Source organism: Mesorhizobium sp. CU3 (assembly GCF_006442965.1).
Classification (GTDB): Bacteria; Pseudomonadota; Alphaproteobacteria; order Rhizobiales; family Rhizobiaceae; genus Mesorhizobium.
Genome location: NZ_VFWX01000003.1, coordinates 54,621 through 109,773, shown reverse-complemented (window position 1 = coordinate 109,773; position 55,153 = coordinate 54,621). Strand labels below are relative to the sequence as shown.

Below are 55,153 nucleotides of genomic sequence, written 5' to 3'. Positions count from 1 at the left end.
ATGAAAGCCAGCCGGACTTCGTCGGCCCGGCGGAACGCCGCAATGAGGTGATGAGCTTCGTCAAGTCCGGCCTCAAGGATATCTCGATCTCGCGCACTACCTTCAAATGGGGCGTGCCGGTGCCTGGCGACGACAAGCATGTGATGTATGTCTGGGTCGACGCGTTGACCAACTACATCACCGCCGCCGGCTATCCCGACACCAAGGCCGAGCAGTGGCGCTACTGGCCGGCGACCCATATCATCGGCAAGGACATCGTCCGTTTCCACGCGGTGTACTGGCCGGCCTTCCTGATGTCGGCCGGGATCGAATTGCCCAAGCGCGTGTTTGCCCACGGCTTCCTGTTCAACCGCGGCGAGAAGATGTCGAAATCGGTCGGCAACGTCGTCGATCCGTTCACCATGGTCGAACATTACGGCCTCGACCGTGTGCGCTACTTCTTCCTGCGCGAGGTGCCGTTCGGCCAAGACGGCAGCTATAGCCATGAGGCGATCGTCAACCGCACCAATGCCGATCTCGCCAATGGTCTCGGCAACTTGGCGCAGCGCTCGCTGTCGATGATCGCCAAGAACTGCGGCGGCGCGGTGCCCAAGCGCGGCGAACTGACCGAGGCCGACACGGCGATCCTCGACCAGGCGGTCGAAGCCTTGGCCGTGGCGCGCCGGGCGATGGCGGAGCAGGGCATCCATCAGGCGCTGGCGGCGATCTTCGGCGTCGTGGCCGAGGCCGACCGCTATTTCGCCTCGCAGGAGCCCTGGGCGCTCAGGAAAACCAATCCGGAGCGCATGGAGACGGTGCTGTGGACGACGGCCGAATTGGTCCGGCGCGTAACGCTGCTGTGCCAGCCCTACATTCCGGGGTCGGCCGCCAAGCTGCTCGACCTGTTGGCGGTGCCGGCGGACAAGCGCGCTTTCGAGCATGTGCATGCCGACCACGCGCTGACGCCCGGCACAGCCTTGCCGGCGCCGGAGGGCGTGTTTCCGCGCTATGTCGAGCAGGATGGCAACAGCTGATGCTGGTCGACAGCCATTGCCATCTCGACTTTCCGGACTTTGCCGAGGAGCGGGCGGCTATCGTCGCCCGCGCCCTGGCGGCCGGGATCGGCCGCATGGTGACGATCTCGACGCGCGTGAAGCGCTTTCAACAAATCATTGAAATCGCTGAAACTTTCGACGAAGTCTATTGTTCGGTCGGCACCCATCCGCACAATGCCGCCGAAGAACTCGACGTCACCGCCGACGAGTTGGTGCGGCTCGCCGAGCATCCCAAGGTCGTGGCGATCGGCGAGGCCGGCCTCGACTATTACTATGACAAGTCGCCGCGCGATGCGCAGGCGCAAGGCTTTCGCACGCATATCGCGGCCGCGCGCCGGACCGGCCTGCCGCTGGTCATCCATTCGCGCGACGCCGACGAGGACATGGCCGCCATCCTCGAAGAGGAGACAGGGAAGGGCGCCTTCCCTTTCATTTTGCACTGTTTTTCGTCCGGGCGCCGGCTGGCCGAGATCGGCGTGGCGTTGGGCGGTTACGTCTCCTTCTCAGGCATCCTGACCTTCAAGAATTCCGCCGAGTTGAGGGCGATCGCGGCCGACGTGCCGCGCGAGAGGCTGCTGGTCGAGACCGACGCGCCTTACCTCGCGCCGGCGCCGCACCGCGGGAAGCGCAACGAGCCGGCCTATGTCGCCAACACGGCCAAGGTGCTGGCCGAGACCATCGGCGTCAGCGACGCCGAGATCGCCGCGATCACGACCGAGAACGTGTTCCGGCTGTTCACCAAGATGCCGCGTCCCGCCGTGGCAGCGGCCTGAGCGGATGAACGGCAGGCTGCGCCTTACCATTCTCGGCTGCGGCTCGTCGCCCGGCACGCCGCGCATAACCGGCGACTGGGGCAATTGCGATCCGGGGAACCCCAAGAACCGCCGCATGCGCACAGCGGCCCTCGTCGAGCGCATTGCGGACAACGGCGCCCGTACCACGGTCGTAATCGACACCGGGCCGGATTTCCGCGAGCAGATGCTGATGGCCTCGGTCAAGCGCATCGACGCCGTCGTCTACACCCATCCGCACGCCGACCACATCCACGGTATCGACGATCTGCGCGGCTATGTGCACGACCAGCGCCGCAGGATCGACATTTATGCGGACGAGCCGACGATGCTGCGTTTGCGCGAAGCGTTCGGCTATTGCTTCGAGACGCCGCCCGGCAGTTCCTATCCGCCGATCGTCAAGGCCCATCCTATCGATCACGCCAAGCCGGTGGTGATCGAAGGCGAGGGCGGTGCCCTCACCCTCGAGCCGCTGCCGCAGATCCATGGCGACATCGTCTCACTCGGCTTCCGCGCTGGCGGGCTGGCCTATTGCCCCGATATCAGCGACTTCCCCGCGGCGACCGCCGAGCGGCTGCGCGGCCTCGACATGCTGGTCATCGACGCGCTGCAGTACAACACGCATCCGAGCCATCTATCGCTGGGCCAGGCGCTGGGCTGGATCGAGAAGCTCAAGCCGGCGAAAGCCGTGCTGACGCATATGCATGTGCCGCTGGACTACGCCGCGGTGATGGCCGAGACGCCGGAGCACGTGATGCCGGCTTATGACGGCATGGTGATCGAAATCCCTTATGAATCAGCATGATACAGACAGACATTCATAAAGAAGTCTGTTTTTTCGGTGCAAAGATCAGCAGCGTTCCTATCTGCTCATAGCCCATGCGGGGATAGAGCATGGCTCCGGCATGCGTGGCCATCAGAACGGAGCAGCGCGAGCCATGAGCACGATCATCGCGCAGCATTTTGGCCAACAGAGCCTGGCCAATGCCGCGGCGCCGGTGCGATGGTTCGACGAACATCGCCTCGCACCAAGTGGCGCCGGCGGCATCCACGCTGCGCACCCGCCCGACAATAGCGTCGCCATCGAGCGCCACGTACTGGCGGAACGGCGCGCCGTCGCCGAGCAGATCGTCGGCGATCGGTTGCCTGCGTATGATCTTTGCCAGTTGCGCCGCCCGTTCGGCGGTCCTCACACGCTCGATCGAAACGACCGCCGACGGGTCTGGAACCCGGCGCAGCGGGTGGACGAAAAAGCCTTCCGTCCGCAGCAGCCGGTAGCCGAGAGCCTTGTAGGCGCTGCGCACCGGCCGATCCGGTTCGTCATTCGCAATCACCACGGAAACGGCGAAGCGTGGCCGCGCATACCGCCGCACGATCGCATCGGCTTCATCAGCGGCAACATCATGGACGATCCATTCTTCGCCGCGATAGTCGCGCGCGTTCTTGCGCTCTGCATCGCGCATCAACCACAGCGGCCCGACGCGGCTCGCCTCGTAAGGAAAAGTGCGGCTTCTGCCGGCGCTATAGCCACGCACGAACACCTCGATGGCCGCTTCGATATTTTGCGATGTCGTTGTCATCCGTTGAGGGTAGCGTCGGCCATCAGCCTGAGGCAACACGCATCGATTGCCGAAAGCCCATGAAAACCAGCCAGCTGATGACCATAGAGAAAGTTCCATAATATATCTTATGCGACTTAGATGTGGATGCGAACATGGCGTCACGCGGCCGGCGTATCGCGGCTACTATCCCTCAAAATAGTCGAGAACCCCACTGAAGGCAGCCAGGACTGCAATGGCATGGACGACGCCAAGCGCCAGCCATCTGCCGCGGCCGCCTAGGGCAACGAATACCCCATAGGCAGGAAACTGCACCACAGCCAACCCCACGGAAAGACTCGTGACGGTGTTGTTGGTCAAAAGCGTCACCAGCATGGGGATTGGATAGAGCACGCGCGCCAACACCCAGTCGCCATGCCCTGATCCGGCGGAAAAGAGCGCCAGCAGCAGCGCGAAAGGGGTCGTACACAGGCCCAAAATGAGCCCTGCCCGGCACGAGAACTTTGGCATCATACCTCCGGACGCGAGATGGCCTTCTACAGCTCTTCGTAGCCGGATCACTGCAGATCCGACAACTCGCTATCGAGGATCAGCGCCTGGCGGGCCGTCGCGTCGAGCACGCAACTGACCATGATGTTGCTTTGACGATCGGTGTTGACGGTTTCGGCGGAGGCTTCCGCCGCGCAGCGCGCGTCGCGGTAGGCGATCCAAGCGCGCTGCATCTTGCGGTAGCCTTCGCGCGCCTTGGGCGCGGCCTTGGCCATCAGCGCCGCATAGGTCGTGTTGAGACGGTCCTCCCACACACTGACCTCGCGGTTGGCGCAATCGATCAATCCCAGCTGCGACTGGCCGTCGTCGCTCTCGAAGGAGCACAGCTCGGTCACGTAGTTGATGCAGGAGGCAGGCTCGTGTCCTGTGAGTTTGATAACATTGTCGATGTGGATAGCCGGCGTCGGCTTGTCGTTCACTCCGGGAACGTTGCCGGCAAAATCGCTGACATATTTCAGGCATTCGGCAAGTTCCGCCTTGTCAGACGCACGCACTTTTTCTTCGGCCGTCGCCGGCGACAAGGCACCCAGAAGCAATCCGCAAACTGCCAGATGGAGAACGCTCTTCATCGCTGTCACCCATTTTGTTGCCCGAGACGTCGATTGTCGCAAAACTCAAGGCTGAAGTAACTACCCTGCTCCCGTCGGCCGTTCCGGATCGGCCAGTTCAGCAGGTGGTGAGGCGGTCATTGCCAACCATTCCATGAAAAGCGCATATCGCGTGCAGATGTGCTTGTCTGACAGAGGTTAGAATGGATTGGTTGCCTATCTCGGAAGAGACGATCTGGGATATGATCAACGAAGCGACAATCGACATAAGCGCCGCTGAGCGGCGCCTATGGGAACACATTTCGATCCTCCCGGAAAAATGGAAGCAAGAGCCGTATGGGACCCAAGGCGGAGGCTTTTGGATTGTGGGCCTCATCGGCAGAAATGTTATTTGGTACAACGATATAGAAGATGGTTTCAATCTGTCGAGATACACGACTTACGGAGAGATCGGCGAATATTGGTGCAATCAGGATAGTCTCTTGACCGTCTTGACGGGTTTGAACCGCATGATAGTCGGCGACGCCTGAAAAACCCTGGGTCAGCAATTGGACACCTGCGCGACCGACAGCTCGAAAGCTATCGAGAACGTGGATGCCGTCATGGGTTAACAAATGACGCCTTCTTTCCTCGGCCTGCCCGATCGCCTCACCGATGACCGCGCACCCCGCGCGGCGATTTTCGGCGCCGGTCACGGCACCACCTATCCCGGCCAGGACAGCAGCGGCCACGCCTTGGCCGCCGGCGCGATCCGCGCTGCAAGCCAGGAGGATGCGCCGCTCGTCGAGCATTGGGATTTCGATCTCGGCGGGCCGCTGTTCGACGGTAAGCCAACCTGCTGCATCGACGCGGGCGATGTCTCGACCATCATGCATGACAATGCCGGCAACCAGGCCCGGATCGAGGCTAAGACACGTGAGGTTCTGGCGCTGCCGGCGGTGCCGATCTTGATCGGCGGCGACGATTCCGTCGTCATCCCTTTCCTCGCCGGCTTTGCCGATCGCGGCCCGGTCTGGATCCTGCAGATCGACGCCCATATCGACTGGCGCGACGAGGTGCATGGCGAACGCCACGGCTATTCGAGCCCGATGCGGCGCGCGAGCGAGATGGGCCATGTCGCCGGCATGGTGCAGGTCGGCTTGCGCAGCGTCGGCAGCGCGCGTGTCGCCGAGATCGAAGCGGCGCGGACCTACGGCAGCAGATTTGTGACCGCGCGCGAAGTCCATGCCCGGGGCGTGGAAGCGGCTCTGAAGCATATTCCGGAGGGCGCCCGGGTCGTCGTGACCCTCGACTGCGACGGCCTCGATCCAGGCATCATGCCGGGCGTGGCGGCGCGTACGCCCGGCGGCCTCAGCTACACGCAGACGATCGACCTGATCGCTGGTCTCGGCCGGCGCGCCAGGATCGCCGGATTCGACCTCGTCGAGCTCTATCCGCCCTCCGATCTTGACGGGCTGTCGGCCCTGACCGCCGCGCGGCTTCTGGTCAATGCGATTGGCGCCATCGTGCGACAGGGCGACTGACTAGGGTTCCTGACTTAGTCCGATCCGATAGCTCAGCACGCGTTTGCCGCCGGGTTCGATCAGTATCACGCCCGGCTTGTCGGCGAACTCGCCCTCGAAATCGATCGGGCTGGCCGTGCCATGCCATGGCTCGATGCACAGGAACGGCGCGCCGCCGGGCTTCGACCAGATGCCAAGCTCGTTCAATCCTTGCCAGGATACTTCGATCGCCGGCCCTTGGCTCGCGGCGTAGCGCACACTGGTGCTGATCGGCCGGTCGAGGATGACAGCGTCGTCGACGAACAGCCGTTCGGAGAGCGCTAGCGTCTTGCCCTCGATGGGCGTCGGCTGCGGCGTCGGCAACAGCAAGCCGTCCTTCAGGCGGCGGATCGGCGCAGGCTCGTTCTCGGCAAAGATCAGCCGGTAGGCCTCCTTGGGCAGATCCGCTTGCAGCGGCCAGTTGAACGCCGGATGAGCGCCGATCGAGGCTGGCAATGTCTCGTCGCCTGGGTTGGCGATTTCGTAGGTGACCTCGATCTGCCGCTCGCTCAGGCGGTAGCCGATCGCCAGGCGAAAGGCGAAGGGGTAGTGCGCGCGCGTCTCGGCATCGTCGGTCAGCACCAGCGTGCAGGAGGAACCCCCCTGCTCCGCCCAGGCAAAGCGCCGGTCGCGGGCAAACCCATGCTGCGTCATCGGGTAGCTTTGCCCGCGATGGATCAATTGGTCGTTCTTCAGGCGGCCGACGATCGGGAACAGCACCGGAGAATGACGGCGCCACTCTGGGCCGGCCTGCCACAGGAACTCCGTTCCGTCGGCATCGCGCAGGGAGACAAGCTCGGCTCCCTGCTCGACAATGGTCGCCGAGATGCCGTCAGCGTGAAGCGTCACCTGTTCCATATGTCCTCGCGTCTTGCCGACATGGGCACAGGCTAGCAAAAGGCCGCGCGGGAACTCAAGGGCGGCAGGTCGCGCCGGCCCGGCGCCGCGACCGCGCCGCCAGGGCAAAAAAAAGAGCCGGAGGTTTCCCTCCGGCCAGGTCAGAAACGTTGCCTAGACGGTTCTGGCTATTCACGTTCGCCGGTGAAATTCAGCAGCAGCTGGAAGATGTTGATGAAGTTCAGATAGAGCGAGAAGGCGCCGAAGACGGCGAGCTTCTGCTGCGATTCCGCATCGAAATTCTCGGCATACTGCTCCTTGATGGTCTGCGTGTCCCAAGCGGTCAGGCCGATGAAGACGGCGAGGCCGATCACCGAGATGGCGAATTGCAGCGCGGTCGAGCCGAGGAAGATGTTGACGAGGCTGGCGATCACCACGCCGATCAGGCCCATGATCAGGAAGGACGAGAACTGCGTCAGGTCGCGCCTGGTCGTGTAGCCATAGAGGCTGGTGGCGCCGAACATCGTCGCGGCGATGAAGAAGGTGCGCGCGATGCTGGTGCCGGTGAAGACCAGGAACACCGAGGCCAGAGACAGGCCCATGACGGCGCAGAAGGCCCAGAACATCGCCTGCGCGCTTGCCGCCGACATCGTCTGCATCTTGAACGAGAAGATCATGACGAAGGCGAGCGGCGCCAGCATCACCACCCATTTCAGCGGGCTGGAGAAGATCGGCACATAGAGCGCCGGCGTCGAGGCGACGAAGAAGGCGACGAGGCCGGTGACGACGAGACCGAGGCCCATATAGTTGTAGACGCGCAGCATGTGCTTGCGCAGGCCCTCGTCATAGACGGCTCCGGCCTGGACGCCGGTGCCCATTCGATTTCCCAGATTGGGGTTGTTCATCAGGTTCTCCTTGTTTCTTGAAAAGCGGGGTTTCTCAGTAAAGCGTTTTGGCGAGCTTCTCGGCGGCTCGGTCGAGATCGCCGGCACCGCTTTGGCCGACGACCGCGTAGGCGACCTCGCCGATCTGGAAATAGGCCGACGAGATATCGGCAGCCGGCGCGACCGTGGGCTTGACCACATCGAAAGTGCCCGGACGGATGGCAAACAGCGATACCAGGCCGAGATCCTTCGTCTCGAGCGCCATCTCGACGCTCGGGCCGAATTGCGAGGGGTAGACCTGGACGTCACGGATCTTCCAGCCATCGGGCAGCGACGGCATGACGATCGCGGTGGCGGCGCGGATTTCGTCGGCATTGTAGCCTGGGGCCTCCGTCTGCGAGGACATGGTCTCGCGCACCAGCGTCGTCCTGTGCGCCCTCACCGCCTCCTCGACATAGGCGGGAGGCTGTGTCGAGGCGACCACCTTGGTCACCAGGAGCGGCCCGAACATGCCGTTGGCCAGCCAGCCGGCGGCAACCAGCACGGCGGCGGCCGCGGCCCGCTGCAATACCGAAAAGATGCGGCCCCTGGCGAGCCCTCTCTCCAGCCGGCGCGCCGCTTCCGTCGTTGCCGGACGCGCCACGCCGGCCGGTCCGGCGAGCGCAACGCGCAACTCGTCGCGCGTCCTGAGGTCCGACATGACGCGTGCGGCGGACTCCGGCCGCGCCGCCAGGTGCGCCTCGACCTCGATGCGGCGGGCAACGTCAAGCTGGTCGTCGACATAGGCGTCGAGATCGGCATCCGTGACGGGATCGACAAACTCGTTCATCGCTCGTCTCCAACAATCCTGAGGTTGGGCCTGGTCTTCGCCGGAGCGCCCTCCTCCATCTCGCGCAATGCGGCGCGCGCGCGGCCGATGCGCGACATCAGGGTTCCCAGCGGCACGCCGATGACATCGGCTGCCTGCTGATAGGAAAGCCCTTCGACGGCGACGAGATGCAGCGCCGAGCGCTGCTCGTCCGGCAACGCCAGGAAAGCCTGCCTGACCTCCGCCAACCGCACCGAATGGTCCTGCGGCGCAGGCATGCTGGCCTCGGTCAGATGGCCCGCCTGCTCGACACGCGCCGCTTCCGACCGGCGCGAACGCATGCGGTCGATGAACAAGTTATGCGCGATCGAGAACAGCCACGCGCGCAGATTGCCGCCGGCTCGGAAGGTGGCGCGCCGCTCATAGGCGCGCACCAGCGCGTCATGCACGAGATCCTCGGCCTCGGCGCCGTCGCGCGTCAGCGAGCGCGCGTAACGCCGCAGCGATCCCAACTGCCCGACAATATCGAAGCGTGCCATCGACCGTTTCATGCCCTGTTTACGGAGCATGTGGGGATTTTAATCCCGAGCCCGACATTTTTTATGCCGCCTTGGTTATCCCTGGGGCAGAGGAAACCGCTGGCGTGCCGACATCGATTTCAGTATCACTCCGCCGCCATTGGAGTGCTTTTCGATGTTCGAAACCCTGCAGCCCGCGCCCGCCGACAAGATCCTTGCCCTGATCGGGCTCTACCGCGCCGATCCGCGGGCTGGAAAAGTGGACCTCGGGGTCGGCGTCTATAAGGATATCGACGGCCGGACGCCGGTGATGCGCGCCGTGCGCGAGGCCGAAAAGCGGCTGCTCGCCAGCCAGGACACCAAGACCTATCTCGGCCTTGCCGGTGATACCGGCTTCAACGCCGCCATGATCAAGCTTGCCTTCGGCGACAAGGCAGACCTGTCGCGCATCCGCGCCGCGCAGGCGCCGGGCGGCTCGGGCGCGCTGCGGCTGGTGGCCGAATTGCTCCAGCGCACGCGCGCCGGCGCTACTGTCTGGCTGTCCGATCCGACCTGGCCGAACCATCCGCCGGTGATGCGCGCCGCCGGCTTGCAGGTTCGCGACTATCCTTATTTCGACGCCGCCTCGGGCGCTGTGCGCTTCGACGACATGCTGGCCGCCCTGAAGAGCGCGGCCCCGGGCGATGTCGTGCTGCTGCATGGCTGCTGCCACAACCCGACCGGCGCCAATCTCGACGCCGCGCAATGGGCCAAGGTCGCCGACGTGCTCCTCGAGCGCGGCCTGCTGCCTTTCGTCGATATCGCCTATCAGGGCTTTGGCGAAGGTCTTGACGCCGACGCCGCCGGCCTGCGGCTGCTGGCCGAAAAAATGCCGGAAATGGTGGTCGCCTCGAGCTGCTCGAAGAATTTCGCCGTCTATCGCGACCGCGTGGGTGCCGCGATGATCCTGGCCAAGGACGGCGCGCAGGCGGACTTGGCCCTGGGCCAGATGCTGGCCGCTGCGCGCGCGCTCTATTCGATGCCGCCGGATCATGGCGCGGCGGCGGTGCGCATGGTGCTGGAAGACACCGAGCTGAAGAAGGATTGGGAGACCGAACTTGAGGAGATGCGGCTGCGCATGCTTCGCCTTCGCGTCGCCTTCGCCGAAGCGCTTCGCCGGCAGTCCAATTCCGACCGCTTCGATTTCGTCGCCAGCCATCGCGGCATGTTCTCGCGCCTCGGGCTGACGGAAGCGCAGGTCGAGCACCTGCGCGCCGAGCATGCCGTCTATATGGTCGGCGACAGCCGCATCAACGTCGCCGGCCTGCCGGAGGACGGCATGGACGAACTCGCCAAGGCGATCGTCTCGGTGCTCGACTGAAGCCCGCGACAACTGTGGACAAATCGCGCTTGCGGGCTGCCGAGATGGCCGGCTTGCGGGCCGCGCGCTAGGCTTCAAGCCATGAAACCCTCGAAAGACATTTCCCGGCTGATCGAGATCATGGCCGCGTTGCGCGCGCAGAAAACGGGCTGTCCGTGGGATATCGAGCAGAATTTCTCGACCATCGCGCCTTACACGATCGAGGAAGCCTATGAAGTGGCGGATGCGATTGCGCGCGGCGATCTCGGCGACCTGCGCGAGGAGCTCGGCGATCTCTTGTTGCAGGTCGTCTACCACGCGCAGATGGCTGAAGAGATTGGCGAATTTGCCTTCGGCGATGTCGTGGAAGCCATTACCACCAAGATGATCCGCCGCCACCCGCATGTCTTCGGCGACGAAGAGGCGCGCAGCGCCGGCATGGCCAAGGGCATGTGGGAGAAGATCAAGGCGGCGGAAAAGGCCGAGAAGCGCGATGCCCGCATCGCCCGTGGTCTCGATCCAGAGGATCACGGCAAAGGCTATCTCGACAGCGTGCCGGTCGCGCTGCCGGCGCTGACCCGGGCGCTGAAGCTGCAGGAGAAAGCCGCGCGCGTCGGTTTCGATTGGAGCGAGGCCGCGCCCATCCTCGACAAAATCGAGGAAGAGATCGGCGAATTGCGCGAGGCGCTGGCCAGCGGCGAGACGGCACAGATCAAGGACGAATTCGGGGACATGCTGTTTGCCGTGGTCAATCTCGGCCGCCACCTCAAACTCGATTCCGAGGCTGCGCTCAGCGGCACCAACGACAAGTTCCGCTCGCGCTTCCACTATGTCGAGCAGGCGCTGGACAATTCGGGAGGCTCGCTGGAGAAGGCGACGCTGGACGAGATGGAAGCGCTCTGGCAAGAGGCTAAAAGCGCAAAATAATCAGCTGATTAGCCGCCGTTCCTGCGATGCAGGCGGCTCTCGATTTCCTGCCTGGCGCTGTGCGTCGCTGTCAAAGACAGCGTCACGCTGCCATCCTCATTGTCGGTGCGCGAAACGACGTCGCCGTTGCGATAGAGCCAGTCCACCTGACCGAGCTGGGCTGGCGCCAGCGTCACCGTCATGGTCTCGAGTTCGCCCGACACGCGCGTCTCGATCAGCGCTTTCAGCGTGTCGATGCCCTCGCCCGTCACCGCCGAGATGGCGATCGGCGGCGCCTTGCCGTTGCTGCCTTCGGCAAGCAGGCGCTCCCGATTGCCGTCATCCAGGAGGTCGATCTTGTTCCAGACCTCGATCACGCGATTGGTGTCGGCGGCGTCGACGCCGAGATCGCCGAGGATGCGCTCGACGTCCTCGGCCTGCGCCGCGGTGTCCGGGTCGGAGATGTCGCGCAGATGCAGCACTAGGTCGGCCTCGACGACCTCTTCAAGCGTCGCGCGGAAGGCGGCGACAAGGTGAGTCGGCAAATCGGAGATGAAGCCGACCGTATCCGACAGGATGATCGGCGTGCCGTGCGGCAGGCGCACGCGGCGCAACGTCGGATCGAGCGTGGCGAACAGCATATCCTCGGCCAGCACCCCTGCCCCGGTCAGCCGGTTGAACAGCGTCGACTTGCCGGCATTCGTGTAGCCGACGATCGCCACAACCGGGAACGGCACCTTCTTGCGCTTGGCGCGGTGCAGGTCGCGCGTGCGGCGCACCGTTTCCAGCTCGTGCTTCAGCTTGGTGATCTTGTCCTGCAGGATGCGGCGGTCCGACTCAATCTGGGTTTCGCCGGGACCGCCGAGGAATCCGGCGCCGCCGCGCTGCCGCTCGAGGTGGGTCCAGCTGCGGACCAGGCGGCCCTTCTGGTAGTTGAGATGCGCCAGCTCGACCTGCAGCGTGCCTTCCTTGGTGCGCGCGCGCTCGCCGAAGATCTCGAGGATCAGCCCGGTGCGGTCGAGCACCTTGGCGTTCAGCTCTTTTTCGAGATTGCGCTGCTGCACCGGCGTCAGCGGATGGTCGACGATGACCAACTCCGCCTTGTGCTCTTTCACGATGTCGGCGAATTCGGCCACCTTGCCGCTGCCGAGCAGCGTCGCCGGGCGCGGATCGGCGACGGTCACCACCGCGGTGTGGACCGGATTGAGGTCGATGGCGCTGGCAAGTCCGACCGCTTCGTCGTGGCGGGCATCCGCCGAACGGCTCAGCCGCGGACGGCTCGAATCGTCGTCGCCGCGCGGCTGGCGCGTGAGCACCGGCACAATGACGACCGCCCGGGTCGGATCCTTGGCTTCCGGCCCGAGCTGATGTCCCTGTTTTCCGCGAACGCTGCGGTCCGCGTCTTTCTCACGTGCCAATAATCAGGCGCCCTGGCTTTCCTCGCCATCGAACATCTGAACCGGCTGGCTCGGCATGATCGTGGAAATGGCGTGCTTATAGACGAGCTGCGAGTGGCCGTCGCGCCGCAACAACACACAAAAATTGTCGAACGAAGTGACCACACCGGTCAGCTTCACGCCATTGATGAGGAAGATGGTGAGTGGGTTTTTGCTCTTGCGAACTGAATTCAGGAACAGGTCCTGAAGGTTTTGCGATCGTTCCGCCATTTTTCTTGTCTTTCGCCGATCCCCTTCGGTCTGCGGGCCAATGCGCCAAATTACGCGGCGACTGTCAAGCGCGCAAACCCCCTCTTGCCGTCACAACGGCAAGCAGAACGAGATAGTTGAGGTTTCATTCCAGTTGTGCGGTTATCAGGCCGGACTTTTTTCCGCAATGTCAAAAAAGGCCTGGCGCAATGAAAGTGTCATGGAACCGGGATGGCCGTTTGCCACCGGTGCGCCGTCGATTTCAACTACCGGCATGGCGATCGTGGTCGCTGAACTGATGAACGCCTCCCTGGCGGCCTTGGCTTCGGCGACCGAAAAACCGCGTTCTTCGATCTTCAAACCGAGCTTTGCCGCGACATCGAACAACGTCGTGCGGGTGATGCCGCGCAGGATACCGTGCTCGGCCGGCCGCGTCACCAGCACGCCGTCGCGGGTGACGATCCAGGCGTTGGACGAGCCGCCTTCCTTGACTGTGCCGTCGGCGTCGACGAACCAGGCTTCCTGGGCGCCGGCCTCCTTGGCCTTCTGCTTGGCGAGCACGTTGGGCAACAGGCCGGTGCTCTTGATGTCGACGCGATCCCAGCGATTCTCCGGCACGGTGATGACCTTGATGCCGGTTTCCGCGCGTTTCGCGGCGGCCGCCGGATCGGCCTTTCGCGCCGTTATGACGAGCGAGGAATTCGTGTTCGCCGGGAAGACAAAGTCGCGGCTGGCGACGCCACGCGTCACCTGGACATAGACGAGCCCGTTGACCACATGGTTGCGGCGCACCACTTCGCGCAGCAGCATGGGCAGGACGCCCTCCGAGACCGGCCAGGCGATCGACAGTTCCTTCAGCGAGCGCTTCAGCCGAGCCAGATGGCGCGGCATGTCGACGATATGGCCGCGCGCCACCTCGCAGACCTCGTAGACGCCGTCGGCGAACTGGTAGCCGCGGTCCTCGATATGGACGGCGGCTTGGGCGTGGACGATGTAGCGCCCGTTGACATAGGCAATGCGCGGCATGGCACCCTCAGGGAAAAGATGTCCGACTTTCTTAGGCGATTCCGCCTCTGCCGTAACGGACAATCACGAGGACCCGCGGCCGGCTTACGAGTTTCACGCAATTCCGGACGGAAAACCGCTGCGCTCTTTTCCTGGAATTGCTTAAACCCCCAGCGACTTCAGCTTGCGGTGCAATGCCGAGCGCTCCATGCCGATGAATTCAGCCGTCTTCGAGATGTTGCCGCCGAAGCGGTTGATCTGGGCGATCAGATAGTCCTTCTCGAATTGCTCGCGCGCCTCGCGCAGCGGCAGCGCCATGATGTGCTGGTCCGACTGGTTGGGCGTGCGCGGCATGACGTCGCCGATCTCGGACGGCAGAAGATCGGCAGTGATCGGGGCGTCGGCTTCCTCGCCGCGGGCCAGGATCATCAGGCGCTCGACATTGTTGCGCAGCTGGCGGACGTTGCCCGGCCAGTTGTGCGCCTGCAGCACGGCCAAGGCATCGTCGCCGATGCGGCGCGGCTTGATGCCGGCCTGGCGCGCGATCTGCTTCATGAAATTGTCGACTAGATAAGGAATGTCCTCGCGCCTCTCGGCCAGCCCCGGCACCATGACTGGGACCACCGCCAGGCGATGATAGAGGTCCTCGCGGAAGCGGCCGTCGGCGATCATCGCTTCGAGGTTCTGCGAGGTGGACGAGATGATGCGGACATCGACCTTGACGCGCTTGGTGCCGCCGACCCGCTCGAACTGCTGCTCGACCAGCACGCGCAGGATCTTGTTTTGCGTCTCGCGCGGCATGTCGGCCACTTCGTCGATGTAGAGGATGCCGCGATGCGCCTCTTCCAGCGCGCCGACCTTGCGCTCGGTGCCGTTCGATTCGGTGCCGAACAGCTCGATCTCCATGCGCTCGGGCGTGATGGTGGCGGCGCTCAGCGTGACGAAGGGGCCGGTCTTGCGCGACGACAGCGTGTGGATGGCGCGCGCCGTCAGTTCCTTTCCGGAGCCGGACGGTCCGACGATCATGACGCGGCTGTTGGTCGGCGCGACGCGCTCGATGGTCTGCCTGAGCTGGCTCATTGCCGACGACATGCCGATCAGGTCGAAGGTCTCGCCGCTGCGCTGCTTGAGGTCGGAGACCTCGCGCCGCAGCTTGGAGGTCTCGAGCGCGCGTTCGGCGACCAGGATCAGGCGGTCGGCCTTGAACGGTTTTTCGATGAAGTCATAGGCGCCGCGGCGGATCGCAGAGACCGCCGTTTCGATGTTGCCATGGCCGGAGATCATCACCACGGGCATTGTGGGATGCATCGTCTTGATCTCGTCGAGCAGTGCCAGGCCGTCGAGGCGCGAGCCCTGCAGCCAGATATCGAGGAAAATCAGCCGCGGCGCACGATCGGCGATCGCCGCCAATGCGCTGTCGGCATCATGTGCCGTGCGGGTTTCGTGACCTTCGTCGCTCAGGATACCGGCGACGAGCTCGCGGATGTCTTCCTCGTCATCGACGATGAGAATGTCAGACGCCATTACCGACCTTTTCAGTTTCTCGTTCGTTTTCGCTTTGATCTTCACCGCGTGGCGGCGCGGCGACGACACTTGCCGATGGCAGGATGATCGAGATCATCGCGCCGCGGCCATCGTGGAAATCCGGCGGTGCGTCATGCAGTTCAAGACGGCCGCCATGGTCCTCCACGATCTTCTTGACGATAGCGAGACCGAGCCCCGTGCCCTTCTCGCGCGTCGTCATATAGGGCTCGAGCAGCCTTTGGCGATTCTCGCGCGGCAGACCCTTGCCATTGTCGATAACGTCGATTCGTATGGCGCCATCTTGGCGCCCGGCCTGAATCCGGATTGTGCCGTGCGAGCGGTCTTTCGCATCAAGTCCGTCGATTGCCTCGGCGGCATTCTTGATGACGTTACCGAAAGCCTGCGCCATCAGGCGACTGTCGAAGGTGCCTTTGAGCGGCTCGCTGCCGAAATCGCGCTGGAAGGCGATGTCGGAGCGGCTGACTTCGACCAAGAACGAGGCTTCGCGCAGCGATTCACGCAGATCGATCGCTTTCATCTCGGGCTTCGGCATCCTCGCGAAGGCCGAGAATTCATCGACCATGCGGCCGATATCCTCGACCTGGCGGATGATGGTGTCGGTGCACTGGTCGAAGACCTCGCGGTCCTCGGTGATGACCTTGCCGTAACGGCGCCGGATGCGTTCGGCCGAGAGCTGGATCGGCGTCAGCGGGTTCTTGATCTCATGTGCGATGCGCCGCGCGACATCGGCCCAGGCCGACGAACGCTGGGCCTGGACGAGATCGGTGATGTCGTCGACGGTGACGACATAGGATTTCTCCTCCTCGTCGTCGTCGTCGGACTCGACTGTGACCTGGACATTGAAGGTCCGCTCCAGACCGGTACGGAAGAAGGTCACCTGCTCGCGATAGACCGGCTTGCCGGACTTGCGGCCGATCTCGAAGACGCGGCCGACAAGCGGTAGGACCGCCGAAAGGTTCTGGCCGAGCGTCGCATTTGCGGAGATCGCCAGCATGGTTTCGGCCGAACGGTTGACGATGGTGATGATGCCATAGGGGTCGACGCCGATGACGCCGGCGGTGACGCCGGCCAGCACCGCCTCGGAGAAACGGCGGCGCTCGTCGATCAGATCCTTGGCCGAGAGCAGTTCGTTGCGCTGCGATTTGAGCTCGAGGATCATGTTGTTGAAGGTCTCACCGAGCGAGGCGACGTCGCCATCGGACTGGCGCACCGGAACGGCGACATCGAGATTGCCGGTGGCCACCTCGTCGGCGGCGCCGATCAACTGGCGGATCGGCCGCACGATCCGGTCGGCCACCGCAATGCCGGTCCAGATCGCTGATAGCGTGATGACCAGCGTCAGCGACAGGTAGGGCAGCGCGAAGGCTACTTGCGACGTGCGTCGATTGTCCTCGAGGTTGCGGTATTCGTCGGTGTTGGCCCTGACGATCTGGCGCGCCTTGATCACGTCGGGATCGACCAGGCGGATGGTGTAGAGATAAAGCCCTTCGATCTCGCGCAACTTGATGATCGCGCCCATGATGTTGCGCGTTTTCGGCTCGATCAGCACCGGTTTGCCGTCGGCGGCCTCACCGACCGCGCCCTCCGGCGGGTCGGGCATCTTGAAGTCTGCATCGGTCTGGGCGTTCATGACGAACTTGCCGTCGGCCCCGACCAGGGCCGCATGCGCCAGGCCGCGGCCAACCGCTTCCTTGTTCATCAGATCGAGAAAACCGCCCCGATCAAGCCCCCAAAGCGTGCGCGAAGCATCGAGGTCATAGGCCATCGACAGCGTCGTGCCCTGCAGATTGCGCGCATTTTCCTGGACATAGGCGTCGGCGATCGACAGCGACGAGTTGACGATCGCCTTGGTGCGGAGCTCGAACCAGCGGTCGAGGCCGATATCGAGCGTGATCGAGGCAATGATCGCCACCATGATCGCCGGAATGGCGGCGACCAGTGCGAACATGGCAACGATGCGCACGTGCAAGCGCGAGGCGGCCCTGCCATGGCGCCTGGCCAGAACGATGCGGCGCACCTCGCGGGCGATCAACCCGATCAGGAACAGCACGAACACGGCATTGAGCGCAATCAGCGCCAGGGTCGCGTCGGCGTTAGGGGTGATCGGCGTCGCGCCGACCAGGATGGCGAACGAAATCGCGGCCGTGATCATCGCGCCCACGATCGCGACCACGCCGGGCAGCGCCAACAGCCGGCGGCCGTCGCGCGTGCCTGTCGCCTGGCTGAAAAGCGGTTGGTTCAGTGTCGGAGCCTCAGCTGCCATGTCGCGCTACAGAGTCAGTCATTGCGTCGGATGTATGCAACGCATTGTGGCGATTATGCAACAAGTGTGGCCGGGACGAAAATCTTTCCCCCGATCAATTCACCGAAAGGACGAAGGGCGTAGAAATGGCGCAAGCTCAGTACGAATCTGATCGGAACGCCACAAGCCTTTGTTATATCGATCTTTTCTTTGCTGACGCGCAGCTATTCTGAGTTGCTCAGGGCTGTCGCGCGGATTTATAGACGTTGACGCCGAGCTCGCGGATTTTCTTGCGCAAAGTGTTGCGGTTGAGACCTAGAAGTTCGGCTGCCTTGATCTGGTTGCCGCGCGTCGCAGTCATGGAAGCCAGCACCAGCGGATATTCGACCTCGGCCAGGATGCGCTGATAAAGCCCGGCCGGCGGCAACTCGCCGGCGAAAGAGGCAAAGTAGCGCTGCAGGAAATGCTCGACGGCCTGGCCTATCGACAGATCGTCGGGGATCAGCGCGCCGCCATCGGGCACGACCGGCCGCTCGCCGGTCTTCAGCTCGGATTCGATGACCTCGGAGGAGATCTCGTCCTGCGAGTAAAGCGCGGCCAGCCGGCGCACCAGGTTTTCCAGTTCGCGCACATTGCCAGGCCAAGGGTAGCGCTTCATCAGCTCGATGCCGCCCGCCGCAATGCGTTTGGTCTGCAGGCCCTCGCTGGCGCCTTGCTTGAAGAAATGCCGCACCAGATCGGGAATATCCTCGGAGCGCTCGCGCAGCGCCGGCAGCCGCAAGGGCACAACGTTCAAGCGGTAGAACAGGTCCTCACGGAACAGGCCCTGGTTGATCAGGGTGCGCAGATCCTTGTTGGTGGCGGCGACGATGCGCACATCGGTCTTGATCGGCGTGCGGCCGCCGACGGTCGTGTATTCGCCCTGCTGCAGCACGCGCAGCAGGCGGGTTTGCGCCTCCATCGGCATGTCGCCGATTTCGTCGAGGAACAGCGTGCCGCCTTCGGCCTGCTCGAAGCGGCCGCTGGAGCGGTTCTGCGCGCCGGTGAAGGCGCCCTTCTCATGGCCGAACAGCTCGGATTCGATGAGGTCGCGCGGGATCGCCGCCATGTTGATGGCCACGAAGGGGCCGCCGCGGCGGCGGCCATATTCGTGCAGTGCGCGCGCCACCAGTTCCTTGCCGGTGCCGGACTCACCCGAAATCATCACCGTCAGATCGGTCTGCATCATGCGCGCCAGCATGCGGTAGATGTCCTGCATGGCGGCGGAGCGCCCGACCAGCGGCATCGTCTCCGGCTGGTCTTCCGGCCGCGCATCGAGCTTCGGCCGCTTCGGCTCGGCCAGCGCGCGGGTGACGATGTTGAGCAGCTCGGTGAGATCGAAAGGTTTCGGCAGATATTCGTAAGCGCCAGTTTCGGAGGCGCGGATGGCGGTCATGAAGGTGTTCTGCGCGCTCATGACGATGACCGGCAGCTCCGGCCGCGCCTTCTTGATGCGCGGCAGCATATCGAAGGCGTTCTCGTCCGGCATCACCACGTCGGTGATGACGAGGTCGCCCTCGCCCGCCGCCACCCAGCGCCACAGCGTCGAGGCGTTGGAGGTGACGCGCACCTCGTGGCCGACGCGCGACAGCGCCTGGTTGAGCACGGTGCGGATGGCCGCGTCATCGTCGGCGACGAGAATATTGCCGCGGGCGGTCATTTGCGGTCTCCTTCAGCTTCGTTGCCGGCGCTGGGCGCGGTGTCTTTCCAGGCTGGCATCAGCACGCGGAAATTGGTGCCTCGCGGCGTCGAATCGCATTCGATGATGCCGCCATGCTCGCCGACGATCTTGGCGACCAGCGCAAGGCCGAGGCCCGAGCCGTTCGGCTTGGTGGTGATGAACGGATCGAACAGGATCGGCAGGATGTCCTCGGACACGCCGGGGCCGTTGTCATGCACGCAGAACTCCAGCGGGAGCGAGACGCGGTCCTGCGTTCCCGGCACCGAAACGCGGATGCCGGGCCGGAAAGCGGTCGAGAGCACGATCTCGCCCTGCGGGTCGGCGCCGATCGCCTCAGCGGCGTTCTTGACCAGGTTGAGAAACACCTGGATCAGCTGGTCGCGGTTGGCGAAAACCGGAGGAAGTGATGGATCATATTCCTCCAAGATTTTGATTCGCTTGGCAAAACCGTTCTTGGCGATCGCCTTCACATGGTCGAGCACGACATGGATATTGACCGGGAAACGCTCGATTGGCCGCTCGTCGGAAAACACCTCCATGCGGTCGACCAGCGAGACGATGCGGTCGGTCTCGTCGGTGATCAGCCGGGTCAGCGCGCGGTCCTCGTCGGAGGCGGAGAGTTCGAGCAGCTGGGCGGCGCCCCTGATCCCGGAGAGCGGGTTCTTGATCTCATGCGCCAGCATGGCGGCCAGGCCGGTGACGGAGCGGGCAGCACCCCGATGCGTCATCTGGCGATCGATCTTGTCGGCCATCGACCGTTCCTGGAACATCACCACGACCGAGCCCGGAAATTCCGGCACCGGCGCGACATAGAGGTCGACCATCTTCTCGATGCCGAGGCGCGGCGAGGACACGTCGACGCGGTACTCATTGACCGGCGCGCGGCGCTCGCGCACCTGGTCGACAAGCGTCAGCAGCGGGCTGCCGAACGGCACCAGCTTGGAAAGCGTGTTGCGGGCCAGCATGTTGGCGCTGGAGCGGAAGAAATCCTCGGCATCAGCATTGGCGAAGGTGATGAAGCCCTCGGCATCGACCATGATGACCGGACGGCGGATGGTGTTGAGCACGATGCTGGCGGCGTCCGCCATACCGTTCGTATGTGGGACATCGGCCTTCATGCCGCGCTCCGCATTCCGGGCATTGCAGCGCCCTCGCAGAATGTTTGCCGCAATTCGGCGACGACCTCGGCCGGATCGAACGAGGTGAGGATGCGCTTGCGCTGATCGGCCGTCGCAAGTGCAGCATGACGGTCGAGATACCAGCCGAGATGCTTGCGCGCTTGGCGCAGGCCGCTCTCGACGCCGTAGAGCGAGAGCATGTCCTCGTAGTGGGCAACGACGTAATCGGTTAACTCTTGCGGCGTTCGCGGAATGCCTTGTGCGCTTGAACCAGCAGCCTCTGCGGCAATGCCGCCCGCAATCCAGGGTGCTCCGTAATGGGCGCGGCCGATCATCACCGCGTCGGCGCCGGACTGTTCGAGGATCGTCGCTGCTTCGCCGGGCGAACCGACATCGCCATTGGCCACAACCGGGATCGAGACCGCTTGCTTGACGCGGGCGATCGCCCGCCAGTCGGCCTTGCCCTGATAGAACTGGCAGCGCGTGCGGCCGTGGATCGTCACCATCTTGACGCCGGCCTGCTCGGCACGGCGCGCCAGCATTGGCGCGTTGAGCGCGCTCTCGTCCCAGCCGAGCCGCATCTTGACGGTCACCGGCACCGAAACGGCGCCCACCACCGCTTCGATCAGCGACAGCGCATGGTCGAGGTCGCGCATCAGCGCCGAACCGGCATAGCCGCCGGTTACCTTTTTGGCCGGGCAGCCCATGTTGATGTCGATGATGTCTGCGCCCTCGCCCGCCGCGATCCGCGCGCCTTCGGCCATATGCACTGCCTCGCGGCCGGCGAGTTGGACCATATGGACGGGCAGCCCGGAATGGCGGATGCGCAGATCGCAGCCGGCCCTGCCCTTGGCCAGTTCGCCGCTCGCCACCATTTCGGACACGACCAGGCCGGCGCCATGCGCGTGGGCGCGGCGCCGGAACGGCTCGTCGGTGATGCCGGACATCGGCGCGAGGAAAACGCGGTTGCGAATCTGCACGCCGCCGATGTCGAGCGGCGAAGCCAATATATTCATTTCAGCCATGCACAAAAACCAAGCATGTTCGATCTTTGCACATTCTCTAGCCAGAAGTGTGGCATTGTGCAACGCGCAATGACGTCACATTAAGGCGCATTTTGGAAAATGCTGGCCTTCGGCCGAGACCGCGACTAGGACCGATCCGAATGAGCGAGGCAAGTGAAAAGCGAGCGGCTGACCCAAGCGGCGGCATCGGGGTGGTGATCGTCGCCGCCGGCCGTGGCGCGCGCGCCGGACAGGCCGACGGCCCGAAACAGTATCAGCGCATCGGCGGCCGCGCCGTGATCGCGCACACACTGGATGTTTTTCTCTCGCACCCGATGATCGGCCCCGTCGTCGTCGCGATCCATGCCGACGACGCCGAGCTTTTGCAACGCGCGGCGGGAATGCATGCCGGGCGCCTCATCACAGTGATCGGCGGCGCGTCGCGGCAGGCCTCGGTGAGGCTCGGCCTGCTGGCGCTCAAAGAGCATGCGCCGGGCAAAGTGCTGGTTCACGACGCGGTGCGGCCCTTCGTCGATGCTACCATCATCGACCGCACCATCGAGGCGATCGACGACCGCCAGGGTGCCCTGCCCTGCCTTCCGGTCGCCGACACGCTGAAGCGCGAATCCGCGACCGGGATGATCCAGGAGACCGTGCCGAGGGCCGGCCTCCACGCCGCGCAGACGCCACAGGGCTTCCCTTACCGGACCCTGCTGGCGGCGCATGAGAAAGCGCATAATCTCGGCCGCGAGGATTTCACCGACGACGCGGCCATCGCCGAATGGGCGCAGATCCCGGTCAAGATCGTTCCGGGATCGCCGGACAACGTCAAACTCACCTGGGCAAGGGATATCGCATTGGCCGACCAGCGGCTTTCCAGCACCCAGCAGCGCTTCCCGGATATCCGCACCGGCAACGGCTATGACGTGCATGCGTTCGAGCCCGGCGACCATGTCACGCTGTGCGGCGTCGCCATACCTTACGACCGTAAGCTTTCCGGCCATTCGGATGCCGATGTCGGGCTCCATGCGCTGACCGATGCGCTGCTAGCCACTTGCGGCGCCGGCGATATCGGCACGCATTTCCCGCCCTCCGACCCGCAATGGAAGGGTGCCGCCTCGAAAATCTTCGTCGAACACGCCGCCAAGCTGGTGCGTGAGCGCGGCGGGCGCATCGCTAATGCCGACATCACGCTGATCTGCGAGGCGCCGCGCGTCGGGCCGCATCGCGCCGCGATGACGGAAGCGCTTTCGGCAATGCTCGGCATTGCGCCGGAGCGCATCTCGATCAAGGCGACGACCAATGAAAAGCTCGGCTTTGTCGGGCGCGGCGAAGGCATCGCGGCGATCGCCACCGCAAGTGTCGTCTATCCGGGAGACGTGCCGGCATGAGCAACGCCGAACTCGCCATCGCCCTGCTCGAGGCCTGCCAGGAGCATGGCATCATGCTGGCGACAGCCGAAAGCTGTACCGGCGGCCTGATCATTGCCGCGCTGACCGATATCGCCGGTTCCTCGGCGGTGGTCGATCGCGGCTTCATCACCTATTCCAACGAAGCCAAGATGGAGATGCTGGGCGTCTCCGCCGCCACGATCGAAGCGCATGGCGCGGTCTCGCGCGAGACGGTGCTGGAGATGGCTGCCGGCGCGCTGACGCATTCGCAGGCCAAGATCGCGCTTGCCGTCACCGGCATTGCCGGCCCCAGCGGCGGCTCGCCGGAAAAGCCGGTCGGCCTGGTCTGGTTCGGGATCTCGCTTGCCGGCCAGCCGGTCGTCGCCGAGCAGCAATTGTTCGGTCACAAGGGCCGCGAGTTCATCAGGCACGAGACGGTGCGGCGCGCGCTGCAGCTAGGCTTGCGAGCGCTGGGCAAGGACTAAGCCGGCTTCGGTCCGTAGATCACGTCGGCGCGTTTCTCGAAGGCTTCGGAAAACATGCGGAAGGCACGGTCGAACATCGTGCCCATCAGCGCGCCGAGGATGCGGCTCTTGAACTCGTAGTCGATGAAGAAATGCACTTCGCAACCGCTGCTTGCGGGGTCAAAGCGCCAGATGTTGCTGAGATATTTGAACGGGCCGTCGATGTATTTGACGTCGATGGCCTTCTCGTCGGGTTTCAACAGCACCTGCGTGGTAAAGGTCTCGCGGATCGCCTTGTAGCCGATGCTCATATCAGCGACCAGGATGGCGCGGCCGTCGCGCTCCTTGCGCGAGCGCACGGTGAGCGCTTCGCAGAGGGGCAGGAATTGCGGATAGGCCTCGATGTCGGCCACCAGCGCGAACATTTCCTGCGGTGAATGCGCGACTTGGCGGGTCGCCTCGAATTTCGGCATAGAGCGTCAGCTGGCCTTTTTGAGCTGCGCTTCGCGCACCGCGCGCAGCCTGGCGAAATCCTCGCCGGCATGATGCGAGGAGCGCGTCAGCGGGCTCGACGCCATCAGCAGAAAACCCTTGGTCTTGCCGACCGTCTCGTAGGACTTGAACTCGTCCGGCGGGATGAAGCGGATCACCGGATGGTGCTTCTTCGAGGGCTGCAGATACTGGCCGATGGTCATGAAGTCGACATTGGCCGAACGCAGGTCGTCCATCAGCTGCAGCACTTCGTTGCGCTCCTCGCCGAGCCCGACCATGATGCCGGACTTGGTGAAGATCGACGGATCGAGTTCTTTCACGCGCTGTAAGAGCCGGATCGAATGGAAGTAACGGGCGCCGGGGCGCACCGTCAGGTAGTTCGACGGCACGGTTTCCAGATTGTGGTTGAAGACGTCGGGCTTGGCCGCCACGACGATCTCCAGCGCGCCGTCCTTGCGCAGGAAGTCCGGCGTCAGGATTTCGATGGTGGTCGATGGCGTCGCGGCGCGGATGGCGCGGATGACGTCGGCGAAATGCTTCGCGCCGCCGTCGGCGAGATCGTCGCGGTCGACCGAAGTGATGACGACGTGGCTCAGCCCCATCTGTTTCACCGCGTGCGCCACGCGCGCCGGCTCATCCGGGTCGAGCGCGGTCGGGATGCCGGTCGCGACATTGCAGAAGGCGCAGGCGCGGGTGCAGATCTCGCCCATGATCATGAAGGTGGCGTGCTTCTTGTCCCAGCATTCGCCGATGTTCGGGCAGCCGGCCTCCTCGCATACCGTCACCAGCTTGTGCGATTTCACGATCTCGCGCGTTTCGGCATAGCCTTTGGAGACGGGCGCCTTGACGCGGATCCAGTCCGGCTTGCGCAGCACCTCCTGGTCGGGCCGGTGCGCCTTCTCGGGATGCCGCGGGCGCGGCCGGTTGGCGATCGTGTCTACGACTGTGACCATCTCAAACCCTTCGCGGCCGCGATTTCGGCAGCCGCCTGTCTATCGTCATCTAAGACTTTTCGCGGCAAAGAAAAAGGCCGTGGCGGCGCATGCCGCCACGGCCGTTTTTGCATAACGGTAATCGTCTAGCGGCGTACCAGCCGTCCGACGAAGATCAGCAGGCAGGCGCCGATGAAGCCGGTGATCAGATAAGCCACCCAGCCGACGCCGAAAGACTGGATGTTGAGAGCCTGCAGGATCGCGTTCAGCACGATCGCGCCGACGATGCCCATGATGATGTTCATGAAGATGCCGGTGTTGCTCTTCATCACCATCTCGGCCAGCCAGCCCGCAAGGCCGCCGACGATGATGGCTGCGACCCAGCCGACGCCGTTCATATGCATATGCCAGTTCCTCCTCGATCAGGTAAAAATGCATCCGGATACGAACTGCCTTGCTGTCAGATTTCTCCGGCTGCCGCGTGTGAGACTCGCGCGACCACGTTAGCACGGTTTGGCCGTCTATCACCGATTGGTGATCTATCACCAGTCGGTGGCCTATCATGCGTTCAAAGCGCGGCCATAGGCGTCGAGCACGCTTTCCTTCATCATCTCCGACAGTGTCGGGTGCGGGAAGATGGTGTGCATCAGCTCTTCCTCGGTGGTTTCCAGGTTCATCGCCACGACGAAACCCTGGATGAGCTCGGTCACCTCGGCGCCGACCATATGCGCGCCGAGCAATTGGCCGGTCTTCTTGTCGAAGATGGTCTTGATGAAACCCTGGTCCTCGCCGAGCGCGATCGCCTTGCCGTTGGCGCTGAACGGGAAGCGGCCGACGCGGATGTCCTTGCCTTCGGCCTTGGCCCTGGCTTCGGTCAGGCCGACGGAAGCGACCTGCGGGCTGCAATAGGTGCAGCCGGGGATCTTCAACTTGTCGATGGCGTGCACGCCCGGGACATTGGCGATCTTTTCGATGCAGATCACGCCTTCATGCTCGGCCTTGTGGGCGAGCATCGGCGGGCCGGCGACGTCGCCGATGGCGTAGATGCCGGGCACATTCGTCTTGCCGTAGCCGTCGACGACGACGCAGCCGCGGTCGGTCTTGACGCCGAGCGCTTCCAGCCCGAGGCCTTCGATGTTGCCCTGTACGCCGACCGCCGAGATCATGCGGTCGGTGGTGATCTTCTCGACCTTGCCGTCCTTCATCTCGACATGCGCGGTGACCGAGTTGGCTGATTTCTCGACCTTGGTCACCTTGGCTTCGAGGATGATCTTCATCCCCTGCTTCTCGAACTGCTTTTGCGCGAATTTCGAGACTTCGGCGTCCTCGACCGGCATCACCGCCGGCATCAACTCGACCACGGTCACGTCGGCGCCCATGGTGCGGTAGAAGGAGGCGAACTCGATGCCGATGGCGCCGGAGCCCATCACCAGCAGCGACTTCGGCATTTCCTTCGGCACCATGGCCTCGAAATAGGTCCAGATCAGCTTGCCGTCCGGCTCGATGCCGGGCAGCGCGCGCGGCCGGGCGCCGGTGGCGAGGATGATGTGCTTGGCGGTGTAGGTGCCCTCACCCTTGACGCCTTTCGGCACCGGCGGCTGCGGCTCCATCGCCTTCTTCGCCGTCTTCGAAACGACGACCTCACCGGGTTTCGACAGCTTCGCGTCGCCCCAGATGACGTCGACCTTGTTCTTCTTCATCAGGAAGCCGACGCCGGTGTTGAGCCGCAGCGACACTTTTCGCGAGCGGTCGACGACGGCCGCCGTGTCGGGGCTGATTTTGCCACCTTCGAGCTTCAGGCCGTAATCCTTCAGATGATCCGAATAATGCATGATCTCGGCCGAGCGCAGCAGCGCCTTGGTCGGGATGCAACCCCAGTTGAGGCAGATGCCGCCGAGATGCTCGCGCTCGACGATCGCCGTCTTGAAGCCGAGCTGGGCGGAACGCACCGCCGTGACGTAGCCGCCGGGGCCTGAGCCGATGATGATGACGTCGTAGGATTCAGCCACGGGTTTTCTCCGGTTTTCTTTCTAGAGTTCCAGCATCACGCGCACGAGCGGCGCTAGGGCCCGCCCGACATAGCGCGTGTTTTCGGCATCGAGATGGACGCCGTCGAGCGGCGTGGTGGTTGCAACGCTGCCCGCATCGAAGAAGCCGCAGCCGGCATCGTCGGCCAGCGCCGAATACTGCGCCGCCAGCCGCTTCGAGGCGTCGTCGCCGCCGGCGAACATTTCGTTGAACTCGGCATTGTCGGTGCTCGATACGGCGGGCGGCGAAACGAGGAGGATCTGCGGCGCCGGCCAGTCGAACGGGTAGTCGTGGCCGCGTATGATATCGATGAGACGCTGCATGCCCTGCTTGGCGGCGACCGGATTGCCGTGGATCCACGGCTTCATGTCGTTGGAGCCGAGCATGATGATGATCAAGTCGAGCGGCGCATGGCTTGTCAGAATCGTCGGCAGCAAGCGGGCGCCGTTGCGGTCGGCCCCGGCCAGATGGTCGTCGAAGGCCGTGGTGCGGCCGTTGAGGCCTTCAGCGATGACTTCGATGTCGCTGCCGAGCTCGGCCTTCAGCGCACTCGGCCAGCGGTCTTCCAGCGCATGGCGGCCAAGGCTGGCGGCGTCATAGCCCCAGGTCAAAGAGTCGCCGTAGCAGAGAATTGTCTTCACGCGTTTGCCCCGTCTCTACCGAACTTGATCGCCGCACGTTTGAGCCGCCAGCGCACGAACAACCATTGCACCAGGATCGTTGCCGCGCCGGGCAGGATCAGCCCGGCAATGATCGAAAGATCGCGCGCCGTCGACCCGTTCGCGGCCGGCTCCGCGAATGTCCAGCCGGCAAGCACGACCAGCGCAAGCCCAAATATGGCGAGCAGTCGCCACATCGTCCGGTCGGCCGCGCGAACCGGGTCGGAACGGAACTGGGCCACGAAGAAGAAGGCCGTCACCAGGATGGCAACCAGCGCCGTTGCCATGAAGACCACGATGTATTCTTCCGTTGCGCCGGTCGCGACCGCTAATTGCTGCGCGACCACCCCGCCGAGGAACCCGGAAAGGATGAAGGCGAAAAGGCTGGTGAAGAGTGCCCGCACCGCCTTTTCCTTGTTAGACCAGCATGCCCATCGGGTTTTCGATCAGGCGCTTGAAGGCGCCGAGCAGCTCGGCGCCCAGCGCGCCGTCGACGGCACGGTGATCGGTCGACAGCGTCACCGACATCACGGTCGCTATTCTGATCTCGCCCTTCTTGACCACCGCCCGCTCCTCGCCGGCACCGACCGCCAGGATCGTCGCATGCGGCGGGTTGATGACGGCGGCAAAGTCCTTGATGCCGAACATGCCGAGATTGGACACCGCCGTCGTGCCGCCCTGGTATTCCTCCGGCTTCAGCTTGCGGCTCCTGGCACGGCTCGCCAGGTCCTTCATCTCGTTGGAGATGGTGGACAGCGTCTTTTCATCCGCATGGCGGATGATCGGCGTGATCAGCCCGCCGGGAATGGAGACCGCGACGCCGACATCGGCATGCCGGTGCTTGACCATGGCGCTGTCGGTCCACGACGCATTGGCATCCGGCACCGCCATCAGCGCCATCGCCATCGCCTTGATGACCATGTCGTTGACCGAGAGTTTGTAGGCCGGAACTTCGCCCTTGTCGGTCTTCTTCACCGGTGCCGCCGCATTGAGCTGCGTGCGCAGCGCGAGCAGAGCGTCCAATTCGCAATCCAGCGTCAGGTAGAAATGCGGGATGGTGCTCTTCGCCTCGACCAGGCGGCGCGCGATGGTCTTGCGCATGTTGTCATGCGGCACGAGCTCGTAGGAGCCTTCGGCGAACAGTTTCAGCACCTGGTCGTCCGACATCGGCTTGGCTGCCGGGGCGGGAGCCGTGGCGGGGGCGCCGGCCGGAGCCTTGGCGGCAGGTGCCGCCTTCGCGCCGCCGGAAGAAATCGCCGCCTCGACATCGGCGCGAACCACGCGGCCATGCGGGCCGGTGCCGGTCACGGCGGACACATCGACACCGGCATCCTTGGCGATGCGGCGCGCCAGCGGCGAAGCGAAGACACGCTCGCCTGAGGCGTGGCCGTTGGCGACGGGAGCCGTCTCGGCCTTCGCCGGTGCGGGGGCTGCGGCAGCTGCCGCTTTTGGCGCTTCCTTGGGTGCTTCAGCTTTCGGAGCATCCGCTTTCGGCGTCTCGGCCTTGGGCGCGGCATCGCCACCGCCCTTGGCCGCCGCGCCGGCATCCTCGCCTTCGCCAGCCAGAATCGCGATCAGCGCGTTGACCTTCACGCCTTCGGTGCCGGCCGGAACGACCAGCTTGGCGACCGTGCCTTCGTCAACGGCTTCGACTTCCATCGTCGCCTTGTCGGTTTCGATCTCGGCGATCACGTCGCCCGGCGCGACCTTATCGCCTTCCTTGACCAGCCATTTTGACAGATTGCCCTCTTCCATCGTGGGCGAGAGCGCCGGCATGGTGATGTTGATTGGCATTTTTTCCTCCCGACCGGCTCAGCGATAGCTAACGGCTTTGACTGCCTCGACGACCTCGCCGACATTGGGCAGCGCCAGCTTTTCGAGGTTCGCGGCGTAAGGCATCGGCACGTCCTTGCCGGCGATGGTGATGACCGGCGCGTCGAGGAAGTCGAAGGCGCGCTGCGACACCTGGTTGGCGATGTGGTCGCCGACCGAGCTCTGCGGGAAACCTTCTTCGACCACCACCAAACGGTTGGTCTTCTTCACCGAAGCGATGATGGTGTCGAAGTCGAGCGGACGGATGGAGCGGAGATCGATGATCTCGGCATCGATGCCCATGCCGCGCAGTTCGGCCTCCGCCTTGATGGCATAGGTCATGCCGATGCCGAAGGAGACGATGGTGACATCCTTACCCGGCTTGTGGACGCGCGCCTTGCCGATCGGCAGCACGAAATCCTCTAGCTTCGGCACATCGAAGGACTGGCCGTAGAGAATTTCGTTCTCGAGGAAGATGACCGGGTTCGGGTCGCGAATCGCGGCCTTGAGCAGGCCCTTGGCGTCGGCGGCCGTGTAGGGCATCACCACCTTGAGGCCGGGGATGTGGCTGTACCAGGCGGCATAGCACTGCGAGTGCTGGGCGGCGACGCGGGCCGCGGCACCATTCGGGCCGCGGAAGACGATCGGCGCGCCCATCTGGCCGCCCGACATATAGAGCGTCTTGGCGGCCGAGTTGATGATCTGGTCGATCGCCTGCATGGCGAAGTTGAACGTCATGAACTCGACGATCGGCTTCAGGCCGGCCATCGCCGCGCCGACGCCGACGCCGGCAAAGCCGTGCTCGGTGATCGGCGTGTCGACGACGCGGCGCGGACCGAATTCCTGCAGCAGGCCCTGCGTGATCTTGTAGGCGCCCTGGTACTCGGCAACTTCCTCGCCCATGACGAAGACATCGCCGTCGCGGCGCATTTCCTCGGCCATGGCGTCACGCAGCGCCTCGCGCACGGTGGTCGAGACCATCTCGGTGCCGGCCGGAATGTCCGGGTCGGCGGCGACTTCCGTCTTCGGCGCGGCGGCGACAGGCGCAGCCGCCTCGCTCTTGGCCGCGGCGGGCGCAGGCGCTGCTGCCGCAGCCTTCGGCGCTTCTTCGCCGATACCTTCGCCGGCCTTGTCGGTATCTTCACCTTCGACAGCAAGCACGGCGATCACCGCATTGACCTTGACGCCTTCGGTGCCGGCCGGAACCACGATCTTGGCAAGCGTGCCTTCATCGACGGCTTCGACTTCCATCGTCGCCTTGTCGGTCTCGATCTCGGCGATGACGTCGCCGGCGACGATCTTGTCGCCTTCGTTCTTCAACCACTTGGAAAGATTGCCCTCTTCCATCGTCGGCGAGAGCGCGGGCATGAGAATTTCGATCGGCATGTCCTTGCCCTCCCTTTACAGTACGATGTCGGTCCAGAGCTCGGACGGATCCGGCTCGGCGTCGTGCTGGGCAAATTCGGCGGCGTCGGCGACGATGTCGCGCACCTCCTTGTCGATGGCCTTGAGGTCGTCTTCGCTCGCCCACTTCTTGCTGGTCAGGCGCGCCTTGACCTGCTCGATCGGGTCGTGCTCGGAACGCATCTTCTGCACTTCTTCCTTGGAGCGGTACTTCGCCGGATCGGACATCGAATGGCCGCGATAGCGATAGGTCTGCATCTCGAGGATCAGCGGGCCGTTGCCGGCGCGGCACCATTCGGTGGCGACATCGGCGGCCGACTTCACGGCGCGCACATCCATGCCGTCGACCTGGATGCCGGGAATCTTGAAGGAGGCGCCGCGATGCGAGAAATCGGTCTCGGCGGACGAGCGCGACACCGACGTGCCCATGGCGTAGCGGTTGTTTTCGATAATGTAGATCACCGGCAGCTTCCACAGCGAGGCCATGTTGAAGCTTTCATAGACCTGGCCCTGGTTGGCGGCGCCGTCGCCGAAATAGGTCAGCGAGACATTCTTGTTCTCGCGATAGCGGTTGGCGAAGGCGAGGCCGGTGCCGAGCGACACCTGCGCGCCGACGATGCCGTGGCCGCCGTAGAAATGCTTCTCCTTGGAGAACATATGCATGGAGCCGCCCTTGCCTTTCGACAGGCCGCCGCCGCGTCCGGTGAGCTCGGCCATGACGCCGCGCGGCGACAGGTCCATCGCCAACATATGGCCGTGGTCGCGATAGGCGGTGATCATCTGGTCGCCTTCGATCAGCGACATCTTCATGCCGGTGACGACGGCCTCCTGGCCGATATAGAGATGGCAGAAGCCGCCGATGAAGCCCATGCCGTAGAGCTGGCCGGCCTTTTCCTCGAAGCGGCGGATCAAGAGCATGTGCCGGTAGGCGGAAAGCTCTTCTTCCTTGGTGAAATCGGCCGGCTTCGGCGCGGAGAGATTTTGCAGTTTGTCGGATTTGGATTTAACGGGCGCTTTTTTGGCGGCGGTGGCCATGCGTCACTCCCTGTTGGCGTCTCTTTGCGGACATTCGGGGAGCGCGAAAAGCCTCCCAACCGATTTGCGCGAGGCTAACATGCAAGGATGCATTGCGCCATGCTGAAAAATGCATGGCTGGCATGCATCTAAGCGATTAGAATCATTATAAATAAGGCCGATTAACCGAAATTCGGTTATTTCGCCGAAGCGGGCAACATGATGGTGATTTCGTCAGGCTGAGACAGATTGAGCGCCTTTCGGGCCTGCTCGTCAAGCATGTCCTTCTCCAGCGTGCCCTCATGCAGCAGCTGGACGCGGCGCTCGAAGTCGACGCGGCGCGCCTTGACGGCATCGAGTTGCGCCTGCAGTTCGGCCTTGCGGGCCTCCAGCCGGTACTTGGAATAGATGCCGAATTCGCCGTGATAGGCGTGGAAGCCGAAATAGGCGAGGAACAGCACGCAGAGCGAGGGAATGATCAGCCTGCCGGTGTTTCGCTGCTTGTGCTGACGTGTCCACATGACCCGAACCCTCGCGGCCGCGAACGCAAGCGACCCTACGAGTCTCATTTCGCCCAATTGTGCTTAATGGACGGTTACGGAGCGCCGAGATTGCAGGCGGGGCGAAACGAAAAAGGGCGGGAAGAACCCGCCCTTTCGAGATTCCGGATTTGGTTGCCGTCAGCCCTTGATCACCGACTTGCCGGCGTAGCGCGCCTGCTTGCCGAGCTCTTCCTCGATGCGGATCAGCTGGTTGTACTTGGCGGTGCGGTCCGAGCGCGACAGCGAGCCGGTCTTGATCTGCCCGCAATTCGTCGCGACCGCGAGGTCGGCGATGGTCGAATCCTCTGTCTCGCCCGAGCGGTGCGACATGACGGCGGTGTAACCGGCCTTGTGCGCGGTCTCGACGGCGTCGAGCGTCTCGGTCAGCGAGCCGATCTGGTTGACCTTGACCAGGATCGAGTTGGCGACGCCCATGCGGATGCCGTCGCGCAGACGCGCCGTGTTGGTGACAAAGAGATCGTCGCCGACGAGCTGGACCTTCTTGCCGATCAGGTCGGTCAGGATCTTCCAGCCTTCCCAGTCGTCCTCGGCAAGGCCGTCCTCGATGGTGATGATCGGATAGTCGCCGGCGAGCTTGGCGAGATATTTGGCCTGCGCCTTCGGATCGCGGGTCTTCTTCTCGCCTTCATAGACGTAGTTGCCGTCCTTGAAGAATTCGGTCGCCGCGCAATCGAGACCGAGCGCGACTTCCTCGCCCGGCTTGAAGCCGGCCTGCACGATCGATTCCATGACGAAGTCGAGCGCGGCCGGCGCGCTCTTTAGGTTTGGCGCGAAGCCGCCCTCGTCGCCAACATTGGTGTTGTGGCCGGCTTCCTTCAGCTTCTTGCGCAGCGTGTGGAAGATTTCCGAACCCCAGCGCACGCCTTCGCGCAGCGTTGGCGCACCGACCGGCAGGATCATGAATTCCTGGAAGTCGATCGGGTTGTCGGCATGCGCGCCGCCATTGATGATGTTCATCATCGGCACCGGCAGGATATGCGCGTTGGCGCCGCCGACATAACGGTAGAGCGGCAAGCCGGCGGCTTCGGCGGCTGCCTTCGCGACGGCCAGCGACACGCCGAGTATGGCGTTGGCGCCGAGGCGGCTCTTGTTCGGCGTGCCGTCGAGTTCGATCATCGTCTGGTCGATATGGATCTGGTTCTCGGCTTCCATGCCGCCGATGGCCTCGAACAATTCGCCGTTCACGGCCTCGACGGCGCGCTGCACGCCCTTGCCGAGATAGCGCGGGCCGCCGTCGCGAACTTCGACCGCTTCATGCGCGCCGGTCGAAGCGCCCGACGGCACCGCGGCGCGGCCCATCGAGCCGTCCTCCAGCACCACGTCGACCTCGACGGTCGGATTGCCACGGCTGTCCAGGATTTCACGCCCGACAATGTCGATGATGGCGGTCATTTGCGATGTCCCCGATTGATCGATTGAAGCGTCGCGCCCCTCTTAGCCAAAGCGGCGCAAAAGGCAATCGGCAGGCCGGCAATAATTGGCGAAGGCCGGATTCACGAAGCGCAAATTTCTGTCATCATAAGTCATGCGCGCGACGCAACCTTCTGATCTAAGCTCGGATTCGCGCGGGGCGAAACAGGAGAGGGTTTCGCCATGTCCCAATTGAGCGGTATCGTGAGTTTGTTTCTGATCGCGGCGGCGTTCCTGACGTCCTGCGATACCCAGAAACCCCAGCAGAGCTCTATGGAGCTTCCGACGCTGCAAGCAGAGTAGAGCGAATACAGAAGGCCCCCGGCAAGATGTCCGGGGGCCTTCTGTTTGATCGTCAGCGCTTAATGCCAGTAAGGCGTGACCTTGTAGTAGCCGAAGGAAGCATCGCGCGCGGCCTCGCCGTCGGCGCCTGTCAGTTCCTTGATCGAGTAAGCGGGTGCTGCCTCGAGTTGCTGCTTGGTGAAAGGCACGACATAGCCGCCCTTGTGCTCATCGTAGTCGAGCGTGGCCCACGGCACGGCGTGATATTTCTCGCCCATGCCGAGGAAGCCGCCAAAGCCAATCACGGCGAACATGATGCCGTTCGACATCTTGTCCAGCATGACGTCCTCGATGCTGCCGATGCTCTTGCCTTCGGTGTTGTAGACGGATGTGCCGATGACGCGCGAGGCGGCAATGGCTTCGGTATGCCCTGAAGGGGTGGTCATAGTGAACTCCTCGTTGTCGTTTATGGGTACTTCGACAATGAAGGGCTCAGGCGAAAGTTCCCTCGTTTTTCAATGACCGCCGATCACTCCGCCAGGATGAAGGTGACCTTCATGTTGACCCGGTAGGCTGCGATCTTGCCGTCCTCGACCACGATCTTCTGGTCCTGGATCCAGGCGCCCTCGACATTCTTCAGGGTTTTCGCGGCGCGCGCGATGCCCTTCTCGATGGCGTCCTGAAAGCTCTTCTTGGACGATGACGTGATTTCGGTGACGCGGGCGACGGACATGGCCTTCCTCCTGCCAAGACGCTCAGTTGCGGAAACGAGCGTACTGCCGGCTTGGTTGAACCACAAGCCGGCGCAGGATCGGCTTTGGTCGGCCGGATCAGTGCCCCTTGGCGACGCGGTCGAAGGCCATCAGCTTTTCCAGCAAGGCCGGCATATCCTTGAGCGGCAGCATGTTGGGGCCATCGGACGAGGTGGAGTTGTCCGGGTCCTGATGTGTCTCGATGAACACGCCGGCAACCCCGACGGCAACCGCGGCACAAGCCAGGGTGGCGACAAAGCGGCGTTCGCCGCCCGACGAACCGCCCTGCCCGCCCGGCTGCTGCACCGAATGGGTTGCGTCGAAGATCACCGGAGCGCCGATCTCGGCCATAATCGGCAGCGCGCGCATATCGGACACCAGCGTGTTGTAGCCGAAGGAGGCGCCACGCTCGGTGGTCAGGACATTGGGATTGCCGGAGCCGGTGATCTTGGCGACCACGTTCTTCATGTCCCAGGGCGCGAGGAACTGGCCCTTCTTGACGTTGATGACCTTGCCGGTCTTGGCGGCGGCGACCAGCATGTCGGTCTGGCGCGACAGGAAGGCAGGTATCTGCAGGACGTCGACATGCGGCGCTACGATGGCGCATTGCTCTTCGGTGTGGACATCGGTCAGCACCGGAAGCCCGAACGCCTTGCGCAGATCGTCGAAGATCGGCATCGCCGCATCGAGGCCGGCGCCGCGTGTCGCCGAGAGCGAGGTGCGGTTGGCCTTGTCGTAGCTGGTCTTGTAGACGAGGCCGATGCCAAGCCGTTCGGTCAGTTCCTTCAGCGCGCCGGCCATGTCGAAAGCGTGCTGGCGCGATTCCAACTGGCACGGGCCGGCAATCAGCGACAGCGGCGCGTTGTTGGCGAAGACGACCTTGCCGACGGTGACGGATGAATTGGGGGCCATCGAATTGGACGCTTGCGGCTTGCTCATGGGATCTCCCGGAAGATGCAGGCGGCGCCCTGCCCGGGCGCCGGCGGCACGACGATATCGTTGCCGCTCATGTTGTGTCGGACCGCGTTGTCCGCAAGCAGGCGCCTAGCGGCGGCCTTGTCGCGAACCGAGAAGACGATGGCTGCGAAGCGCAGATCAGGCGACGGCGCGACCGTCAGACCGAAGCGCAAGCCGTAGTCCTCGGACGAGAGAACGCTGAGGTTGGCATTGGGCAGCCGCACCGTGTCACCGTCGACTGCATCCGCTTCGGCGGCGGTCGCAATCAATCCGATCTTTGCGGCCGGCCTGTCGCTGACGGCGATGACTTCCAGAATGCCCGTCACGCCATTGGCATGCGCCTGCAGGGCGGTCCGGTCGATGTTCGGCGCGTTGATGCGCTGGCAGGCGAACAGGAAGGCTTCGTCGGCCTCCTTGTCGGATAGGAAGGCAAGCTTGAAGGACGCCGTATCGCTCTTGCCGTTGGCGTCGGTGAAGGCGCGCGAGAAGCCCAGCATCTCGCCGGCCGACAGACCAGCCTCGACATAGCGCGCTTGATCGGCAGCGGCATTGGCGGTTCCGAACACGACGGCGGAAAAGCCTTCATCGCCAAGGGTTTGGCGATAGAGACGGTCGCGCGCGACGAAGACGTTACCCTCGCCTATGGCGCGGTCCGCCGTCTGCTCGCTGCCGATCGCAAGCGGCTCGAGATAGGTGCCGTCGGCGAAAAAGACGCAAGCATTCTCGGTGCCGAAGGGATGGACGCCAACCGGCGCGACGACGAAGCCGATGGCGGAGAGGCGCGTCCGCACGGCGTCAAGGCTCGCGGTCGGCAGCACCAGATGGTCGAGCGGGTGGGCGGATGTTTTGGTCATACCGGCGCGGTGTGCCCCATTCCCGCCGACGGTTCAAGAGCAGCTTGGATCAAGAGCCTCAGGCGGCGGCCACCACGTCGGCGGAATAGCGCAGTTCGCGCAGCGGTTTCACCTTGCCGGTCGTCTCGGCGTAGATGGGATGCGCCTTATAGGCGGCGAGCGCCGCCTCGTCCTCGAACTCGGCATAGACGACTACGTCGATCGCGTTAGAAAAAAGATCGACCTTGGTGTTGAGGGTCACCTCGAAATGGCTCGAATGCGGGATGTTACCGAGCGCCTCGAGACCCGTCCGCACGGCCTCGACATCTTCCGGGCGCCGCACGCTGAAGAAAACGATGTGCCGGATCAATCCAGCCTCCCTGGTCGTCAGTCCGGCGGTGTTTTGTGGGAGCAGCGCGCCGGCGTCAACCGGCAACGATGTCGCGCCCGCGATGCCTAGGCACGCTGCGGTTCCGGTTTACCCGGTTACCATGCGCACGATCCGCGACATCTCCCGGACCGCCTGATCGAGGTAATAGCCATGGTGGTAGAGGCCGTCCCAGATCAGGAAAAAGGCGATGGCGACGATGACGATCACATAACGCATGGCCAAAACTAGCGCATACAGGCGGACGGAACCAGAGCGGGTTCACCGCAATTGCTCCAGTCCACGGCTTTTTTACCGAAAGCGGAGCCCCCGAAGAAAGCGCCCGGCAAGCCACACGCTCGTGAGCCGATGTGATGAAACCGCGATCGGCTATCCAGCATTTCTCTTGCCGGCCGACGCCAGCAAAGCATCCCAATGGACGCCGACCATCCTTGGCAACAGGAGGCTTCCATGAACCGAACCATCACAGCCGCAGCCTTGCTCATCGCAGCGGTTTCGGCGAGCAACGCGCAGGCAAGGGTGACCCGGCCCGTCGTCACCAACGACCCCTTGGGCGCATCGGTCGCTCCGACCCTGACGCCCGGCGTCGGCGACCTTATCGACAATGTGCCGACATCGTCGATACAGGAAATCGATCGCCCGCGAGGCATGGCGCCGCTGACGGTACCCAGCGACCCGCTCGGCACGTCGATCCAGCCGGTGCTGCCGGGACCGCTGACGACGCCAGCCCCGACGACGCAACCGTAGAGACCATCCTCAGTCGGGCTGAAGCCGCTGGCTTCAAAGCGTGATGCGGTATCTGGCGAAACCCGCCTCGCCGTCTCCCGCGGCCTCGATCTTCAGCGATTTCACCTGGTCGATGAAGTCCTTGGCTTTTGGGCCGGTCTCGAAGACGACGCTGGTTCCCGGCAGCGGCGTGAACGACCAGTTGTCGTCGGCGGACGGATTGATGGTGCCCTCGCTGACGACGTAGCGCACGATCACGTCGCGGTTGGTGTCCGGCGCCTCATAGATGATCTTCGAAGCGTTGATGTCGGGGAAATTGCCGCCGCCGCCGGCGCGGTAATTGTTGGTGGCGACGACGAATTTAGCAGCCGGATCAATCGGCTTGCCGTTGAAGCCGAGATCGACGATGCGGCTGGAGCCGGCATTGGCGACACCGCCTTTGGCATCGTATTTCGGCGGCTGCGACAGGTCTATCTTGTAGGTGACGCCGTCGATGACGTCGAAATTGTAGGACGGGAAATCGGTGTTGATGAGCGGCTGGTCGGCCTTGCCGGGCTCGATCCGGTTGAAGATGCCGGCCGACATCTCCAGCCATTCCTTGACTTGCGCACCGGTGATTTCCACTGCCCTCACGGTGTTCGGATAAAGATAGAGGTCGGCGACATTCTTGATGGCGATGTCGCCCACCGGAACGTCGGTATAGTAGTCGGCGCCATTGCGGCCACCGGCCTTGAAGGGCGCCGCCGCCGAAAGCAGCGGCACATCCTTCCACTCGGTGCTCTTCAGGATGTCCTTGAGATACCAGGACTGCGCCTGGTTGACGATCTGCACCGACGGGTCGTCGGCGACCAGCGCGAAATAGGAATAGAGCGGCGCCGAGGTCTTGCCGACCGGGCGGCGCACATAGGCAAGCGTCGCCTGATGGTCCTGCTCGAGCGCGGCGATAATGCGCTTGTCATCGGGAACAGTCGCCTTGTTCTTGTTGTCGACCCGCTCGTAGATGGGCCGGGCCTCGGAGGTTGCCGAAACCACCCGCCATTTCGAGCCCTCGCGTTCGAGCAAAAGGTCGATCAGGCCCATGTGCGAGCCCCAGAAGCCGCCCATCACCGCCGGCTTACCCTGCAGCGTCCCCTTCGTCGTATCGACTCCGTCGAGCGCCTGGAAATCCTTCTTTCCCGGGAAGACGAGGTGCTGGTGGCCGGTGAAAACCGCGTCGATGCCCTCGACGCCGGCGACGAAGAAGGAGGCGTTCTCCATCTTGTCGCCCTGCTTGATGTCGATGCCGGAATGCGAGAGCGCAATGACGATGTCGGCGCCTTCCTCCTTGATCTGTGGCACCCAGGCCTTGGCCGCCTCGACGATGTCGCGGGTCTGGACGTTGCCTTCGAGGTTCTTCAGGTCCCAGACCATGATCTGCGGCGGCACGAAGCCGATGACGCCGATCCTTATCGGCTGTTCGGCGCCGGAGCCGTCCTTGATCTTCCTGTCGAGGATTACATAGGGCTTGAGATAGAGCTTGTCGTCGCGCGGATTGCTGGCCAGCGCGGTGCCGCGGATCAGGTTCGCGCAGACGAAGGGGAAATTGGCGCCGGCCAGCACCTTGTCCAGGAAGGACAGGCCGTAGTTGAATTCGTGATTGCCGAGCGTGGAGCACTCGTAGCCGAGCAGGTTCATGCCCTTCATGATCGGATGCAGGTCGCCGTCCTTGATGCCTTTCTCATAGGCGATGTAATCGCCCATCGGGTTGCCCTGCAGAAGGTCGCCGTTGTCGATCAGCATCGCGTTGGTGGCTTCCTTGCGCACGGCATCGATCAGCGAAGCGGTGCGCGACAGGCCCATCGTGTCGTTCGCTTTGTCGGCGTAATAGTCATAGGGCAGCACGTTCACATGGATGTCGGTCGTCTCCATGATCCTCAGATGCGCCTGATTGGTCGCGGCGCGGGCGGAGAACGGATGGAGCATGATCAGCGCGCCGCTGGCGGCGGCGCCGGCCAGGAATGCGCGGCGGGAAACGGGCAGCGGCGACATGGTCTTCTCCTCTTCGACAATGCGACAAATCCCCTGCCCCGAGCCGGAGCATGGCGCTGAAGACTCTCTGAGTCCATGCGCGCGGAAAGCCTTTCGATCACGACAAGGTGACGTGTCGATGAACGGCGTTCGTCAGCTCTTGTCGTCGTCGCCCTGAGTGATCAATCGGGCGCTGCGTTGGCCGGTGAAGTAGATCCAAAGCCAGCTAAGCGACACGGCGAGCCGGTTGCGGAAATCGATCAGGAAATAGATGTGAGCGATGCCCCAGAGCCACCAGGCAAGCCAGCCGGTGAGCTTGATCCAGCCGAAGTCGATGGCGGCCGACCATTTACCGATCGTCGCCAGGTCGCCAGCATGCTTGTAGCGGAACGGACGCGCCGCGCCGTCGCCGGCAAGCCGCGCCTTGATCGTCGTGGCGACATGCTTGCCCTCCTGCTTGGCGGAGGGCGCCACGCCCGGCACGGGCTTGCCATCGGGACGCAGCACATGGGCGGTGTCGCCGATGACGAAGATCTCCGGGCTGCCCGGCACGGTCAGATCGGGCTCGACCAGCACCCTGCCCGCGCGGTCGGTGGCAGCGCCCAGCCACTCCCCCGCCGGCGAGGCGGCGACGCCCGCGGCCCAAAGGATGGTGCGCGCCGGCAGATGCGTGTCGCCGAAGACAACGCCCTCGGCATCGAGCTGCGTGACAGGACGGCCGAGTTCCACCCCGTGACGCCGAGCCGCTCCAGCGCCTTCTTTGCGTAAGCCGACAGCTCCTGCGCGAAATTGGGCAGGATACGGTCGCCGGCCTCGACCAGCACCACGCGCGCCTGGCGCGTGTCGATGTTGCGAAATTCGCCGCGCAGCGTGTCGTGCGCGAGCTCGATGATGGTGCCGGCAAGCTCCACGCCGGTCGGGCCGCCGCCGACGATGACCAGCGTCAGCAGCGCCTGGCGCATGGCCGGATCGGTTTCGCGCTCCGCCTGCTCGAAGGCGAGCAGGATGCGGCGGCGGATCGCCGTGGCGTCCTCAAGCGTCTTCAAGCCCGGCGCGAACGGCTCCCATTCGTCATGGCCGAAATAGGCGTGGCGCGCGCCGGTGGCGAGCACCAGCGTGTCATAGGCAATCGCACTGCCGTCCTCGAGCAGCACGCGCTTGCCGGCGCGGTCGACGCCGGTGACGGTGCCGAGCAGCGTGGTGACGTCCTTGCGTTTGCTGAGCAGATGGCGGATCGGCCAGGCGACCTCGGAGGTGGCCAGCGACGTGGTCGCAACCTGATAAAGCAGCGGCTGGAACAGATGGTGGTTGCGCTTGTCGACCATGGTGATGCGCACTGGCGCTCCGGCCAGCGCGCGCGTCAGTTCGAGGCCGCCGAAGCCGGCGCCGACCACGACGACATGATGTCTGGTTTCGCTCATTTCATCCCACCTCGCGATGTAAAATCACAACAGGAATGTAGGTATTTTTGTGCGCTGCAACAACGTCTTGAGGAACGGGAAACATGCCCCAGAGTCGTCGCGCGGCGTCGTGAATGCACATGAAGCGCACCCTGTCGCAGGTATAGCGTGATGCAGAATGACAGGAGCCAGGGCATGGCCGACAATCGCAACGATGAACAGGCGCAATATTCCTCGCCGCCTTGCTTCATGCATGAGCTCGACGCCGAATACCAAGCGCCGCTCACCGATTGGACCGATGTGCGGCGCTGGCGCAAGGCCGAACGCGAGCGGCTGATCGCGGCGCGCCTCGCCGTTTCCGCCGACGCACGCGCCGTAATGTCGGCGCGCATTGCGGAAGGGCTCGATGCCTTGATCGGCGACATTGCCGGCCGCTTAGTTAGCCTCTATTGGCCGTTTCGCGGCGAGCCAGATCTGCGTGGATGGGTGGCTTCGGTGAACGAACGCGGCGGTCGCACTGCGCTGCCTGTCGTCATTGAAAAGGGGCAGCCACTGGTGTTCCGCGCCTACAAGCCAGGTGACCGGCTGGAGAAAGGCGTCTGGAACATTCCAATCCCGGCCGAAGGCGAGCCTGTGCTGCCCGACATCGTGATCTCGCCGATCGTCGGCATCGATCCCGGCAAGTATCGCCTTGGCTATGGCGGCGGCTTCTTCGACCGCACGCTGGCCGCCATGCCTTTCCGGCCATTGGTCATCGGCGTCGGCTACGAACTGCAGCGCATTGCGACCATCTACCCGCAGCCGCACGATATCCCGATGAGCGAAGTGGTGACGGAAGGCTGAATTCGCCGCCTCGGCAAGGGTCCGATCGGTACAGGGAGAAATTCGATTTGCTGTTGCTGACTCGCCTTGGTAGTTTGCTGCGAGGGTGGGATAGAGATGTTTGCTACATCAGCTCCTTATGTGGTTACGATTTTGATGTCGGTAATCACTTGGGTATTGTCGACATACTATCAGGACATAAGCACCACCCCGTATCTGCGTTACGAGGTGGTGGAAGACGGCAGGACCGCGCAGCCGCCCTATGAAACGTACCGATTCACCAATGCGTCGCCTAAAGTAAGGATATCGGGCGTTACGATTGGACTTGATTGCCCTGGCAGCGAGGAATGCTTCGGGGTTGCCGGATCACCGTCTGATGCGTCTGCACAGATGTTAAAGGTGCCTCCTTGGGCCATGCCCGATGCTATCGAGCCTTCGCCTTCGATCGTCCAACAGAAAATCGATCTACCGGCCGGGACCGCGTTCGAAATAAAGCTTGTTCTGCGAACGAAAGATGTGAAGCCGTTCCTCTATTTCCAGAGTGGTCCTGACCAAAAAGTCGATCTGAAGTTGATTACGGGCTGCACCCTCGATGAGATTGTCGCCAACAACTACCTGGCCATTGTTACGACGCTTTGGATCATAGCCTGCGCGATAATTATGTTGGCCTATTATCGCGCCACCGCGACAAAGCCAACGAATACACCCGACAAGCCGGAACTCATTCATCTCAAGATCATTCGAGATTGATCATGCCTCGATTCGTATGCGTAATGCTTGCTTTAACCGCGTTGGGCATGCCAATCCAAGCGCGATCGGCCGAGGCGGTTAGCGTCTCGATCACAGTGATGAGCAATGGCACGCCCTCCGTGGGTGTTCCGGCTCATATCTATCGCAAGACTTCGACGACGACGGAGCAACTGGCCACCGACACCGACGACGAAGGAAAAGCCACCCTCTCCGAGGCGGCATGCTCTGCAGACGTCCAGTATCGGGTCGAGGCGCTATCTCTTATCCGCTATCCGAGAGGACGCATAAGATGGGAGTCCTGCCGGGTGACAGGTCCGATTGTTTTTCTTCTTTCTTCGTCGGGAGTCTCTTCCCGGACCTCGACTTTTCTAGAAGGAAAAATACCCGACGGGTGGTTAGTCCCGCAGGGTTATGACGTGCTCTTCACCGATTTGCGTAAATCCGTTGACGCTAAGCAATGGGGCGCTGTCGCCAAACTTAGCTCGCAACTTGCCGCCCAATACCGTTCGGCAGGCCGAAAAGACGAGGCCAGCACATTCGCAGAAATAGCCTTGGCAGGAACTGCTGGCTATGCGGCATCCCATCTTCCTGATGAAAACAACGTCTCTGATTCACTTTTGCAGTTTGGCTTTGGCGCCAACGACGAGGTTCTGCTGTCGCCCGACGCAAAGAAAGCCGTGGCGAATCTCCAGACATCCTGCGGCTTGGCGACGGATGGCGTCGTTGGTTGGAAGACGATGAGCTGCCTGCCCGGGGGTGATGGCTATACGCTACCGAACGTTGCAACTGTTCCGTTCCAAAGCCTTGTGCCAGAACCCAAAACTTAGCGCTTAAGCCATCTCTGGCCGCAGCCCCACCGCCGTACGGTCTACAATCTCGCGCAATGCGAAGGACGAGTTGATCTTCGTCACATGCGGCATGGCCGACAGCCATTCCTTGTGGATGCGCTCATAGTCGACGAGATCCTTCGCCGCGATGCGCAGAATGTAGTCGTATTCGCCCGACATCAAATGGCAGGACAGCACGTTCGGGCAGCGCTTGATCGCCGCCTCGAAATCCGACAGCGTCTTCTCGAACTGGCCCGATAAAGATATATGCACGATCGCCGTCATCTGGTGGCCGAGCGCTGCGTTGGACAGCCGGGCATGATAGCCGCGGATCGTGCCTGCCTTCTCCAGATTGTCGAGCCGGCGCGAGCAGGCCGACTGCGATAGTCCGACCTTCTCGGCAAGCGCCGCATTGGGCATCCGGCCATCCTTCTGCAGGGTCTCCAGAATGGCGATATCAATCCTGTCGAGCGGCATTTTTCGTGAATCCTGCGAATTCTGTGCTATTTTGCGCAACGATTAACGAAGATCGATCCCTGTCGCAAGTGCATTCGCAAACACATGCGGAACGATTCGTGGTTCACTCCAATTAATGCAGGTCGTCGCGGAGACGCATGGCGCTTTCGAGCCGACCGCATGGTGAATCGCAGGGAGAGTGCCCTTTCAAGGGCCGGACAGGAGAACAGGATGCGCGTCGGCTGCCCCAAGGAAATCAAGAATCATGAATATCGCGTCGGCCTGACGCCCGGCTCGGTCCGCGAATATGTCGCGCACGGCCACGAGGTGCTGGTCGAGACCGGCGCAGGCGCCGGCATCGGCGCCGACGACAACGCCTATCGCGCCGCCGGCGCGACCATCGCCAAGACGGCGGCGGATGTGTTCGCCAAGTCGGACATGATCGTCAAGGTCAAGGAGCCGCAGCCCAATGAATGGGTGCAACTGCGCGACGGCCAGATCCTCTACACCTATCTGCACCTCGCGCCCGATCCGGAGCAGACCAAGGGTCTTCTCGCCTCTGGCGTCACCGCGATCGCCTATGAGACCGTGACCGACGACCGCGGCGGGCTCCCGTTGCTGGCGCCGATGTCTGAAGTCGCCGGCCGCCTGTCGATCCAGGCCGGCGCGACCGCGCTGCAAAAGGCCAATGGCGGCCGTGGCGTGCTGCTCGGCGGCGTGCCCGGCGTGCTGCCCGGCAAGGTCACCGTGCTCGGCGGCGGCGTTGTCGGCCTGCATGCGGCCAAGATGGCGGCCGGCCTCGGCGCCGACGTCACCATCATCGACCGCTCGATCCCGCGCCTGCGTCAGCTCGACGACATCTTTGGCGGCCGCGTCCACACCCGCTACTCGACCGTCGAGGCGCTGGAAGAGGAGTGCTTCTCGGCCGACGTCGTCATAGGCGCCGTGCTGATCCCGGGCGCCGCCGCGCCCAAGCTCGTCAGCCGCGAGATGCTGTCCGGCATGAAGAAGGGCTCGGTGCTGGTCGACGTCGCCATCGACCAGGGCGGCTGCTTCGAGACCTCGCATGCCACGACCCATGCCGAGCCGACCTATGAGGTCGACGGCGTCATCCACTATTGCGTCGCCAACATGCCGGGCGCCGTGCCGGTCACCTCGGCGCATGCGCTGAACAACGCGACGCTGCATTACGGCCTGCAGCTTGCCGACAAGGGCCTGAAGGCGCTGGTCGACGACCATCACCTGCGCAACGGCCTCAATGTCCACAAGGGCAAGATCACCAACCGCGCCGTCGCCGAGGCGCTCGGCTACGAGATGGTCGAGCCGAAGGCGGTGCTCGCCGCCTAATATCCGAGCAATTCCAGGAAAAGTGTGTAGCGGTTTTCCGTCCGGAATTGCGAAAAAAGAGAGATCGACAAGACTTTCCTCCTGTCGCGCCCGCCGGTCATTCCGGCGGGCTTTTCTTTGCCGGGAAATCAAAAAACAAAAAAGCGGAGCAAAAGCCCCGCTTCCTCGATGCTGTGATTTGCCGCCGGTCCATCCGCGGTCGACAAATCATCAACGCATATTTTCTAGCGCAGTAGTACGACGAGAATGCGACAGTCTTGATGGATCCGCGCTCGACCCTGGTCTCACCGGACATAATCCCGCCCTTGTGTGAAATGCTTCACATTCGGCTCGCGAGAAACTTGCCTAGAGACCGTTACTGGCGGCCTCGGCCGTTCCCAAAGTCGGCAGATTGTCGACAAGGCACGGCCCAGTCGACAGCTTCTGTCAAACTCCCAACGGCCCGCCAAAATGCCTCGGCGGGCTTCTTTTTGCGTATCAGGCGCGGTCGATGCGGCACTGATAACAGTTGTTGCGCGCCGAGCGGACGTGGATGTAGACGATGTCGTCGCGCTCGAACAGTTCCTCCGCGCGCGCGGCAATCTTGGCAGTCGGCGTGACGGCGCCGCTGCCATAGACGATGCGATCGTCCTTGCCGTAGCCGCGCACGATGTAATCGCTGCTTTCCAGCATGTCCGGCAGCGCATCCGCCTCGGCGGCGCGTTCGCATTCGTCGGCATGCACGAAGAGCGGGCCAGTTTCGGCATAGGGCTGCAACTCGGGGAACGGCCGGTAGGCGACGATGAGGTAGCCGTCGCCTTCTGCGACGTTTTTCAAGCAATGCCGGCATGGCACGCCGTCGCCATCGGAGATCCTGTGCTCGGGCGTGCGGCCGTAGGCATCGGGTGCTCCCCGTTGCAAGGCGCGTACGGCTTCGGTGGGCAGGGCTTTGAAGTGGATCGACATAAGCGAAGTCTCCGATTTCGATGACCGGAAACTATGCCTTGGGAGAAGCGCCTCCCACCCGATTCCTGCGTTGTGGAGGCGGTTCGAAGAGCCAGGCGGCCTGGGTGCCGGGCTCCCGTGCTTTCGCTGCTACCGGACGAAATCATCGAAGCGGCGCAGTGTCACCCGGCGGTTGCGCCAGTTCTCCTGCTGCGTCGGCACCAGCAGGAATTCCTCGCCATAGCCGACAGTCTCGAGCGCACGTCCCGGCACGCCGAACTCGCCGACCAGCGTCCGCTTCAACGAGGCGGCGCGGCGTTCGGACAGGATCTGGTTCGATTCGAACGAGCCGACCGCATCGGTATGCCCCTCGATCAGGATGCGGGCGTCGCGGTCGCGGCGCAGGATGCGATGCAGCGCGTCGGCGATGATCTCGACCTTGCCGTATTGCGAGGGCGCGATCGCCGCCGAGCCGAACTCGAAATTGATCGACTGGATGTCGATCGAGCGCGCCATGCGCCGCAGGTCCGGCCGTCGCTTGAATTCGCGGATGGTGACGCGCTCGTTGGGGCGCAGCCGCTTCTTCGGCGCGGCGTCGAGCTGGCGCTCGATGGTCGCCGCCGAGGGCGTGGTTGCCTGCGCCGATGCCAGGCTCGGCATGGCAATCGCCGCGATCATCGCCACGGCAAATGTACGTCGGGTCAGCATATTTCTCTCCTTCGACCGCTGATGTCTCGAAAGGAGAATGGCAAAGCCAGGCTGAAGCCCCGATGAACGGCGCGTTCAAGGGCTAAAGCTACGGCCGCATCACGCTGGCCGAGCGCTCGGCGAAGGTCAGCGGATGCACGACCTCCTTCTTCTGCGCCACCGGCGCGAAGCCGAGCTTCTGGTAGAGCGGCAGCGCCGCCGGATGGTCGAGCGTGCAGGTCTGGACCGTGACGCGCTTCGGCCCGTGCGCCCATGCGGCCGAGATCGCGGCGCCCAGGAACCAGCGGCCAATGCCCTGGCCGAACGCATGTTCCATCATGCCGAAATAGGCGAGCTCGACCTCGTCGGGCAGATGCGGCTTGAGATCGAAGAAGCCGGCCGGCGCGCCGTCCAGGTAGAGCACCCTTATGTCGCGGTCCTCGCGGTGCAGGCCGGCGGCGAGTTCCTCGTCGCTCAGGCGCAGCACATTGACCCAATGCCATTTGCGCCCGACGCGATCCATCAGATAGCGATAGAAATGCAGCGGAATGTCCTTCGTCTTCAACAGCGCGATCTGGCGGTTGTAGGGGACAGGCGGCGACACGGCTGGCGCGGCATGCATCTCCAAAAACGTCACCGTGACGTCGATATCCTTCAGCGCGCCGTTTTCCATCACTTGTTCCCCGTCACCACCGGCGTGTCGCTGAGACCGCCCCATTCGGTCCACGAACCGTCGTAAAGCCTGTTGTCGGTGTGGCCAAGCGTCTCCAGCGCCAGCGTGATCGCCGCCGCGGTGATGCCCGAGCCGCAGGAGGTCACGACCGGCTTGCCGAGATCGATGCCGGCATCCTCGATGACCTTGCGCAGGCGATCCTTGGGCAGCAATTCGCCATTTTCGCCGAGCGCCGTGATCGGAACGTTATGGGCGCCCGGCATATGGCCCGAACGGACGCCGGGGCGCGGCTCGGGATCGGTTCCGGCAAAGCGGCCGGCGGAACGCGCATCGGCGATCTGGCTTTCGCCGTTGCCGACGATCCGGCGCATCTCGCCCAGGCTGACGACGCGGTCGGCATCGAAATCGGCATGGAAGATGCCCGGCGCGATCCTGGTCGGCTCGGCCGTCACCGGCCGCCCTTCCGCCTTCCAGCGGTCGAAGCCGCCATTCAGGATATAGACCTGGAAGACGCCCATGACGCGGAACATCCACCAGGCGCGCGGCGCGGAAAACAGGCCCAGGCCGTCATAGACGACGATGGTGTCGTCGGCGGACACGCCCATCGAGCCGACATATTGCGCGAAATATTGCGGCGACGCCAAGGTGTGCGGCAGCTTGGAGTCCGGGTCCGAGACCGCATCCTGGTCGAGAAAGCGCGCGCCGGGAATATGGGCGGCCTCAAACTCGGCGCGCGCATCGCGCTTCTGCGCCGGCAGATACCAGGAAGCGTCGATGATGGTGAGGCCCGGCTCGCCCAGCCGTTTCTCAAGCCAGTCGGCGTCGACTATGAATGGACTGTCCTGCGCCATTTCTATTCTTTGTATTACGTCTTAGTTCGCTGGCATGGGGCCGAAGCGGATACGAAAACGCCGGTTCTCGCGGCCCTTCTTCTCGATCTTGCCGATGTGGATCTCGCCGACCTCGCCGGTCGACTTCACATGCGTGCCGCCGCAAGGCTGACTGTCGACCACGGCGTTCTCGCCGATGCAGACCAGGCGGATCTTTCCCGTGCCGACCGGAGGGCGGACATTTTTCGATTTCACCAGGCCGGGATTGGCGGCGAGTTCCTCGTCGCTGATAAGCCGCGTGAAGACCGGATGATCGGCACGCACCAGCTCCATCATGCGGGCGGTCACGTCCTCCTTGCTGAAGCCGGCGTCGGGGATATCGAAGTCGACGCGGCTATCATCTTCGGCGACCGCCGCTCCGGTAATCGGGAACGGGCAGACGACGGTGAGCAGGTGGCAGGCGGTGTGCATGCGCATCAGCAGATGCCGCCGCTCCCAATCGATCGCAAGCCTCAGCTTCTCGCCGAGCGCCGGCAGAGCCTGCTCAGGCGCCGGAACGTGGATCACCTCGTCCTTGGTCTCGCCGGTGATGGTGGCAGCGATCGAAATGCGGCTGCCGTCGGCGCGTTCGAAAAACCCGATGTCGCCCGGTTGGCCGCCGGAGGTGGCGTAAAAGATCGTGCGGTCGAGCAGGATGCCGCCGCGATCGTTGACGGCGACGACCACAGCGTCCGACGACTTAAGATAGGCGTCGTCGCGAAACAGCGCTTCGGTCTTTTGCGCCATCACGCCACCTTTTCGAACGGCACCGAAATGTCAGCCTTCTCTTCCATCCAGCCCGGAACCGGCAGGTTCTTCTCGCGCAGGAAGGCCGGATTGAACAGTTTCGACTGGTAGCGGGTGCCGTAGTCGCAAAGCACGGTGACGATGGTGTGGCCGGGGCCGAGTTCGCGCGCCAGCCGGATGGCGCCGGCGATGTTGATGCCGGTCGAGCCGCCGACGCAGAGCCCCTCCTCCTGGATCAGGTCGAAGACGATCGGCAGCGCCTCCTCATCCGGGATCTGGAAGGAGAAATCCGGCGTGAAACCTTCGAGATTGGCGGTGATGCGGCCCTGGCCGATGCCTTCGGTGATCGAGCTGCCGTCGGATTTCAATTCGCCGCTGGTGTAGAAACTATAGAGGGCCGCGCCCAGCGGATCGGCGAGCGCGATCTTGACGTCCTTGCTCTTGCCCTTCAACCCCATGGCGACGCCGGCAAGCGTGCCGCCGGAGCCGACGGCGGAGACGAAACCGTCGACCTTGCCGCCGGTCTGCGCCCAGATCTCCTGAGCGGTGGTGCGGATATGGCCGTCACGGTTGGCGACATTGTCGAACTGGTTGGCCCAGATCGCGCCGTTCGGCTCGGACCGCGCCAGTTGCTCGGCAAGCCTGCCCGACAGCTTCACGTAGTTGTTCGGGTTCTTGTAGGGTACGGCCGGTACCTCGATCAGCTCGGCGCCGAGCAGCTTGATCGTGTCCTTCTTTTCCTGGCTCTGTGTATCCGGGATGACGATGACCGTACGGTAGCCGAGCGCCTTGGCGACTAGTGTCAGGCCGATGCCGGTGTTGCCCGCCGTTCCTTCGACGATGACGCCGCCGGGCCGCAAAAGTCCGCGCTCTTCGGCGTCGCGGATGATGAACAGGCCGGCCCGGTCCTTGACCGACTGGCCAGGATTCATGAACTCGGCCTTGCCCAGGATCTCGCAGCCGGTCGCTTCCGAAGCCTTGTGGAGCCTGATCAGAGGCGTGTTGCCGATGGCTTCGATGACAGAACGGGGCATCCAGGATTCCTTGTGTAGGTGCGCCGCGACGTTAGAAACCCGACGCTGCGGTTTCAAGGCAAGAATTTGCCTGGTCCAGTCGCATTCCGGACGCTGCAATGCTGACAACCATTTCAACAGGGTTACGCAAAAGCGCTCTTTCCATCCGATTTCTTCGCCGTTAGAGCAATCGCTGACATTTATAAGGCAACGCATGACACTCTACCGGGCCAATCCGAAAGACGGTGTCGCCTGGATCACGGGCGGCAGCACCGGCCTTGGCCGCGCACTGGCCAAGGATTTTGCCAATCAAGGCTACGCGGTCGCCATCACGGCACTCCCGGAGGATCCGGTCGACACGCTGCTGGTCGAAACGGCGCAGATGCCGGGCCACGTGAAGTCCTTTCCTTGCGATGTGACCGACGAGCAGGGCATGGCCCGCACGGTCGCCGCGATCGAAGAGGAGATGGGGCCGATCGTGCTCGCCGTCTTCAATGCCGGCAACTATATCGCCACGCCTGGCGAGAACCTCGTCGTGCGCGATTTCCACCGTTCCTTCGCCGTCAACTATTTCGGCATCGTCAACGGCGTGGTGCCGGTCGTCGAACGCATGCGGGTGCGCGGCCGCGGCCACGTCGTGCTGGTCGGATCGGTCACCGCCTATTCCGGCTGGCCGACGACGGCCGCCTATGGCGGCACTAAGGCGGCGATCAACATCCTGGCGGAGTCGCTCAAATACGACTTCGACAAGCTGAACATCCGCGTCCAGGTGATCAATCCGGGCTTCGTCGACACGCCGCTGACGGAAAAAAACCAGCTGCCGATGCCCGGACTTATGGCTGTGCATCGCGCCTCGCGGCGCATGGCGCGCGGCATCAAGAAAGGCGGTTTCGAGGTCACCTTCCCCTATCACATAAGCTGGCCGCTGAAGTTGCTTGCGCTTCTGCCGCGGCCGATCGGCCGTTTCGTCATCGGCTTGACCACCAGTTGGTGGGGACGGCCGCTGTTTTTCGACCGCAAGCCTGCGCAGGAAAAGCGCTCTTCCCCGAACCAGACAAGATAAGCCGGCGCAACGGCAATTGCCTGCCGGCAGGTGCCGCCATAGGTTGAGAATCATTCCTTGGAGACTGCGATGGGGCGACGGATCGTGCTTGCGGTGCTTGGCCTTGTCGTCATTCTGGTCGCAGGCTTTGTCCTCGGCCCGCGCGTGCCCGTCGATACCACCATACGCTTCAACCCTTCGGCGATCGGCGACGATCCGCAGGCCTATCTGGCGCGGGAAGAAGCGGCTATTCCGAATATCCGCGACGGGCTGGACAAGGAGATCATCTGGGCGAACCCGATGGTCCACGCCAAGACGCCTTTGGCCATCGTCTACATCCACGGCTTCTCGGCGTCGAAGGGCGAGGTCCGCCCGTTGCCGGACGATGTCGCGGATGAATTGGACGCCAACCTCTTCTACACCCGCCTGACCGGGCACGGCCGGGATGGCGCGGCCATGGCCGAGGGCAGCGTGAATGCCTGGATCAACGACTATGAAGAGGCTCTGGCCATCGGCCGGATAATCGGTGACAAGGTGATCGTGATCAGCACCTCGACCGGCGGCTCGCTGGCGGTCTGGGCTGCGACGCAAGCCGGCGCTTCCGACGGCGTCGCGGCAATCGCGTTGATCTCGCCGAATTTCGGCGTCAAGGCTTCCGGTGCCGAGCTGCTGACCATACCCTGGGGCAAGCAGATTGCCGAGCTCGTCGCCGGCAAAGAACGCAGTTTCAGCCCGCACACGCCGCTGCACGCAAAGCTCTGGACGACGAAATATCCGGTGGCGGCGCTGCCGGCGATGGCGGCGCTCACCAACCTAGCCTATGCCGCGCCGGTCGAAAAGGCGACGATCCCTGCCCTGTTCATCTTCTCGGACTCCGACAAGGTGGTGCGGCCCGACCGCACGCGCGAGATCGCCGGCCGCTGGGGCGGCCCGCATGAGCTGGTGCCGGTCGACGACACCGGCGACCCGGACAACCACGTCATTGCCGGCGACGCGCTGTCGCCGCAGACCACGGCCTTCCTCACCCAGCGTATCGTTGTGTGGGTGAAGGCGCTGATGCAGCAGCAATCAGGCCAGTGAAACGAAAACGGCCGGAGCATCGCCCCGGCCGCATATCTTCAAGCCTCGGCCCGGCTCAGGCCGCGCGCGCCGGGCGCTTGCCGCCGAAACGGCGCTTGTTGTTGCCCTTGAAGCGCTTGAACCCGTCCGGCTTACGCTCGCCATTCGGCCGCTCGCCATTCGGCTTGGCGCCGGCCGGGCGTTCACCCTGCGGCTTGCCCGCGAACGGGCGTTCGCCATTGGACTGGCCGCCGAAACGCTTCTTGCCGTTGCCATTGCCGGGACGGCGCCCGTCGCGGCGGCCGCCATGATGCTCGCGGTCGTTGGCCGGCTCGAAGTGACGCTCGGTCCTTTCCTTCGGGTCGCGCTGCGGGTCCGGGCTGCCGAGATGATCGGCGGTCACCGGCAGCTTCATGCGGATGATGCGCTCGACTTGGCGAAGCTTGGCGTTCTCCGACGGATCGCACAGCGTGACCGCAATGCCGTCCCGACCGTTGCGGCCGGTGCGGCCGATGCGGTGGACGTAGCTTTCCGCCTCGTCCGGCAGGTCGAAGTTGACGACATGGCTGATGCCGGGCACGTCGATGCCGCGCGCGGCGATGTCGGTCGCGACCAGGATGCGCACCGAGCCGTCGCGGAAATCGTTGAGCGCCTTCTGGCGGGCGTTCTGCGACTTGTTGCCGTGGATGACGGCGGCCTCGAAGCCGTCGCGGGCAAGGTCCTTGGTGACGCGGTCGGCGCCATGCTTGGTGCGCGAGAACACGATCACCGAGCGCATGGTCTCGTCGGCCAGCATCTTCGACAGAACCTGCCGCTTCTGCTTGGTGCGGGCGAGCACGACGCTCTGCACGATCTCGCCTGCGGTCGTGCTTTGCGGCGCGACCTCGATGCGGACCGGGTTCTTCAAAAGGCCCTTGGCGAGTTCGGCGATCTCATCGGGCATGGTGGCCGAAAACAGCGCCGTCTGACGGTCCGGCGCGGTCGCCTTGGCGATGCGCTTGACGTCGTTGATGAAGCCCATGTCGAGCATGCGGTCGCCTTCGTCGAGCACCAGCCATTTGGTGTCGGCAAGGATCAGGTCGCCTTCGCGCACCAGGTCGGTAAGGCGTCCGGGCGTGGCGATCAGGACATCGACACCGGGGCCGATCTTCTTCACCTGGCTGAAGCGCGAGACGCCGCCGAGCACCAGCGCGGTCGAGATATGCGCGCCCTTGGCGAGGATTTTGATGGTCTCCTCGATCTGCACGGCAAGCTCACGCGTCGGCGCCAGGATCAGCGCGCGCGCCGTCTTCGGCCGACGCTTGGTGCCGAGGCCGATGATCTTGGACAGGATCGGCAGCGCGAAGGCCGCGGTCTTGCCGGAGCCGGTCTGGGCGATGCCGAAAATGTCGCGGCCTTCGAGCTGCGGCGGGATCGCCTGCACCTGGATCGGCTTCGGCTCGGCGAAGCCCGCGGTGTGGGTGGCCTTGAGCAGCGCACCGGTGATGCCGAGCGCGGCGAAACCGGAGAGTTCCGCGGTGTCCGTGCCGGGCAAAGTGTTTTCGTTGGTCAAAATATTCTTCTTTCACGCGGCCTCTTCGCCGCAAACATCAATGGCGGCAGGGCGCAACCTGCCGTCGGATAACATTGTCATGAAACGACAAGGCGGGTGGACGGTAACGTCCACTCGGCTGCGCTGTCGTGCCCGCGGGCTTCATGCCCCGGGGCTTTTTCACCATCTTGCCGATCGACCGGGGTCGATTTGGCGGAAAGAGGGAAAACAGACGCAACCAGTCTCATTCGTCGAGAAGGCCGGAATCTCCCGGCCCAAGCGCCTATGCCGCTGCATATGGCTGAGTTCGCCCCAAAATGCAAGGGCTGCATGTTGCAATGCAGCAAAATGAATGCCTGGAAAGCGGGCGGAGATGGCCCCTCAAACCTCATCTGGCCATTTCCGGGCGCCATGTTGGACGAACAGAATTTCTATCTGAGTGTCCGTTACCCGGTAGGCGACGATGTAGGGAGTGCCCGGAATCACCAGCTCACGTGTGCCTTTGATCTCTCCAATACGCCCGATGAACGGGTTGGCGGACAGTAGCCGGCCGGTCTTTGAATGAATTTCGTTTACGACCCGCGCTGCGGCGCGCGGATTATGTTGGCCGATGTAGTCGCCGATCGACGCAAGCTCGATCAGATAGTGTCGGGTCCAGACAATTCGCACAGGGCGTTATGCCTGACCGTATTTGTTCAGAACGGCAGCTATCTCTTCTTCGCTGGCGAAGTCGCCGCGGTCGGCGGCCTCTATCCCAGCCTGAATGCCGGCGATCCACTTTTCCTGCCACGCGAGAGAACGGCCATGCGACAGAGCATCCTCGATGATCTGATCGCGCGTCAGCGTCGAGCGTGACGTCAACATCTCGATCCGGCGGTTCAGATCCTCGGATATTTCCACGTTGTTCTTCATAGGTTTATTCTGCCATATCTGGCGAATGCCTGCCAAGAAAGATCGCGCATTGGGGACCGAGCGATGAAAGACGTGCTGAAGGAACTCGAGCGCCGCCGCGAGGCAGCGCGCATGGGCGGCGGCAAGGACCGTATCGAGGCGCAGCACAAGAAGGGCAAGCTCACCGCCCGCGAGCGCATCGAGATCTTCCTCGACGAAGGTTCCTTCGAGGAGTTCGACATGTATGTCGAGCACCGCTCGACCGATTTCGGCATGGAGAAGACCAAGATCGCCGGCGACGGCGTCGTCACCGGCTGGGGCACGGTCAACGGAAGGCCGATCTATATCTTCGCCAAGGATTTCACCGTGTTCGGCGGTTCGCTGTCGGAGGCGCATGCCGAGAAGGT

Annotated in this window: 60 protein-coding genes and 1 pseudogene (2 of these 61 only partly in view); 17 read left to right on the top strand and 44 right to left on the bottom strand. The window is 63.5% G+C overall.

Annotated elements, in window-relative coordinates:
• The 3 genes in view from metG to FJ988_RS06675 are tightly spaced (at most 4 nt apart) and all read left to right on the top strand, a layout consistent with a single transcriptional unit that may run on beyond the window.
• Positions 1-1,013, top strand: the 3' portion of a protein-coding gene (gene metG / locus FJ988_RS06685) for a methionine--tRNA ligase (protein WP_140815961.1). 535 nt of this gene lie to the left of the window's left edge; 1,013 of the gene's 1,548 nt are visible here — the last part of the coding sequence; the start codon falls outside the window, past its left edge; the stop codon is at positions 1,011-1,013.
• Positions 1,013-1,807: a TatD family hydrolase gene (locus tag FJ988_RS06680; protein ID WP_140815960.1), complete on the top strand. Its 795-nt coding sequence runs from the start codon at positions 1,013-1,015 to the stop codon at positions 1,805-1,807. Before metG ends, FJ988_RS06680 begins: the two co-directional genes overlap by 1 nt.
• A gap of 4 nt (positions 1,808-1,811) precedes the next feature.
• Positions 1,812-2,630 (top strand): MBL fold metallo-hydrolase, encoded by an 819-nt coding sequence (locus FJ988_RS06675; protein ID WP_140815959.1) that lies wholly within the window; start codon positions 1,812-1,814, stop codon positions 2,628-2,630.
• Between the two features lie 13 nt (positions 2,631-2,643).
• Here FJ988_RS06675 and FJ988_RS06670 read toward each other — a convergent pair whose 3' ends face one another.
• From FJ988_RS06670 to FJ988_RS06660, 3 genes are all read right to left on the bottom strand, one after another.
• Entirely contained in the window at positions 2,644-3,405 is a 762-nt protein-coding gene (locus tag FJ988_RS06670; RefSeq protein ID WP_140815958.1) for a GNAT family N-acetyltransferase, read from the bottom strand.
• A gap of 165 nt (positions 3,406-3,570) precedes the next feature.
• Positions 3,571-3,894, bottom strand: a complete 324-nt coding sequence (locus FJ988_RS06665; protein ID WP_140815957.1) for a hypothetical protein — start codon at positions 3,892-3,894, stop codon at positions 3,571-3,573.
• 47 nt (positions 3,895-3,941) lie between these two features.
• Positions 3,942-4,502, bottom strand: a complete 561-nt coding sequence (locus tag FJ988_RS06660) for a lysozyme inhibitor LprI family protein (protein ID WP_140815956.1) — start codon at positions 4,500-4,502, stop codon at positions 3,942-3,944.
• A 182-nt stretch (positions 4,503-4,684) separates the two neighbouring features.
• Here FJ988_RS06660 and FJ988_RS06655 point away from each other — a divergent pair, with 182 nt between their 5' ends.
• Together FJ988_RS06655 and FJ988_RS06650 are read left to right on the top strand one after the other, a co-directional pair.
• Positions 4,685-5,011, top strand: coding sequence for a hypothetical protein (locus FJ988_RS06655; RefSeq protein WP_210242746.1), 327 nt, complete (start codon positions 4,685-4,687; stop codon positions 5,009-5,011).
• 84 nt (positions 5,012-5,095) lie between these two features.
• On the top strand, positions 5,096-6,004 hold the full coding sequence (locus FJ988_RS06650; RefSeq protein WP_140815955.1) for an agmatinase: 909 nt from the start codon (positions 5,096-5,098) through the stop codon (positions 6,002-6,004).
• Here the strand turns inward: FJ988_RS06650 and FJ988_RS06645 are convergent, their stop codons facing one another.
• From FJ988_RS06645 to FJ988_RS06630, 4 genes are all read right to left on the bottom strand, one after another.
• On the bottom strand, positions 6,005-6,880 hold the full coding sequence (locus FJ988_RS06645; protein ID WP_140815954.1) for an aldose 1-epimerase family protein: 876 nt from the start codon (positions 6,878-6,880) through the stop codon (positions 6,005-6,007).
• Between the two features lie 167 nt (positions 6,881-7,047).
• Complete coding sequence (locus FJ988_RS06640; protein ID WP_140815953.1) at positions 7,048-7,764, bottom strand: Bax inhibitor-1/YccA family protein; 717 nt, start codon at positions 7,762-7,764, stop codon at positions 7,048-7,050.
• A 34-nt stretch (positions 7,765-7,798) separates the two neighbouring features.
• Positions 7,799-8,572: an anti-sigma factor gene (locus FJ988_RS06635; RefSeq protein ID WP_140815952.1), complete on the bottom strand. Its 774-nt coding sequence runs from the start codon at positions 8,570-8,572 to the stop codon at positions 7,799-7,801.
• Positions 8,569-9,090, bottom strand: a complete 522-nt coding sequence (locus FJ988_RS06630; RefSeq protein WP_246688450.1) for a sigma-70 family RNA polymerase sigma factor — start codon at positions 9,088-9,090, stop codon at positions 8,569-8,571. The genes FJ988_RS06635 and FJ988_RS06630 overlap by 4 nt, the downstream gene beginning before the upstream one ends.
• A 154-nt stretch (positions 9,091-9,244) precedes the next feature.
• Here FJ988_RS06630 and FJ988_RS06625 point away from each other — a divergent pair, with 154 nt between their 5' ends.
• Together FJ988_RS06625 and mazG are read left to right on the top strand one after the other, a co-directional pair.
• A complete protein-coding gene (locus FJ988_RS06625; RefSeq protein ID WP_140815950.1) occupies positions 9,245-10,429 on the top strand; it encodes an amino acid aminotransferase in 1,185 nt (394 codons plus the stop codon).
• A gap of 81 nt (positions 10,430-10,510) precedes the next feature.
• Entirely contained in the window at positions 10,511-11,335 is an 825-nt protein-coding gene (gene mazG, locus FJ988_RS06620; protein ID WP_140815949.1) for a nucleoside triphosphate pyrophosphohydrolase, read from the top strand.
• Positions 11,336-11,343: 8 nt separating this feature from the next.
• On the opposite strand, the gene hflX is transcribed toward mazG, so the two are convergent.
• The 8 genes from hflX to dusB form a co-directional block, all read right to left on the bottom strand.
• Positions 11,344-12,732, bottom strand: a complete 1,389-nt coding sequence (gene hflX, locus FJ988_RS06615) for a GTPase HflX (protein WP_140815948.1) — start codon at positions 12,730-12,732, stop codon at positions 11,344-11,346.
• Positions 12,733-12,735: 3 nt separating this feature from the next.
• Entirely contained in the window at positions 12,736-12,981 is a 246-nt protein-coding gene (gene hfq, locus FJ988_RS06610) for an RNA chaperone Hfq (RefSeq protein WP_006202172.1), read from the bottom strand.
• A gap of 144 nt (positions 12,982-13,125) precedes the next feature.
• Positions 13,126-13,986, bottom strand: coding sequence for a D-amino-acid transaminase (locus FJ988_RS06605; RefSeq protein ID WP_140815947.1), 861 nt, complete (start codon positions 13,984-13,986; stop codon positions 13,126-13,128).
• A 141-nt stretch (positions 13,987-14,127) separates the two neighbouring features.
• Positions 14,128-15,489: a sigma-54 dependent transcriptional regulator gene (locus FJ988_RS06600; protein ID WP_140815946.1), complete on the bottom strand. Its 1,362-nt coding sequence runs from the start codon at positions 15,487-15,489 to the stop codon at positions 14,128-14,130.
• Entirely contained in the window at positions 15,479-17,773 is a 2,295-nt protein-coding gene (locus FJ988_RS06595) for a PAS domain-containing sensor histidine kinase (RefSeq protein ID WP_140815945.1), read from the bottom strand. The genes FJ988_RS06600 and FJ988_RS06595 overlap by 11 nt, the downstream gene beginning before the upstream one ends.
• Before the next feature lie 217 nt (positions 17,774-17,990).
• Entirely contained in the window at positions 17,991-19,451 is a 1,461-nt protein-coding gene (gene ntrC / locus FJ988_RS06590; protein ID WP_140815944.1) for a nitrogen regulation protein NR(I), read from the bottom strand.
• A complete protein-coding gene (locus tag FJ988_RS06585) occupies positions 19,448-20,590 on the bottom strand; it encodes a nitrogen regulation protein NR(II) (protein ID WP_140815943.1) in 1,143 nt (380 codons plus the stop codon). Before FJ988_RS06585 ends, ntrC begins: the two co-directional genes overlap by 4 nt.
• A complete protein-coding gene (gene dusB / locus FJ988_RS06580; RefSeq protein WP_140815942.1) occupies positions 20,587-21,615 on the bottom strand; it encodes a tRNA dihydrouridine synthase DusB in 1,029 nt (342 codons plus the stop codon). The genes FJ988_RS06585 and dusB overlap by 4 nt, the downstream gene beginning before the upstream one ends.
• Before the next feature lie 140 nt (positions 21,616-21,755).
• Between dusB and FJ988_RS06575 the strand changes: the two genes are divergently transcribed.
• A complete protein-coding gene (locus tag FJ988_RS06575; RefSeq protein ID WP_140815941.1) occupies positions 21,756-22,985 on the top strand; it encodes a bifunctional 2-C-methyl-D-erythritol 4-phosphate cytidylyltransferase/2-C-methyl-D-erythritol 2,4-cyclodiphosphate synthase in 1,230 nt (409 codons plus the stop codon).
• Positions 22,982-23,470: a CinA family protein gene (locus FJ988_RS06570; protein WP_140815940.1), complete on the top strand. Its 489-nt coding sequence runs from the start codon at positions 22,982-22,984 to the stop codon at positions 23,468-23,470. Before FJ988_RS06575 ends, FJ988_RS06570 begins: the two co-directional genes overlap by 4 nt.
• On the opposite strand, the gene FJ988_RS06565 is transcribed toward FJ988_RS06570, so the two are convergent.
• The 17 genes from FJ988_RS06565 to FJ988_RS31360 all read right to left on the bottom strand — a co-directional run bounded on the left by FJ988_RS06565 (position 23,467) and on the right by FJ988_RS31360 (position 37,194).
• On the bottom strand, positions 23,467-23,922 hold the full coding sequence (locus tag FJ988_RS06565) for a type II toxin-antitoxin system RatA family toxin (RefSeq protein WP_140815939.1): 456 nt from the start codon (positions 23,920-23,922) through the stop codon (positions 23,467-23,469). The genes FJ988_RS06570 and FJ988_RS06565 overlap by 4 nt on opposite strands.
• A gap of 6 nt (positions 23,923-23,928) precedes the next feature.
• Entirely contained in the window at positions 23,929-24,894 is a 966-nt protein-coding gene (gene lipA, locus FJ988_RS06560; protein WP_140815938.1) for a lipoyl synthase, read from the bottom strand.
• Positions 24,895-25,019: 125 nt separating this feature from the next.
• Positions 25,020-25,277 carry a GlsB/YeaQ/YmgE family stress response membrane protein gene (locus FJ988_RS06555; RefSeq protein WP_140815937.1) on the bottom strand — a complete coding sequence of 86 codons (258 nt, stop codon included), beginning with the start codon at positions 25,275-25,277 and terminating at the stop codon, positions 25,020-25,022.
• Between the two features lie 156 nt (positions 25,278-25,433).
• Positions 25,434-26,882, bottom strand: coding sequence for a dihydrolipoyl dehydrogenase (lpdA, locus tag FJ988_RS06550; protein ID WP_140815936.1), 1,449 nt, complete (start codon positions 26,880-26,882; stop codon positions 25,434-25,436).
• A 21-nt stretch (positions 26,883-26,903) separates the two neighbouring features.
• Positions 26,904-27,542, bottom strand: a complete 639-nt coding sequence (locus FJ988_RS06545; protein ID WP_140815935.1) for an SGNH/GDSL hydrolase family protein — start codon at positions 27,540-27,542, stop codon at positions 26,904-26,906.
• Positions 27,539-27,964, bottom strand: coding sequence for a hypothetical protein (locus FJ988_RS06540; RefSeq protein WP_140815934.1), 426 nt, complete (start codon positions 27,962-27,964; stop codon positions 27,539-27,541). The genes FJ988_RS06545 and FJ988_RS06540 overlap by 4 nt, the downstream gene beginning before the upstream one ends.
• 13 nt (positions 27,965-27,977) lie before the next feature.
• Positions 27,978-29,354 carry a pyruvate dehydrogenase complex dihydrolipoamide acetyltransferase gene (locus FJ988_RS06535; RefSeq protein ID WP_140815933.1) on the bottom strand — a complete coding sequence of 459 codons (1,377 nt, stop codon included), beginning with the start codon at positions 29,352-29,354 and terminating at the stop codon, positions 27,978-27,980.
• Between the two features lie 18 nt (positions 29,355-29,372).
• On the bottom strand, positions 29,373-30,758 hold the full coding sequence (locus tag FJ988_RS06530; RefSeq protein ID WP_140815932.1) for a pyruvate dehydrogenase complex E1 component subunit beta: 1,386 nt from the start codon (positions 30,756-30,758) through the stop codon (positions 29,373-29,375).
• Positions 30,759-30,773: 15 nt separating this feature from the next.
• Positions 30,774-31,811 (bottom strand): pyruvate dehydrogenase (acetyl-transferring) E1 component subunit alpha, encoded by a 1,038-nt coding sequence (gene pdhA, locus FJ988_RS06525; protein WP_140815931.1) that lies wholly within the window; start codon positions 31,809-31,811, stop codon positions 30,774-30,776.
• Between the two features lie 176 nt (positions 31,812-31,987).
• Positions 31,988-32,311, bottom strand: a complete 324-nt coding sequence (locus FJ988_RS06520; protein ID WP_140815930.1) for a septum formation initiator family protein — start codon at positions 32,309-32,311, stop codon at positions 31,988-31,990.
• Between the two features lie 159 nt (positions 32,312-32,470).
• A complete protein-coding gene (gene eno / locus FJ988_RS06515; RefSeq protein ID WP_140815929.1) occupies positions 32,471-33,745 on the bottom strand; it encodes a phosphopyruvate hydratase in 1,275 nt (424 codons plus the stop codon).
• 380 nt (positions 33,746-34,125) lie between these two features.
• Complete coding sequence (locus FJ988_RS06510) at positions 34,126-34,491, bottom strand: PRC-barrel domain-containing protein (protein WP_140815928.1); 366 nt, start codon at positions 34,489-34,491, stop codon at positions 34,126-34,128.
• 83 nt (positions 34,492-34,574) lie between these two features.
• Entirely contained in the window at positions 34,575-34,778 is a 204-nt protein-coding gene (locus tag FJ988_RS06505; protein ID WP_019858016.1) for a dodecin family protein, read from the bottom strand.
• A 97-nt stretch (positions 34,779-34,875) separates the two neighbouring features.
• The gene (kdsA, locus tag FJ988_RS06500; RefSeq protein WP_140815927.1) at positions 34,876-35,736 is read right to left on the bottom strand and encodes a 3-deoxy-8-phosphooctulonate synthase; all 861 of its coding nucleotides are present in this window, start codon (positions 35,734-35,736) and stop codon (positions 34,876-34,878) included.
• Complete coding sequence (locus FJ988_RS06495) at positions 35,733-36,608, bottom strand: VOC family protein (protein WP_140815926.1); 876 nt, start codon at positions 36,606-36,608, stop codon at positions 35,733-35,735. The genes kdsA and FJ988_RS06495 overlap by 4 nt, the downstream gene beginning before the upstream one ends.
• 58 nt (positions 36,609-36,666) lie before the next feature.
• A complete protein-coding gene (locus FJ988_RS06490) occupies positions 36,667-36,957 on the bottom strand; it encodes a Dabb family protein (RefSeq protein WP_140815925.1) in 291 nt (96 codons plus the stop codon).
• A gap of 108 nt (positions 36,958-37,065) precedes the next feature.
• Positions 37,066-37,194 (bottom strand): hypothetical protein, encoded by a 129-nt coding sequence (locus FJ988_RS31360; RefSeq protein WP_281407744.1) that lies wholly within the window; start codon positions 37,192-37,194, stop codon positions 37,066-37,068.
• Between the two features lie 231 nt (positions 37,195-37,425).
• Here FJ988_RS31360 and FJ988_RS06485 point away from each other — a divergent pair, with 231 nt between their 5' ends.
• The gene (locus FJ988_RS06485; protein ID WP_140815924.1) at positions 37,426-37,722 is read left to right on the top strand and encodes a hypothetical protein; all 297 of its coding nucleotides are present in this window, start codon (positions 37,426-37,428) and stop codon (positions 37,720-37,722) included.
• A gap of 33 nt (positions 37,723-37,755) precedes the next feature.
• Here the strand turns inward: FJ988_RS06485 and FJ988_RS06480 are convergent, their stop codons facing one another.
• Together FJ988_RS06480 and FJ988_RS06475 are read right to left on the bottom strand one after the other, a co-directional pair.
• A complete protein-coding gene (locus FJ988_RS06480) occupies positions 37,756-39,729 on the bottom strand; it encodes a bifunctional 2',3'-cyclic-nucleotide 2'-phosphodiesterase/3'-nucleotidase (protein ID WP_140815923.1) in 1,974 nt (657 codons plus the stop codon).
• Between the two features lie 132 nt (positions 39,730-39,861).
• A pseudogene (locus FJ988_RS06475) lies at positions 39,862-41,129 on the bottom strand (NAD(P)/FAD-dependent oxidoreductase).
• Positions 41,130-41,303: 174 nt separating this feature from the next.
• On the opposite strand from FJ988_RS06475, the gene FJ988_RS06470 reads away from it, so the two are divergent.
• From FJ988_RS06470 to FJ988_RS06460, 3 genes are all read left to right on the top strand, one after another.
• A complete protein-coding gene (locus tag FJ988_RS06470) occupies positions 41,304-41,951 on the top strand; it encodes a 5-formyltetrahydrofolate cyclo-ligase (RefSeq protein ID WP_140815922.1) in 648 nt (215 codons plus the stop codon).
• Between the two features lie 96 nt (positions 41,952-42,047).
• The gene (locus FJ988_RS06465) at positions 42,048-42,680 is read left to right on the top strand and encodes a hypothetical protein (protein ID WP_140815921.1); all 633 of its coding nucleotides are present in this window, start codon (positions 42,048-42,050) and stop codon (positions 42,678-42,680) included.
• Between the two features lie 98 nt (positions 42,681-42,778).
• Complete coding sequence (locus tag FJ988_RS06460) at positions 42,779-43,507, top strand: hypothetical protein (RefSeq protein ID WP_140815920.1); 729 nt, start codon at positions 42,779-42,781, stop codon at positions 43,505-43,507.
• A gap of 3 nt (positions 43,508-43,510) precedes the next feature.
• Here the strand turns inward: FJ988_RS06460 and FJ988_RS06455 are convergent, their stop codons facing one another.
• Positions 43,511-43,984, bottom strand: a complete 474-nt coding sequence (locus tag FJ988_RS06455) for an Lrp/AsnC family transcriptional regulator (RefSeq protein ID WP_140815919.1) — start codon at positions 43,982-43,984, stop codon at positions 43,511-43,513.
• 210 nt (positions 43,985-44,194) lie between these two features.
• Between FJ988_RS06455 and ald the strand changes: the two genes are divergently transcribed.
• The gene (gene ald, locus FJ988_RS06450; protein ID WP_140815918.1) at positions 44,195-45,310 is read left to right on the top strand and encodes an alanine dehydrogenase; all 1,116 of its coding nucleotides are present in this window, start codon (positions 44,195-44,197) and stop codon (positions 45,308-45,310) included.
• Between the two features lie 477 nt (positions 45,311-45,787).
• Here ald and FJ988_RS06445 read toward each other — a convergent pair whose 3' ends face one another.
• From FJ988_RS06445 to FJ988_RS06420, 6 genes are all read right to left on the bottom strand, one after another.
• Entirely contained in the window at positions 45,788-46,255 is a 468-nt protein-coding gene (locus FJ988_RS06445; protein WP_140815917.1) for a DUF1203 domain-containing protein, read from the bottom strand.
• A 129-nt stretch (positions 46,256-46,384) separates the two neighbouring features.
• Positions 46,385-46,942: an OmpA family protein gene (locus FJ988_RS06440; protein WP_140815916.1), complete on the bottom strand. Its 558-nt coding sequence runs from the start codon at positions 46,940-46,942 to the stop codon at positions 46,385-46,387.
• 88 nt (positions 46,943-47,030) lie between these two features.
• Entirely contained in the window at positions 47,031-47,594 is a 564-nt protein-coding gene (locus FJ988_RS06435) for a GNAT family N-acetyltransferase (RefSeq protein WP_140815915.1), read from the bottom strand.
• Positions 47,594-48,445: a 3-mercaptopyruvate sulfurtransferase gene (gene sseA, locus FJ988_RS06430; protein WP_140815914.1), complete on the bottom strand. Its 852-nt coding sequence runs from the start codon at positions 48,443-48,445 to the stop codon at positions 47,594-47,596. Before sseA ends, FJ988_RS06435 begins: the two co-directional genes overlap by 1 nt.
• Positions 48,446-48,466: 21 nt before the next feature.
• Positions 48,467-49,210 carry an alanyl-tRNA editing protein gene (locus FJ988_RS06425; RefSeq protein ID WP_140815913.1) on the bottom strand — a complete coding sequence of 248 codons (744 nt, stop codon included), beginning with the start codon at positions 49,208-49,210 and terminating at the stop codon, positions 48,467-48,469.
• Positions 49,210-50,244 carry a cysteine synthase A gene (locus FJ988_RS06420; RefSeq protein WP_140815912.1) on the bottom strand — a complete coding sequence of 345 codons (1,035 nt, stop codon included), beginning with the start codon at positions 50,242-50,244 and terminating at the stop codon, positions 49,210-49,212. The genes FJ988_RS06425 and FJ988_RS06420 overlap by 1 nt, the downstream gene beginning before the upstream one ends.
• 193 nt (positions 50,245-50,437) lie before the next feature.
• Between FJ988_RS06420 and FJ988_RS06415 the strand changes: the two genes are divergently transcribed.
• Positions 50,438-51,286 (top strand): SDR family oxidoreductase, encoded by an 849-nt coding sequence (locus FJ988_RS06415; protein ID WP_140815911.1) that lies wholly within the window; start codon positions 50,438-50,440, stop codon positions 51,284-51,286.
• Positions 51,287-51,355: 69 nt separating this feature from the next.
• Positions 51,356-52,345, top strand: a complete 990-nt coding sequence (locus FJ988_RS06410) for a carboxylesterase (RefSeq protein ID WP_140815910.1) — start codon at positions 51,356-51,358, stop codon at positions 52,343-52,345.
• A gap of 55 nt (positions 52,346-52,400) precedes the next feature.
• Here the strand turns inward: FJ988_RS06410 and FJ988_RS06405 are convergent, their stop codons facing one another.
• The 3 genes from FJ988_RS06405 to FJ988_RS06395 form a co-directional block, all read right to left on the bottom strand.
• A complete protein-coding gene (locus FJ988_RS06405) occupies positions 52,401-53,876 on the bottom strand; it encodes a DEAD/DEAH box helicase (RefSeq protein WP_140815909.1) in 1,476 nt (491 codons plus the stop codon).
• 360 nt (positions 53,877-54,236) lie between these two features.
• Entirely contained in the window at positions 54,237-54,524 is a 288-nt protein-coding gene (locus FJ988_RS06400) for a type II toxin-antitoxin system RelE/ParE family toxin (protein WP_140815908.1), read from the bottom strand.
• Positions 54,525-54,530: 6 nt separating this feature from the next.
• Positions 54,531-54,767, bottom strand: coding sequence for a transcriptional regulator (locus FJ988_RS06395; RefSeq protein WP_140815907.1), 237 nt, complete (start codon positions 54,765-54,767; stop codon positions 54,531-54,533).
• Between the two features lie 63 nt (positions 54,768-54,830).
• Here FJ988_RS06395 and FJ988_RS06390 point away from each other — a divergent pair, with 63 nt between their 5' ends.
• Positions 54,831-55,153, top strand: partial view of an acyl-CoA carboxylase subunit beta gene (locus FJ988_RS06390; RefSeq protein ID WP_140815906.1) — the 5' portion only. The gene runs 1,210 nt beyond the window's last position; only the first 323 of its 1,533 coding nucleotides appear in the window; it begins with the start codon at positions 54,831-54,833; its stop codon lies off the right edge, out of view.

Bases quoted from the DNA above. Each gene is read 5' to 3' on its own strand.
- FJ988_RS06435 (WP_140815915.1), bottom strand. From the start codon at position 47,594: ATGGAAAACGGCGCGCTGAAGGATATCGACGTCACGGTGACGTTTTTG.
- mazG (WP_140815949.1), top strand. From the start codon at position 10,511: ATGAAACCCTCGAAAGACATTTCCCGGCTGATCGAGATCATGGCCGCG.
- FJ988_RS06605 (WP_140815947.1), bottom strand. From the start codon at position 13,986: ATGCCGCGCATTGCCTATGTCAACGGGCGCTACATCGTCCACGCCCAA.
- FJ988_RS06460 (WP_140815920.1), top strand. From the start codon at position 42,779: ATGAGCAATGGCACGCCCTCCGTGGGTGTTCCGGCTCATATCTATCGC.
- FJ988_RS06440 (WP_140815916.1), bottom strand. From the start codon at position 46,942: ATGCTGACCCGACGTACATTTGCCGTGGCGATGATCGCGGCGATTGCC.
- FJ988_RS06630 (WP_246688450.1), bottom strand. From the start codon at position 9,090: ATGGCACGCTTCGATATTGTCGGGCAGTTGGGATCGCTGCGGCGTTAC.
- FJ988_RS06565 (WP_140815939.1), bottom strand. From the start codon at position 23,922: ATGCCGAAATTCGAGGCGACCCGCCAAGTCGCGCATTCACCGCAGGAA.
- FJ988_RS06635 (WP_140815952.1), bottom strand. From the start codon at position 8,572: ATGAACGAGTTTGTCGATCCCGTCACGGATGCCGATCTCGACGCCTAT.
- FJ988_RS06455 (WP_140815919.1), bottom strand. From the start codon at position 43,984: ATGCCGCTCGACAGGATTGATATCGCCATTCTGGAGACCCTGCAGAAG.
- FJ988_RS06555 (WP_140815937.1), bottom strand. From the start codon at position 25,277: ATGCATATGAACGGCGTCGGCTGGGTCGCAGCCATCATCGTCGGCGGC.
- FJ988_RS06445 (WP_140815917.1), bottom strand. From the start codon at position 46,255: ATGTCGATCCACTTCAAAGCCCTGCCCACCGAAGCCGTACGCGCCTTG.
- FJ988_RS06520 (WP_140815930.1), bottom strand. From the start codon at position 32,311: ATGTGGACACGTCAGCACAAGCAGCGAAACACCGGCAGGCTGATCATT.
- FJ988_RS31360 (WP_281407744.1), bottom strand. From the start codon at position 37,194: ATGCGTTATGTGATCGTCATCGTCGCCATCGCCTTTTTCCTGATCTGG.
- FJ988_RS06510 (WP_140815928.1), bottom strand. From the start codon at position 34,491: ATGACCACCCCTTCAGGGCATACCGAAGCCATTGCCGCCTCGCGCGTC.
- ntrC (WP_140815944.1), bottom strand. From the start codon at position 19,451: ATGACCGCCCGCGGCAATATTCTCGTCGCCGACGATGACGCGGCCATC.
- FJ988_RS06480 (WP_140815923.1), bottom strand. From the start codon at position 39,729: ATGTCGCCGCTGCCCGTTTCCCGCCGCGCATTCCTGGCCGGCGCCGCC.
- lipA (WP_140815938.1), bottom strand. From the start codon at position 24,894: ATGGTCACAGTCGTAGACACGATCGCCAACCGGCCGCGCCCGCGGCAT.
- FJ988_RS06530 (WP_140815932.1), bottom strand. From the start codon at position 30,758: ATGCCGATCGAAATTCTCATGCCCGCGCTCTCGCCGACGATGGAAGAG.
- kdsA (WP_140815927.1), bottom strand. From the start codon at position 35,736: ATGAGCAAGCCGCAAGCGTCCAATTCGATGGCCCCCAATTCATCCGTC.
- FJ988_RS06645 (WP_140815954.1), bottom strand. From the start codon at position 6,880: ATGGAACAGGTGACGCTTCACGCTGACGGCATCTCGGCGACCATTGTC.
- pdhA (WP_140815931.1), bottom strand. From the start codon at position 31,811: ATGGCCACCGCCGCCAAAAAAGCGCCCGTTAAATCCAAATCCGACAAA.
- FJ988_RS06675 (WP_140815959.1), top strand. From the start codon at position 1,812: ATGAACGGCAGGCTGCGCCTTACCATTCTCGGCTGCGGCTCGTCGCCC.
- FJ988_RS06640 (WP_140815953.1), bottom strand. From the start codon at position 7,764: ATGAACAACCCCAATCTGGGAAATCGAATGGGCACCGGCGTCCAGGCC.
- FJ988_RS06410 (WP_140815910.1), top strand. From the start codon at position 51,356: ATGGGGCGACGGATCGTGCTTGCGGTGCTTGGCCTTGTCGTCATTCTG.
- FJ988_RS06665 (WP_140815957.1), bottom strand. From the start codon at position 3,894: ATGCCAAAGTTCTCGTGCCGGGCAGGGCTCATTTTGGGCCTGTGTACG.
- FJ988_RS06585 (WP_140815943.1), bottom strand. From the start codon at position 20,590: ATGAAGGCCGATGTCCCACATACGAACGGTATGGCGGACGCCGCCAGC.
- FJ988_RS06505 (WP_019858016.1), bottom strand. From the start codon at position 34,778: ATGTCCGTCGCCCGCGTCACCGAAATCACGTCATCGTCCAAGAAGAGC.
- FJ988_RS06570 (WP_140815940.1), top strand. From the start codon at position 22,982: ATGAGCAACGCCGAACTCGCCATCGCCCTGCTCGAGGCCTGCCAGGAG.
- eno (WP_140815929.1), bottom strand. From the start codon at position 33,745: ATGACCGCCATCATCGACATTGTCGGGCGTGAAATCCTGGACAGCCGT.
- FJ988_RS06465 (WP_140815921.1), top strand. From the start codon at position 42,048: ATGTTTGCTACATCAGCTCCTTATGTGGTTACGATTTTGATGTCGGTA.
- FJ988_RS06655 (WP_210242746.1), top strand. From the start codon at position 4,685: ATGGATTGGTTGCCTATCTCGGAAGAGACGATCTGGGATATGATCAAC.
- FJ988_RS06535 (WP_140815933.1), bottom strand. From the start codon at position 29,354: ATGCCAATCAACATCACCATGCCGGCGCTCTCGCCCACGATGGAAGAG.
- FJ988_RS06485 (WP_140815924.1), top strand. From the start codon at position 37,426: ATGAACCGAACCATCACAGCCGCAGCCTTGCTCATCGCAGCGGTTTCG.
- FJ988_RS06650 (WP_140815955.1), top strand. From the start codon at position 5,096: ATGACGCCTTCTTTCCTCGGCCTGCCCGATCGCCTCACCGATGACCGC.
- ald (WP_140815918.1), top strand. From the start codon at position 44,195: ATGCGCGTCGGCTGCCCCAAGGAAATCAAGAATCATGAATATCGCGTC.
- sseA (WP_140815914.1), bottom strand. From the start codon at position 48,445: ATGGCGCAGGACAGTCCATTCATAGTCGACGCCGACTGGCTTGAGAAA.
- FJ988_RS06595 (WP_140815945.1), bottom strand. From the start codon at position 17,773: ATGGCAGCTGAGGCTCCGACACTGAACCAACCGCTTTTCAGCCAGGCG.
- hfq (WP_006202172.1), bottom strand. From the start codon at position 12,981: ATGGCGGAACGATCGCAAAACCTTCAGGACCTGTTCCTGAATTCAGTT.
- FJ988_RS06575 (WP_140815941.1), top strand. From the start codon at position 21,756: ATGAGCGAGGCAAGTGAAAAGCGAGCGGCTGACCCAAGCGGCGGCATC.
- FJ988_RS06420 (WP_140815912.1), bottom strand. From the start codon at position 50,244: ATGCCCCGTTCTGTCATCGAAGCCATCGGCAACACGCCTCTGATCAGG.
- FJ988_RS06600 (WP_140815946.1), bottom strand. From the start codon at position 15,489: ATGGCGTCTGACATTCTCATCGTCGATGACGAGGAAGACATCCGCGAG.
- FJ988_RS06425 (WP_140815913.1), bottom strand. From the start codon at position 49,210: ATGGCGCAAAAGACCGAAGCGCTGTTTCGCGACGACGCCTATCTTAAG.
- dusB (WP_140815942.1), bottom strand. From the start codon at position 21,615: ATGGCTGAAATGAATATATTGGCTTCGCCGCTCGACATCGGCGGCGTG.
- FJ988_RS06495 (WP_140815926.1), bottom strand. From the start codon at position 36,608: ATGACCAAAACATCCGCCCACCCGCTCGACCATCTGGTGCTGCCGACC.
- FJ988_RS06395 (WP_140815907.1), bottom strand. From the start codon at position 54,767: ATGAAGAACAACGTGGAAATATCCGAGGATCTGAACCGCCGGATCGAG.
- FJ988_RS06660 (WP_140815956.1), bottom strand. From the start codon at position 4,502: ATGAAGAGCGTTCTCCATCTGGCAGTTTGCGGATTGCTTCTGGGTGCC.
- FJ988_RS06680 (WP_140815960.1), top strand. From the start codon at position 1,013: ATGCTGGTCGACAGCCATTGCCATCTCGACTTTCCGGACTTTGCCGAG.
- FJ988_RS06415 (WP_140815911.1), top strand. From the start codon at position 50,438: ATGACACTCTACCGGGCCAATCCGAAAGACGGTGTCGCCTGGATCACG.
- FJ988_RS06670 (WP_140815958.1), bottom strand. From the start codon at position 3,405: ATGACAACGACATCGCAAAATATCGAAGCGGCCATCGAGGTGTTCGTG.
- FJ988_RS06625 (WP_140815950.1), top strand. From the start codon at position 9,245: ATGTTCGAAACCCTGCAGCCCGCGCCCGCCGACAAGATCCTTGCCCTG.
- FJ988_RS06470 (WP_140815922.1), top strand. From the start codon at position 41,304: ATGGCCGACAATCGCAACGATGAACAGGCGCAATATTCCTCGCCGCCT.